49 protein-coding genes (2 of these 49 running past the window's edge) are annotated in these 57671 nt (G+C 64.0%); 16 read left to right on the top strand and 33 right to left on the bottom strand.

Translation table 11 applies throughout. The annotated features are described in order from the left end of the window. From M2267_RS01995 to M2267_RS01980, 4 genes are all read right to left on the bottom strand, one after another. Positions 1–360 carry the start of an isocitrate lyase/PEP mutase family protein gene (locus M2267_RS01995; protein WP_043616832.1) on the bottom strand. It extends 411 nt beyond the left edge of the window, so the window shows 360 of its 771 coding nt (coding positions 1–360); the start codon lies at positions 358–360; its stop codon lies beyond the left edge, outside the window. Further along, the gene (locus tag M2267_RS01990; protein WP_043616829.1) at positions 357–1436 is read right to left on the bottom strand and encodes a bifunctional transcriptional activator/DNA repair enzyme AdaA; all 1080 of its coding nucleotides are present in this window, start codon (positions 1434–1436) and stop codon (positions 357–359) included. Before M2267_RS01990 ends, M2267_RS01995 begins: the two co-directional genes overlap by 4 nt. A 75-nt stretch (positions 1437–1511) precedes the next feature. Beyond that, on the bottom strand, positions 1512–2426 hold the full coding sequence (locus M2267_RS01985; RefSeq protein WP_429112170.1) for an EamA family transporter: 915 nt from the start codon (positions 2424–2426) through the stop codon (positions 1512–1514). A gap of 58 nt (positions 2427–2484) precedes the next feature. Then, on the bottom strand, positions 2485–3276 hold the full coding sequence (locus tag M2267_RS01980; protein ID WP_429112168.1) for a sterol desaturase family protein: 792 nt from the start codon (positions 3274–3276) through the stop codon (positions 2485–2487). 158 nt (positions 3277–3434) lie between these two features. Between M2267_RS01980 and M2267_RS01975 the strand changes: the two genes are divergently transcribed. Further along, positions 3435–4148, top strand: coding sequence for a pyrimidine 5'-nucleotidase (locus M2267_RS01975; RefSeq protein WP_043616820.1), 714 nt, complete (start codon positions 3435–3437; stop codon positions 4146–4148). 173 nt (positions 4149–4321) lie between these two features. Then, positions 4322–4843: an EF-hand domain-containing protein gene (locus M2267_RS01970; RefSeq protein WP_429112166.1), complete on the top strand. Its 522-nt coding sequence runs from the start codon at positions 4322–4324 to the stop codon at positions 4841–4843. Between the two features lie 108 nt (positions 4844–4951). Here M2267_RS01970 and M2267_RS01965 read toward each other — a convergent pair whose 3' ends face one another. Then, positions 4952–5851: an LOG family protein gene (locus M2267_RS01965; RefSeq protein WP_043616817.1), complete on the bottom strand. Its 900-nt coding sequence runs from the start codon at positions 5849–5851 to the stop codon at positions 4952–4954. Positions 5852–6216: 365 nt separating this feature from the next. Here M2267_RS01965 and dapD point away from each other — a divergent pair, with 365 nt between their 5' ends. The 3 genes from dapD (at position 6217) to M2267_RS01950 (ending at position 9573) form a co-directional block, all read left to right on the top strand. Continuing rightward, positions 6217–7074, top strand: a complete 858-nt coding sequence (gene dapD, locus M2267_RS01960) for a 2,3,4,5-tetrahydropyridine-2,6-dicarboxylate N-succinyltransferase (protein ID WP_034797345.1) — start codon at positions 6217–6219, stop codon at positions 7072–7074. A 5-nt stretch (positions 7075–7079) separates the two neighbouring features. Further along, positions 7080–7463, top strand: a complete 384-nt coding sequence (locus M2267_RS01955) for a DUF805 domain-containing protein (RefSeq protein WP_113536592.1) — start codon at positions 7080–7082, stop codon at positions 7461–7463. A gap of 139 nt (positions 7464–7602) precedes the next feature. Then, positions 7603–9573 (top strand): DEAD/DEAH box helicase, encoded by a 1971-nt coding sequence (locus M2267_RS01950; protein ID WP_429112164.1) that lies wholly within the window; start codon positions 7603–7605, stop codon positions 9571–9573. Between the two features lie 160 nt (positions 9574–9733). On the opposite strand, the gene M2267_RS01945 is transcribed toward M2267_RS01950, so the two are convergent. Next, positions 9734–10645: a LysR family transcriptional regulator gene (locus M2267_RS01945; RefSeq protein ID WP_043616806.1), complete on the bottom strand. Its 912-nt coding sequence runs from the start codon at positions 10643–10645 to the stop codon at positions 9734–9736. A 140-nt stretch (positions 10646–10785) separates the two neighbouring features. On the opposite strand from M2267_RS01945, the gene M2267_RS01940 reads away from it, so the two are divergent. The 5 genes from M2267_RS01940 to M2267_RS01920 all read left to right on the top strand — a co-directional run bounded on the left by M2267_RS01940 (position 10786) and on the right by M2267_RS01920 (position 18247). Then, positions 10786–11610 (top strand): alpha/beta hydrolase fold domain-containing protein, encoded by an 825-nt coding sequence (locus M2267_RS01940; RefSeq protein WP_043616803.1) that lies wholly within the window; start codon positions 10786–10788, stop codon positions 11608–11610. Positions 11611–11689: 79 nt separating this feature from the next. Next, the gene (locus tag M2267_RS01935; protein WP_429112162.1) at positions 11690–12892 is read left to right on the top strand and encodes an efflux RND transporter periplasmic adaptor subunit; all 1203 of its coding nucleotides are present in this window, start codon (positions 11690–11692) and stop codon (positions 12890–12892) included. 143 nt (positions 12893–13035) lie between these two features. Continuing rightward, positions 13036–16221: an efflux RND transporter permease subunit gene (locus M2267_RS01930; RefSeq protein ID WP_429112160.1), complete on the top strand. Its 3186-nt coding sequence runs from the start codon at positions 13036–13038 to the stop codon at positions 16219–16221. A 246-nt stretch (positions 16222–16467) separates the two neighbouring features. After that, a complete protein-coding gene (dapE, locus tag M2267_RS01925; RefSeq protein WP_429112158.1) occupies positions 16468–17661 on the top strand; it encodes a succinyl-diaminopimelate desuccinylase in 1194 nt (397 codons plus the stop codon). Beyond that, positions 17648–18247, top strand: coding sequence for a hypothetical protein (locus M2267_RS01920; protein ID WP_429112156.1), 600 nt, complete (start codon positions 17648–17650; stop codon positions 18245–18247). The genes dapE and M2267_RS01920 overlap by 14 nt, the downstream gene beginning before the upstream one ends. Positions 18248–18257: 10 nt before the next feature. On the opposite strand, the gene truA is transcribed toward M2267_RS01920, so the two are convergent. The 3 genes from truA to def form a co-directional block, all read right to left on the bottom strand. Further along, a complete protein-coding gene (gene truA / locus M2267_RS01915) occupies positions 18258–19001 on the bottom strand; it encodes a tRNA pseudouridine(38-40) synthase TruA (RefSeq protein WP_429112155.1) in 744 nt (247 codons plus the stop codon). Further along, positions 19001–19936 carry a methionyl-tRNA formyltransferase gene (fmt, locus tag M2267_RS01910; protein ID WP_429112153.1) on the bottom strand — a complete coding sequence of 312 codons (936 nt, stop codon included), beginning with the start codon at positions 19934–19936 and terminating at the stop codon, positions 19001–19003. Before fmt ends, truA begins: the two co-directional genes overlap by 1 nt. Before the next feature lie 163 nt (positions 19937–20099). Next, positions 20100–20624, bottom strand: coding sequence for a peptide deformylase (gene def / locus M2267_RS01905; RefSeq protein WP_043616874.1), 525 nt, complete (start codon positions 20622–20624; stop codon positions 20100–20102). A 151-nt stretch (positions 20625–20775) separates the two neighbouring features. Here def and M2267_RS01900 point away from each other — a divergent pair, with 151 nt between their 5' ends. From M2267_RS01900 to M2267_RS01890, 3 genes are all read left to right on the top strand, one after another. Then, the gene (locus M2267_RS01900) at positions 20776–21969 is read left to right on the top strand and encodes a DNA recombination protein RmuC (RefSeq protein ID WP_429112152.1); all 1194 of its coding nucleotides are present in this window, start codon (positions 20776–20778) and stop codon (positions 21967–21969) included. 52 nt (positions 21970–22021) lie between these two features. After that, complete coding sequence (locus tag M2267_RS01895) at positions 22022–22921, top strand: ribokinase (RefSeq protein WP_429112151.1); 900 nt, start codon at positions 22022–22024, stop codon at positions 22919–22921. A gap of 360 nt (positions 22922–23281) precedes the next feature. After that, positions 23282–25687, top strand: a complete 2406-nt coding sequence (locus M2267_RS01890) for a methyl-accepting chemotaxis protein (protein ID WP_429112150.1) — start codon at positions 23282–23284, stop codon at positions 25685–25687. A 75-nt stretch (positions 25688–25762) separates the two neighbouring features. Here M2267_RS01890 and M2267_RS01885 read toward each other — a convergent pair whose 3' ends face one another. Next, complete coding sequence (locus M2267_RS01885; protein WP_429112149.1) at positions 25763–26707, bottom strand: nucleoside hydrolase; 945 nt, start codon at positions 26705–26707, stop codon at positions 25763–25765. A 240-nt stretch (positions 26708–26947) separates the two neighbouring features. On the opposite strand from M2267_RS01885, the gene M2267_RS01880 reads away from it, so the two are divergent. Then, positions 26948–27379, top strand: coding sequence for an Hsp20 family protein (locus tag M2267_RS01880; protein ID WP_034797386.1), 432 nt, complete (start codon positions 26948–26950; stop codon positions 27377–27379). 47 nt (positions 27380–27426) lie between these two features. Continuing rightward, positions 27427–27684 carry a DUF1150 family protein gene (locus M2267_RS01875; protein WP_034797387.1) on the top strand — a complete coding sequence of 86 codons (258 nt, stop codon included), beginning with the start codon at positions 27427–27429 and terminating at the stop codon, positions 27682–27684. Between the two features lie 158 nt (positions 27685–27842). Here M2267_RS01875 and trmB read toward each other — a convergent pair whose 3' ends face one another. The 18 genes from trmB to mutS form a co-directional block, all read right to left on the bottom strand. Next, positions 27843–28541: a tRNA (guanosine(46)-N7)-methyltransferase TrmB gene (trmB, locus tag M2267_RS01870; RefSeq protein ID WP_429112148.1), complete on the bottom strand. Its 699-nt coding sequence runs from the start codon at positions 28539–28541 to the stop codon at positions 27843–27845. 167 nt (positions 28542–28708) lie between these two features. Then, positions 28709–29977: a methionine adenosyltransferase gene (metK, locus tag M2267_RS01865; protein WP_043615683.1), complete on the bottom strand. Its 1269-nt coding sequence runs from the start codon at positions 29975–29977 to the stop codon at positions 28709–28711. Positions 29978–30180: 203 nt separating this feature from the next. Beyond that, positions 30181–30600 (bottom strand): helix-turn-helix domain-containing protein, encoded by a 420-nt coding sequence (locus M2267_RS01860; RefSeq protein WP_043615681.1) that lies wholly within the window; start codon positions 30598–30600, stop codon positions 30181–30183. A 146-nt stretch (positions 30601–30746) separates the two neighbouring features. Beyond that, on the bottom strand, positions 30747–32342 hold the full coding sequence (gene lnt, locus M2267_RS01855; RefSeq protein ID WP_429112146.1) for an apolipoprotein N-acyltransferase: 1596 nt from the start codon (positions 32340–32342) through the stop codon (positions 30747–30749). A 230-nt stretch (positions 32343–32572) separates the two neighbouring features. Next, positions 32573–33733, bottom strand: coding sequence for a hemolysin family protein (locus tag M2267_RS01850; RefSeq protein WP_429112145.1), 1161 nt, complete (start codon positions 33731–33733; stop codon positions 32573–32575). Between the two features lie 12 nt (positions 33734–33745). Continuing rightward, positions 33746–34252 (bottom strand): rRNA maturation RNase YbeY, encoded by a 507-nt coding sequence (gene ybeY, locus M2267_RS01845; RefSeq protein WP_043615673.1) that lies wholly within the window; start codon positions 34250–34252, stop codon positions 33746–33748. An 18-nt stretch (positions 34253–34270) separates the two neighbouring features. Then, positions 34271–35326, bottom strand: a complete 1056-nt coding sequence (locus M2267_RS01840) for a PhoH family protein (RefSeq protein ID WP_043615671.1) — start codon at positions 35324–35326, stop codon at positions 34271–34273. Positions 35327–35353: 27 nt separating this feature from the next. Next, positions 35354–36754 (bottom strand): tRNA (N6-isopentenyl adenosine(37)-C2)-methylthiotransferase MiaB, encoded by a 1401-nt coding sequence (miaB, locus tag M2267_RS01835; RefSeq protein ID WP_429112142.1) that lies wholly within the window; start codon positions 36752–36754, stop codon positions 35354–35356. Between the two features lie 71 nt (positions 36755–36825). Further along, positions 36826–37617 (bottom strand): lysophospholipid acyltransferase family protein, encoded by a 792-nt coding sequence (locus M2267_RS01830; RefSeq protein WP_060519777.1) that lies wholly within the window; start codon positions 37615–37617, stop codon positions 36826–36828. Between the two features lie 154 nt (positions 37618–37771). After that, entirely contained in the window at positions 37772–38269 is a 498-nt protein-coding gene (locus M2267_RS01825) for a GNAT family N-acetyltransferase (protein WP_429112140.1), read from the bottom strand. 6 nt (positions 38270–38275) lie between these two features. Next, the gene (gene tsaB / locus M2267_RS01820) at positions 38276–38935 is read right to left on the bottom strand and encodes a tRNA (adenosine(37)-N6)-threonylcarbamoyltransferase complex dimerization subunit type 1 TsaB (protein ID WP_429112139.1); all 660 of its coding nucleotides are present in this window, start codon (positions 38933–38935) and stop codon (positions 38276–38278) included. 101 nt (positions 38936–39036) lie between these two features. Beyond that, on the bottom strand, positions 39037–39603 hold the full coding sequence (locus M2267_RS01815; RefSeq protein ID WP_043615659.1) for a NifU family protein: 567 nt from the start codon (positions 39601–39603) through the stop codon (positions 39037–39039). 106 nt (positions 39604–39709) lie between these two features. Beyond that, positions 39710–40201 (bottom strand): universal stress protein, encoded by a 492-nt coding sequence (locus M2267_RS01810; RefSeq protein WP_043615656.1) that lies wholly within the window; start codon positions 40199–40201, stop codon positions 39710–39712. 165 nt (positions 40202–40366) lie between these two features. After that, a complete protein-coding gene (gene trpS / locus M2267_RS01805; RefSeq protein WP_043615653.1) occupies positions 40367–41431 on the bottom strand; it encodes a tryptophan--tRNA ligase in 1065 nt (354 codons plus the stop codon). Between the two features lie 111 nt (positions 41432–41542). After that, positions 41543–41935, bottom strand: a complete 393-nt coding sequence (locus tag M2267_RS01800) for a VOC family protein (protein WP_192448016.1) — start codon at positions 41933–41935, stop codon at positions 41543–41545. Beyond that, on the bottom strand, positions 41935–43530 hold the full coding sequence (gene murJ, locus M2267_RS01795; protein WP_429112137.1) for a murein biosynthesis integral membrane protein MurJ: 1596 nt from the start codon (positions 43528–43530) through the stop codon (positions 41935–41937). Before murJ ends, M2267_RS01800 begins: the two co-directional genes overlap by 1 nt. Then, on the bottom strand, positions 43527–46370 hold the full coding sequence (locus tag M2267_RS01790; RefSeq protein ID WP_043615645.1) for a [protein-PII] uridylyltransferase: 2844 nt from the start codon (positions 46368–46370) through the stop codon (positions 43527–43529). Before M2267_RS01790 ends, murJ begins: the two co-directional genes overlap by 4 nt. 233 nt (positions 46371–46603) lie before the next feature. Continuing rightward, positions 46604–49357, bottom strand: a complete 2754-nt coding sequence (mutS, locus tag M2267_RS01785; RefSeq protein WP_429112135.1) for a DNA mismatch repair protein MutS — start codon at positions 49355–49357, stop codon at positions 46604–46606. Positions 49358–49460: 103 nt separating this feature from the next. On the opposite strand from mutS, the gene M2267_RS01780 reads away from it, so the two are divergent. Then, on the top strand, positions 49461–51746 hold the full coding sequence (locus M2267_RS01780; protein WP_402323487.1) for an NADP-dependent malic enzyme: 2286 nt from the start codon (positions 49461–49463) through the stop codon (positions 51744–51746). A gap of 349 nt (positions 51747–52095) precedes the next feature. Here M2267_RS01780 and M2267_RS01775 read toward each other — a convergent pair whose 3' ends face one another. From M2267_RS01775 to M2267_RS01755, 5 genes are all read right to left on the bottom strand, one after another. Then, positions 52096–52986 carry a GNAT family N-acetyltransferase gene (locus M2267_RS01775; protein WP_043615637.1) on the bottom strand — a complete coding sequence of 297 codons (891 nt, stop codon included), beginning with the start codon at positions 52984–52986 and terminating at the stop codon, positions 52096–52098. 121 nt (positions 52987–53107) lie between these two features. After that, the gene (locus M2267_RS01770) at positions 53108–55384 is read right to left on the bottom strand and encodes an ATP-binding response regulator (RefSeq protein ID WP_429112132.1); all 2277 of its coding nucleotides are present in this window, start codon (positions 55382–55384) and stop codon (positions 53108–53110) included. Positions 55385–55439: 55 nt separating this feature from the next. After that, complete coding sequence (gene lspA, locus M2267_RS01765; RefSeq protein WP_043615632.1) at positions 55440–55931, bottom strand: signal peptidase II; 492 nt, start codon at positions 55929–55931, stop codon at positions 55440–55442. Beyond that, positions 55928–56788, bottom strand: a complete 861-nt coding sequence (locus M2267_RS01760; protein WP_043615629.1) for a TrmH family RNA methyltransferase — start codon at positions 56786–56788, stop codon at positions 55928–55930. Before M2267_RS01760 ends, lspA begins: the two co-directional genes overlap by 4 nt. After that, positions 56785–57671, bottom strand: partial view of a class I SAM-dependent methyltransferase gene (locus M2267_RS01755; RefSeq protein WP_429112131.1) — the 3' portion only. It continues 268 nt past the right edge of the window; 887 of the gene's 1155 nt are visible here — the last part of the coding sequence; its start codon lies beyond the right edge, outside the window; its stop codon occupies positions 56785–56787. Before M2267_RS01755 ends, M2267_RS01760 begins: the two co-directional genes overlap by 4 nt.

The raw sequence follows: 57671 nt of genomic DNA, 5'->3' as shown, positions 1-57671 counted from the left end.
CTTGCCGACGATCTGGTCCTCGAAATTGATGCCGATGGCGCCGACGTCGAGGATGCGCGAGACATTGGCGGCACCGGTCGCCGGGTCGTCGGAATAGGCGCCCTCGAAATCGATGCTGACGGGCAGGTCGGTCGAAGCCACGATCAGGCGCGCGATATCGGCAAGCCATGCCAGCGGCACCTTCTCGCCGTCGCCGAAGCCGTGGGCGGCGGCCACCGACCAGCTTCCGGTCGCAAGCGCCTTGGCCCCGGCTTCGGCCACCGCCTTGGCACTGCCGGCGTCCCAGATGTTGTAGAGCACCACCGGCTCGCCCTTTTTATGCAGGGCGGCAAAGGCGAGCGCCTTTTCCTTCTGGTTCATTGCGTTTCCTCCACCAACAGGCTGACAGGTTTCATCTTCGCCTCGTGCCGAAGCAGCCACTGCTTGCGCCAGAGCCCACCACCGTAGCCGGTCAACGAACCATCCGCGCCGAGGCAACGGTGGCACGGAATGACGATGGCGATCCGGTTGGAACCGTTGGCCTTGGCGACTGCACGAGCGGACTGGATGGTAGCGACCTCGCGGGCAATGTCACCATAGGAACGCGTTCCGCCGGCGGGAATCTTCACGAGCTTCGCCCAGACGCTGCGCTCGAAGGGCGTCCCCCCAGGCGCAAGCGGGGTTTGAAATCCGCTCGCCTCGCCGGCGAAGTAGCTCTTCAACTCGCCTTCGATCTGGTCGATCGGCGTCGTCCGGCCGGGAACGATGGCCGAGCGCGTCGCGCGCTTCAGCGCCTCCAGTTCCGTCGGCAGCGCCTTGCGCTCATGGAACTCCAGCAGATGGAGGTGCGTCGCATCGGCAACCGCGACCATCGGCCCGATCGGCGTTTCGATCCAGTCGGACGTGAGCAGCGCCCTCCCCTGGGCTGCCGCCGGCGCATCTCCGAGCAGGCGCTGGAAGGCTGCGCGAAAACCGCTCGGCGACTGATAGCCGGCCTCGAGCTGGGCGTCGATCACCCGCCCGCCGTCGGCGAGCTGGCGGGCGGCAAGCCCCAGGCGGCGATGCCGCGCGAGATCGAGGAAGGTGATGCCGAGTGCGCGCTTGAAGGCGCGCCGGACGGTCGACGGATCGAGCCCGCGGCGAACGAGATCGTCCTCACTCCAGCGCCGTTCGGGCGCCGCTTCCAGCGCCTGCAGAAGCTCCTGGACGAGCGGGTCCTTGGCGCCGAAGGTGGCAAGCGGCCGGCACCGCTGGCAGGGGCGGAAGCCCGTCTCCAGGCAGGTTCCGATCGAGCCGACGAAGATCGTATTCTCCCGCTTCGGCTTGCGGGCGGGGCAGGACAGGCGGCAGAAGACGCCTGTTGTCTTGACGCAGACGAAGGCGGAACCTTCGTAGTCGCTGCTGCGCGCAATCAGTGCATCGTAGAGCGTGTCATCGGAGGGGAGATCGAACAACATGCTGCCGTTCTAGCACGCCCCGGGGGTGGGCGACGCCGGTTTTCGGGCGTCTATTTCTCAGACCGGCGCCCGTCTTCAGATGAGCACGAGCATCACGACGCCAAGCACGATCAGCAGGCAACCCAAAAGCTCCAGCCGGTTGATCCATTCCCGGAAGATGAAGAAGGACGAGGCGAAGGTGAAGAGCATTTCCACCTGGGCCACGACCTTGACGACGGCCGCCTGCTGCAGGGTCATCGCCATGAACCAGCCGAACGACGCAGACGCCCCGACGAAACCGACGACAAAGGCCGGTTTCCAGGCAGCCGCGATGCGCGGCAGCTCTTCGCGTTCACGCAGCACGATCCAGATCAACATGACGACGGTCTGCAGGAGGATGACGAAGCCGAGCGTGAAGCTTGCCTGCATCATGTAGTCGGGTGCCGGCAGGCTCGGCGCCAGTGCCAGCGACGCCGAACGGTAGGCGACGGCCGAAAGACCGAAGAAGGTGCCGGATAGCAAGCCGATGCCGGCCGTGCGCGAGAATACGGAGGTCACCAGCGTGCGCGCGCTCAGGGTCGTGCGCGCCACCGAAATCAGCATCACGCCGACGACCGAGATGGCGATCGCCACAAGCGTGCCCTGGCTCGCCTTTTCGCCGAGGAAGATCAGGCCGAAAAGGGCCGCCTGCGCCGGCTCGGTGCGCGAATAGGCGGTGCCGACGGCGAAGTTGCGGAATGAGAAGAGATGGACGAGCAGGAAGGTCGCGGCAATCTGCGCAAGCCCCCCGATCACCGCCCAGAGGAAGAATGTGCCATTCGGCACCGGCAGCGGACGGCCCACCACCTGCCAGAGCACAATGAGATAGAGGAAGGCGAACGGCAGGCCGAAGCCGAAGCGCACGAAGGTCGCGCCCGTCGTGCCCATGACGCCTTTCAAGTGTTTCTGCATTGCGGAGCGGACGTTCTGAAGGAAGGCCGCGGCGATGGTGATGAGGACCCAGGTTTCCATCGTTTCGAGCTAGCATGCAGGCCGGCTCGTTGCCAAGGACCACCTAACGGACCGGCTGCTACTCTGCCCGTTCCGGCGCCTGTGCGAGGTCCGCGCCCTCGCTGATCGTGATCCGGGGCGCTTCGTCCTCGAAGGTCTTCACACGCTGATCATAGTTGGGCGCGAGCGTCCCGAGTACCCGGTCCCAGAAGGAGAAGTAGTTGGCGTAATTGTACCGGAAGCCCGAATGGTGCTGATCATGGAACGTCGTGCACAACAGCGGGGACGGGTAGCGCGCAGTCGAAGCGGCAAAATATTCGAAGCCGCAATGGCCGATCATGCCGTTGAAATGTTCGAAGAGCCGATGGGCGATGAGCACCAGCGGCGGAAACGGCACGACGAAAACGACGACGGCCGAAAAGCTCTGAAGCAGGAAGTTGTCGACGACGTCTTCCGAATAGGTGCTCCAGATTGTTGGTGCGACGCTTTTATGATGCAGGGCATGCAGCGGATAGAGCCACTTGGTGTGCAGCAGCCGGTGCATGAAATAGAACCAGGCATCGTAGAGGATCATGCTGAGCACGAAGAGCGGCAAGGCGTTCCACCAGGTGAGGCTCCAGGGCGCCGGCGCCCAGCCCTTCTGCTGGGCGTAAAGACCGATCGTCAGTGGCAGGCAGGCGCTGAACATCGATTTGAGGCTCTGGCGGATCTCGGCCTTGCGGCGCTTGTCGGAACCGCGTCCCTTCTGGATCTTTCGCTCGGGATTGCGCTCGTTGAGCCATGTGATGCCGTAGCCGAGCGCGAAATAGGTAACGACCGTGAACGCGTAAAATCCGAACAGAAAGAGCAGATAAAATACTTCGTCCGACATTGGCATCCGTGTCCCCGAGCCAAAAACCGCGCGAGCCGGAAGATGCCACGCACAACCGCCAATTCAAAGCGCTAATCTATGCGCCAGCATTACGCCCACGAACCCCGCATCGCTATTTTCCCGTTTGCCGCCACGGTTGGCCGTGTCATAAGGCGGTCATGAAAAAGCTCGACCGCCTGCCGACCCGCTCCGAATTTGCCCATGTCACCGACTGGGTTTTCGACCTCGACAACACGCTCTATCCGCATCACGTCAACCTGTTTGCGCAGATCGACCGCAACATGACGGCCTATGTGGCGAAGCTTTTGTCGCTGGAGCCGGCCGACGCCAAGAAGCTGCAGAAAGATTACTACCGCGACCACGGCACGACGCTCAAAGGCCTGATGGTCCATCACGGCATCGATCCGAACGAGTTCCTCGAGCAGGCGCACGCGATCGACTATTCGATCGTTCCCGCCGACCCGGCGCTCGGCGAGGCCATCAAGTCGCTTCCAGGCCGCAAGTTCATCTTCACCAATGGCAGTGTCGCCCATGCGCAGATGACGGCCCGGGCACTCGGCATCCTCGACCATTTCGACGACATCTTCGACATCGTCGCGGCCGATTTCGTGCCGAAGCCCGCCGGCGAGACCTATGACAAGTTCATGAGCCTGCACCGGGTCGATACCCGCAATGCCGTCATGTTCGAGGACCTGCCGCGCAATCTGCTGGTGCCGAAGGCGCTGGGCATGAAGACTGTGCTGCTGGTGCCGCAGAACCTCGAGTACACCTTTGCGGAATCCTGGGAAAAGTCGAACGACACCGACGAGCAGATCGACTACGTGACGGAAGACCTCACGGGCTTCCTGCGCCGTCTCCTCACGGATCTCTAGAAAAACGGATACGGGCGGGACGCCGCAGAGACGGTGTCCCGCCCGCCCCGACACAATTTCGCCGCCGAAAAACCCCTTTTCGGCCAATGACTTAAATTACCAAAGTTTAACTGGCGTCGGCTGCACCTGCGTCTATCCTTGCGATCAGAAACAACCGATCGAAAGGACGCATGATGCCGAACAAGACCCTGATCCTCGGCGTGGCTGCACTCTCCGTCGCCGTCACCGGAATGGCCTCTCCCTCCTTTGCCGCCCGCGATAAGATGACGCCCGAGCAGCGCGGCCAGCGCATGATTCAGCGGCTCGACACCAACAAGGACCAGAAGGTTTCGCTCACCGAGTTCCAGGCGCGGATCTCCGACAACTTCAAAACCTTCGACACCAATGGCGACGGGCAGATCAGCACCGAGGAAATGAAGGTCAAGCGCGAAGCTTTCCGCGAGGCACGCCAGGCCTGGAAAGATGCCAAGGGCAAGACCGGCACGGAGCGCGAGACCGCCCTTGCCAAGTTGAAGGAAGCCCGCCCGGCGATGTTGCCGGGGCTGCGCCCGAAGGCCTTCAAGCGCGTCGATACCGACGGCAACGGCTCCTTGAGCGCCAGCGAAGTTTCAAGTGCCGCCGAGACGATGTTCAAGCGGCGCGACAAGAATAGCGACGGCGTCATAGACGCGGCCGACTTCACCAAAAAGATCTGACGGGAGCTCTTCTCTCTCTCCCCACCGCCCGGTGGAGAGGCTCCTGCCTAGCCCATAGCCCCTTGCAACCCGCGCGAGGGGCTATGCGCTTTTTTCGAACCGCTGCGATCAGCGGCGGCCGTTTGCCATCGGAACGGACTTCGGGTCGACCGTTTCGTAGAAGCGGGAAATGATATCCCAGGCTTCGTCGGCCGTTTCGACGAACTGGACCAGATCGACATCGTTGGGCGCGATCGTGCCGAATTCGGCGAGCGCCTCGAAATTGACGATCGAGCGCCAGAACTTTTCCCCGAAGAGTATAAGCGGAACCAGCGCCAGGCGCCCGGTCTGCATCAGCGTCATCGTCTCGAACAGTTCGTCCAGCGTGCCGAAGCCACCGGGGAAAACGGTGACGGCCTTCGCCCGCAGCAGGAAATGCATCTTGCGGATGGCGAAGTAGTGGAAGTTGAACGACAGTTCCGGCGTCACGTAGCGATTGGGCGCCTGCTCGTGCGGCAGCACGATGTTGAGGCCGATCGACGGCGCGCCGACATCATCGGCGCCGCGATTGCCGGCTTCCATCACGCCAGGGCCGCCGCCGGTGACGACGACATATTCCTTGTAGTTCAGCTTGGCCGAATGCTCGGAGCAAAGCCGCGCGAACTTGCGCGCTTCCTCGTAGTAGACCGAGGCGGCCTCCAGGTTCTGGCGCTGCGTCTCGTTCTTCGCCGCCCAGGCATCGCCGCCGGGCTCGGGAATGCGGGCGCCGCCGAACATGACGACGGTGGAATTGATGCCGCGCTCCTCCAGCATCATTTCGGTCTTTAAGAGTTCGAGCTGCAGCCGGATCGGGCGCAGCTCCTCACGGCAGAGAAAATCGTCGTCGATATAGGCCAAGCGATAGGAAGGCGAAGCCGATTGCGGCGTGACCGGAACGGTCTGTGCGCGTTGCCGGCTCTGCGAGCTGTCGGCCAGCGGATCCCAGACCCCATCTTTGCGGCGCAGAGCGCGCTTCTTCATGCGTGCCATATTCTCGTCTTTCCCGTCGCGTTCCGGACAATCGGCATCTCGTCCAGACGCGTCCTATCCTCAATCCTCGGTCATGAAGGTCGCAAGCGCATCAGCGCGCTGCGGCGGCCTTTGCGTATCCCGAACGGGTACGCGGCGCTGTAGTGCCGTGTTCGCCTCGGTTTGCCAAGCCCCGGCCACTCCGGCGGCCTGAAAAGCCCTTCAACTTTTCAGGATCATGTCGTGCAGCCACTGCCGCTCGGGACATGTCAAGGTCGCTGCCGCAGCTAGATCTGCCGCATAATTTTGTCCTTAAATCGATTCCGATTTTCGGATTTATGCAGTAGAGCTTTCGCAGGATAACCGCCGAACTTTAAGGAATTCCGATGACGAACCACGACCTCGCCTCCCTGTCGCAGACGATCGAAGCCGCCTTTGAAGACCGCGATTCCGTCAACACCGGAACCCGCGGCGCGGTGCGCGATGCCGTCGAGACGGCGCTGAACCTGCTCGACAGCGGCAAGGTCCGCGTCGCCCAGCGCGGCGAAGACGGTAACTGGACGGTCAATCAATGGCTGAAGAAGGCCGTGCTGCTCTCCTTCCGCCTCAACCCGATGGAAATCGTCAAGGGTGGCCCGGGCCAGTCGGTCTGGTGGGACAAGGTGCCCTCGAAGTTCGACGGCTGGAGCGTCAACGAGTTCGAGAAGGCCGGCTTCCGCGCCGTTCCGAACTGCGTCGTGCGCCGTTCGGCCTATATCGCCCCCAACGCCATCCTGATGCCCTCCTTCGTCAACCTCGGCGCCTATGTCGGCGAAGGCACGATGGTCGATACCTGGGCGACCGTCGGCTCCTGCGCCCAGATCGGCAAGAACGTGCACCTGTCGGGCGGCGTCGGCATCGGCGGCGTGCTGGAGCCGATGCAGGCCGGCCCGACGATCATCGAGGACAATTGCTTCATCGGCGCCCGCTCGGAAGTGGTCGAAGGTTGCATCGTGCGCGAAGGCTCCGTCCTTGGCATGGGCGTCTTCATCGGCAAGTCGACCAAGATCGTCGACCGCGCCACCGGCGAAGTGACCTATGGCGAAGTGCCGCCCTACTCGGTCGTCGTCGCGGGCTCGATGCCCTCGGGCTCGACCATGGGCAACGGCCAGCCGGCGCCGAACCTCTATTGCGCCGTCATCGTCAAGCGCGTCGATGAAAAGACCCGCTCGAAGACCGGCATCAACGAACTGCTTCGGGACTGATCGCGATGACACCGGAGGGGCCGCAGCCGAGCATGACCTGGCTGTTCTTCAGCCCCTCCGGTCGCATCGGCCGCCTGCCCTTCTTTCTCTCCTGGCTGTTCTGGTTCCTGATCGGCGGCTTCATGGTCGCCCGGATGGTCGCCAACGAGGGCAACGAGACGGTGCTGGCGCTCTGGACGCTGGCATTCGTCGTCTCGAGCCTCGTCTCGCTGCCCTCGATCGCGCTGCTGGCGATCAAGCGCCTGCACGACATCGGTTATCCCGGCCCGCTTTCCCTCACTCTGTTTATCCCGGTCCTGAGCCCGGTCGTCTTCATCGCCCTTTGCCTCTGGCCGGGCGATCAGGGGCCCAACGAATTCGGCGCGCGCAGCGACGAACCCGGCCCCTGAAGCCTTCGCCCCTGTACAAGAACCGCGCGAGCGCGTATGTAGCGCGCCATGACAGGCCCGCGACGTGTTGGCCGCGGCAATTGGCGCCGAGACGATCCGTTCGTCCTGGGCTCTACGACCGATATCCGAAAGACAAGATATGACTGAATTCGAAGGGATCGCGCCTGCGATCGCCGAGGCGTTGGCAAAACGCGGTTACAACGAATTGACGCCGGTTCAACAGGCGATGCGCGATCCGGAACTCGCCGGGCGCGACGCCCTGGTTTCGGCGCAGACCGGCTCCGGCAAGACCGTCGCCTTCGGCCTGGCGCTGGCGCCAACGCTGCTTGGCGACGAACGCCGCTTCGGCCCTGCGGGTGCCCCCCTGGCGCTCGCGATTGCACCGACCCGCGAACTGGCGCTGCAGGTCAAGCGCGAGCTCGAATGGCTCTACGGTGAGACCGGCGCGACGATCGCTTCGTGCGTCGGCGGCATGGACATGCGCACCGAGAAGCGCACGCTGGAGCGCGGCGCCCACATCGTCGTCGGCACGCCGGGTCGCCTTTGCGACCACATCCGCCGCAACTCGCTCGACATTTCTTCGCTGCGCGCCATCGTGCTCGACGAAGCCGACGAAATGCTCGACCTCGGCTTCCGCGAAGACCTCGAATTCATTCTCGAAGAGTCCCCGGATGACCGTCGCACGCTGATGTTCTCGGCGACCGTGCCGAAGTCGATCGCGACGCTTGCCAAGAACTACCAGCGCGACGCCGTGCGCATCAGCACCGCTTCCGAACAGAAGCAGCATGTCGACATCGAATACCGTGCGCTGACGGTTGCGCCGAACGACCGCGAAAACGCGATCATCAACGTGCTGCGCTTTTACGAAGCACGCAACGCCATCGTGTTCTGCTCGACCCGCGCCGCGGTCAACCATCTGACCGCCCGCTTCAACAACCGCGGCTTCTCGGTGGTGGCGCTTTCGGGCGAGCTCAGCCAGAACGAACGCACACACGCCCTCCAGGCGATGCGCGACGGCCGCGCCCGCGTCTGCATTGCGACCGACGTCGCTGCCCGCGGCATCGACCTGCCAGGCCTGGAACTGGTCATTCACGCGGATCTGCCGACCAATTCCGAGACGCTGCTTCACCGCAGCGGCCGCACCGGACGCGCCGGCCAGAAGGGCGTCAGCGCCCTGATCGTTCCGGTCAACCAGCGCCGCAAGGCCGAGCGCCTGCTCGATGGCGGCCGGATCACCGCGACCTGGGCGCGCCCGCCGTCGGCCGACGAGGTCAGCCAGCGTGACGACGAGCGGCTGCTCGCCGATACGAGCTTTGCCGAGCCGATCCGCGAGGACGAGCAGGCGATCGTCGCAGCGCTGCTCGAGCGCCACGGCGCCGAGCAGATGGCCGCCGCCTTCGTGCGCCAGTTCCGCTCGGGACGCTCGGCGCCTGAAGACTTGATCGAGGTCGCCGTCGGCGCCAAGCCGCGACGCGACGAACGCGCGCCGCGCGAAGATCGTGGACCGCGCGAGGATTTTGGCGCCGAGCGCGCGGATTTCAGCGACGGCAGCTGGTTCTCCCTGTCCGTCGGCCGCAAGCAGAGTGCCGAGCCGCGCTGGCTGATCCCGATGCTCTGCCGCCACGGCAAGCTGACCAAGCGCGACATTGGCGCAATCCGCATGCAGCAGGAAGAAACCTTCGTCGAGATGACCGCCGATGGTGCCGAACGGTTCCTGTCGGCGATCGGCAAGGACAAGATGCTGGAGAAGGGCATTCGCGTGAAGCCGCTCGCCGGCGCGCCGGATCTCTCGCAGCAGCGCCAGGAAAAGCCGAGCTTCTCCAGGGACAAGCCGAATTTCTCCAAGGACAAGGCGGGCTTCGGCAAGAAGCGCCCCTATTCTGACGACACGGCCCGTGGCGACGACCGCGGCGACTTCAAGCCGAAGCGCAAGTTCGACAAGAAGCCCGGCTATTCCGAAGGGCCGGCCTACACCGAGGACCGGCCGCCGGCAAAGGCTGCAGACAAGCCCTGGGCCAACAAGAAGAAGGGCAAGCCGGACGCGGGCAAGGACGGTGGCTTCAAACCCAAGACCAAGCCCAAGGGCAATGCCAAGAACCGCCAGGGCTGAGCCCGGCGACGGCAACTCCAAAGCCAATCAAGAAGGCGCTGCGATCGGATCGCGGCGCCTTTTTTATTGCGCCGAAGACCGGGAAGAGCGTCTCGGCACCAGCGCTCGACGCTCAGCACAACGTGGTTCATGCGCGGCATCGAGCCAGCGCGCGTGATGGTCAGGCGGCGTCGAGCTGCGACTGGGCGACGATCTTGACCACCCAATCGGCGAAGACGCGCAGGCGGCTGCTGAGGTGCCGGTTCGGCGGATAGACGAGATAGATCGGCATGGGCTCGACCTCCCAATCCTCCAGCACCGGCCGCATGGCGCCGGTCTCGAGGTCGTCCCGCACCATGAAACGCGGTGCCTGGATGACGCCGAGGCCGGCGCGCGCCGCCGCAAGATAGGTAGTGGCCTCGTTCGCAGCCACGGCGTAGCGACCGTTCACCTCGATCTCCTCGTTGCCGCGCTTGAAATAGAACGGCAACTGCTGCCCGGTCTGCGGCCGGAAATAGCCGACGACGTAGCAGTTCTTCGAGAGATCTGAGGGGTGCTGCGGGACCGCGTGGCGCGAGAGGTAGTCGGGTGCTGCGCAGGCGACGAAGCTCATCTCGGTGATGCGGCGCGCGATCAAGGACTGGTCGGTGAGCGCGCCGACGCGAATGGCGCAGTCGACATTCTCCGCCACATAGTCGACCGTCCGGTCCGAAACTCCGAGATCGATCTGGATGTCGGGGTAGCGTTTGTGGAACTCCGGCAGAGCCGGAATGACGATCAGGTTGGCGATCGCGCTGGCCATCTCCACCCTGAGCCGCCCCTTCGGCAGGGTCTGGGCACTCGAAAGGCTGCCGTCGAGTTCGTCGAGGTCGGTCAAAAGGCGGGCAGCGCGTTCGTAGTAGAGCGCGCCATCGGGCGTCACCAGCACCCGGCGGGTGGTGCGGTTCAGAAGTTTTGTGCGCAGATGCGCCTCCAATCCCTGGATGAGATTGGTCAATGTCGCCTTGGGCATATTCAGCGAAGCGGAAGCGCGGGTGAAATTTCCGGTTTCGACGACCCGGAGAAACGCGCGCATGGCCGTGAGCTGGTCCATTTTCAAGAGCCGTAATTGTTCGAGAATACGAATAGTGTAATCAGATTGAAAAGACTATTCCAGACAGAAGACAATGCTATTCTCCCATCGTGGCGTGATGTCGCCACATGTGGGTTTGGCTCGGGCCGAAGGCAAGAGAGATGGGCGAACAGTTCAAAGTGGAGACGATGCAGACGGGCCAAGGCTCGTGCACGGCACGCGTCTACCGCGGCGAGGCCCTGCTCAATCCGCCGCCGATCGTGCTGCACCTGCATGGCGGCTCCTTCGTCGGCGGAACGATCGCCGCCGGCGAGCGCGTCGCCGAGGCACTCGCGGCAGCCGGAGCAGTGGTGATCTCTCCGGAATATTCCGCGGCCTGCCTCAATCCCTTTCCCGCGGCCCTCGACGTCGCCTATGCCATGCTGTCGTCGATGCGCGCGCGCTGCCCGCAGTTCGCACACAAGAAGTCGTCGCTGTTTGTGGCCGGCGAAGAGGCTGGCGGCAATGTCGCCGCCGGGGCCGCGTTGATGGCGCGAGACCAGTATCTGACCGATCTCAAGGGCCAGATCCTGCTGTCGCCGATGCTGGATCCATGCCTGGCAACGGCATCGTTCCGGCAATACTGTCCCCAGTCCTCGGCGCAATCGATCGCCGACGGCTGGCAGCGGTATCTCGGCCAGAACGGTGGCTTCACCCACCCTTACGCCGCGCCGGCTCACTGTACGCGGCTCGCCGGCCTCGTGCCTTCGCTGATCGTGACCAGCGAGCAGTGTCCGATGCGAGACGAGGCTGAAGCCTACGCCGAGCGCCTGCGCAAGGCGGGCGTGGCGGTGGAGTCCCACGTGCTGCCGGGACGCGCCGGATGGTTGCCGCAGAACGCGGATACCGGCGAAAGCTGGTCGGCACAGCAGAAAGAAATTACCGGCATCTTCGCCCGCTTCTTCCAGAAGGCGGGGGCAAAGCCGGCGGAAATGACGGTGCGTTAGGCGGGGCCGCTCCGAGGCTCATTCCCCGATCTGGCATCGAACGCAAAGCGCCGGCTCCCAACCGGCAAGGAGAGAAAAGATGACATCGACAGTGACCCGCCGGGCCCTCTGGGGCGCCGGCCTGAGTATCCTTTTGTCTGTCGGCGGCGGCGCTGCCGTCATGTTCGGCCTGCCGCAGCATTTCGAGGCCGACGCCGCGACCGATGCGTCGGCCGCTGCACCCCCGGCCGTGCCGGTCTCGGTGGCGCGGGCGCAGTCCAAGCGCATCACCACCTGGGAGGAATTCTCCGGGCGTCTCGAAGCGATCGAGCGCGTCGAGGTTCGCCCGCGCGTCGGCGGCGCCATCCTCAAGGCGCACTTCCGCGAAGGCGCACTGGTCAAGCAGGGTGACCTGCTGGTGACGATCGATCCCGAGCCCTACGCCGCCGCCGTCGAGCGGGCGAAGGCCCAGGTCGAGGCTGCCGAAGCGCGTGTTTCGCTTGCCAAGATCGAGCTCGAGCGCGGCCGCAAGCTGGTGACCACCAGCGCCGTGCCGCAGAGCAGCGTCGATCAGCGCGCCAGCGCCTACGACGAAGCCCAGGCCGAGGTGCGCTCGGCCAAGGCCGCGCTGCGCACGGCCGAACTCGACCTGCAATATACCGAGGTCCGTGCGCCGATCTCCGGCCGCGTCGGCCGGCTCGACGTCACCGCCGGCAACCTCGTAGCTGCCGGTTCCGCCTCGCCAGTACTGACGACACTCGTCTCCGTCGATCCGATCTATGCGAGCTTCAACGCCAGCGAAGAGGTGGTCACCACCGCTCTCGCCCGGCTCGCGGCGTCAGCCGGCGGCAACGCGATCGAGCGCCTGCCGGTCCAGGTCGGCACCGCCGCCGACGACGGCACGCCGATCTCGGGCCATATCCAGCTCATCAACAACGAGGTGGATGCGGCAACCGGCACGATCCGGGTGCGCGCGGCGCTTGAAAACGCCGACGGCCGGCTGATCCCCGGACAGTTCGTCCGCATCCGCATCGGCGAGCCGGACCCTGAGGAAAAGCTTGTGATCAGCGACCGCGCCATCGGCTCCGACCAGGACAAGAAGTTCGTCTTCGTCGTCGGCACCGACAACAAGGTCGAGTATCGCCAGGTGAAGCTGGGGCCGAATTCCGACGGCCTGCGCATCGTCGAAAGCGGCCTGAAGTCCGGCGAGAACATCGTCGTCAACGGCCTGCAGCGGGTTCGCCCCGGCGTCGTCGTGGCACCGCAGCAGGTCGAGGAAACGACCGCCTCGATCGCCCAATAATGATCGCCAAATAAATCCCGGCGCCTCTTCGCCCGGTGTGAAGAGGCTCCTGCCTAAGCATCACTCTGCAGACATGGCTGCGCGGCGAGCTTTTTCGCCGCGCCCGCCGGAGGTCTGCCCGAACGCATCCCAAGGGGGATACCATGAACTTCTCACGCTTCTTCGTCGACCGCCCGGTCTTCGCGGGCGTCTTGTCGGTCCTGATCTTCGTGGGCGGCCTGATCGGCATGACCGGTCTGCCGATCTCCGAATATCCCGAAGTCGTCCCGCCGCAGATCGTCGTGCGCGCGCAATATCCGGGTGCAAACCCCGCGGTCATCGCCGAGACGGTGGCGACACCGCTTGAAGAGCAGATCAACGGCGTCGAAGACATGCTCTACATGCAGAGCCAGGCGACCGCCGACGGCCTGATGACGCTGACCGTCACCTTCGCGCTCGGCACCGACCCGGACCAGGCGCAACAGCTCGTTCAGAACCGCGTCTCGCAGGCCGAGCCGCGGCTGCCTGAGGAAGTGCGCCGCCTCGGCGTCACCACGGTCAAGAGCTCGCCCGACCTGACCATGGTCGTGCACCTGCTTTCGCCCAACGGCCAGTACGACATCAACTACCTGCGCAACTACGGTGTGCTCAACGTCAAGGATCGGCTGGCACGTATCGAAGGTGTCGGCCAGGTGCAGATCTTCGGCGGCGGCGACTATTCGATGCGCATCTGGATCGACCCGCAGAAGGCGGCCGAGCGCGGCCTTGCCGCGGGCGATATCGCCAATGCAGTGCGCGGCCAGAACGTCCAGGCGGCAGCCGGCGTCATCGGCGCCTCGCCGTCCGTTCCCGGTCTCGACCTGCAGCTTTCCGTCAACGCGCAAGGGCGCCTGCAGACGCCTGAGGATTTCGAGAACATCGTCGTCAAGTCCGGTGCCCAGGGCGAAGTGACCCGCCTCGGTGACGTCGCCCGCGTCGAAATGGGCGCCTCCGACTATTCGCTGCGCTCGTTGCTCGACAACAAGCCGGCTGTCGGCATGGCCGTCTTCCAGGCGCCTGGCTCGAACGCGATCCAGATCTCCGACGACGTGCGCGAGGCGATGGCCGAGATGAAGCTCACCATGCCTGCAGGCGTCGACTATGGCATCGTCTACGACACCACGCAGTTCGTGCGCGCCTCGATCGAATCGGTCGTCGACACGCTGCTCGAAGCGATCGCGCTCGTCGTGCTCGTCGTCATCATCTTCCTGCAGACCTGGCGCGCCTCGATCATCCCGCTCGTCGCCGTGCCGGTCTCGATCGTCGGCACCTTCGCCGTCATGTACGTCTTCGGCTTCTCGATCAACGCACTCAGCCTCTTCGGCCTGGTGCTCGCGATCGGCATCGTCGTCGACGACGCGATCGTGGTGGTGGAGAACGTCGAACGCAACATCGAGCAGGGCCTGTCGCCGGTCCAGGCGACCTATCGCGCCATGCAGGAAGTCTCGGGCCCGATCATCGCGATCGCACTGGTGCTCGTCGCGGTGTTCGTGCCGCTTGCCTTCATCACGGGCCTCACCGGCCAGTTCTATCGCCAGTTCGCGCTGACGATCGCCATCTCGACCGTCATTTCGGCGCTCAATTCGCTGACGCTTTCTCCGGCACTGGCCGCCCTTCTCTTGAAGGACCACCACGCGCCGAAGGACTGGCTGACGCGGGTGATGGACAGGCTGTTCGGCTGGTTCTTCCGTGGCTTCAACCGCTTCTTCGGGGCAAGCTCGGAAGCCTATGGCCGCGGCGTCGGGCGCATCCTGACGCGCAAGTCGCTGATCATGGTCGTCTATGCCGTGCTGCTCGGCGTGACCTTCACGCTGTTTCGCGCGGTCCCCGGCGGCTTCGTGCCGGCGCAGGACAAGCAGTACCTGATCGGCTTCGCCCAGCTTCCGGACGCCGCCACGCTCGACCGCTCGGAAGACGTGATCAAGCGCATGAGCGAAATTGCGCTCAAGCATCCGGGCGTCGAAAACGCCATCGCCTTTCCGGGCCTGTCGATCAACGGCTTCACCAACTCGTCGAACTCCGGCATCGTCTTCGTCGCGCTCAAGCCGTTTGAGGAACGCAAGACGCCCGAGCTGTCGGGCGGCGCGATCGCCATGCAGCTCAACCAGGAATTCGGCGTCATCCAGGATGCCTTCATCGCCATGTTCCCGCCGCCGCCCGTCCAGGGTCTCGGCACGACAGGCGGCTTCAAGCTGCAGCTCGAGGACAAGAACGGCCTCGGCTACCAGGCGCTCGACGAGGCGGCCAAGGCCTTCCTCGCCAAGGCCTACCAGGCGCCTGAGCTGGCCGGGCTCTATTCGAGCTACCAGATCAACGTGCCGCAGCTCTATGCCGACCTTGACCGCGTGAAGGCGCGCCAGCTCGGCGTGGCCGTCACCGACGTCTTCGAGACGCTGCAGATCTACCTCGGCTCGCTCTACGTCAACGACTTCAACGCCTTCGGCCGCACCTACAGCGTGCGCATCCAGGCGGATGCCAACTACCGCAGCCATGCCGACGACATCGGCAAGCTGAAGGTGCGTTCGCAGTCCGGCGAGATGATCCCGCTGTCGGCGCTTCTGAAGGTCGAGCAGACGGTGGGTGCCGAACGGGCAATCCGCTACAACGGCTTCCTGTCGGCCGACATCAACGGCGGCCCGGCACCGGGCTTCTCGTCCGGCCAGGCGCAGGCCGCCATCGAGCGCATCGCCGCCGAAACCCTGCCGCCGGGCATCGGCTACGAATGGACGGACCTGACCTACCAGCAGATCCTTGCGGGCAACTCCGGCATCCTGGTCTTCCCGCTGGCGCTGCTGCTCGTCTACCTCGTGCTGGCTGCCCAGTATGAAAGCCTGACGCTGCCGATCGCGATCATCCTGATCGTGCCGATGGGCATCATGGCGGCGCTGGTGGGCGTCTGGCTGACCGGAGGCGACAACAACGTCTTCACCCAGATCGGCCTGATCGTGCTCGTGGGATTGTCAGCCAAGAACGCCATCCTGATCGTCGAGTTCGCCCGCGAACTGGAACTGTCGGGCAGCACGCCGGTCAAGGCGGCGATCGAGGCAAGCCGGCTGCGCCTGCGGCCGATCCTGATGACCTCGATGGCCTTCATCATGGGCGTTGTTCCCCTGGTGATATCCACCGGCGCCGGCGCGGAAATGCGCTCCGCCATGGGTGTCGCGGTCTTTGCCGGCATGATCGGCGTCACCGCCTTCGGCATATTCATGACGCCGGTCTTCTACGTGCTGATCCGCAAGCTCGCCGGCGAGCGACCGCTGAAGCACACGGGAGCCCAAATCGAAGCGCCGCACCTGGCGCCCGGAGAATAAGCCTTCTCCTTCCCTTCGCGATCTTCAGGCGGGCCGGATCACTCCGGCCCGTCGAAGCTGCGGCGCTGCGCCTCCGCCCAGGCGCAGCGCCGTTTTGCGTCCGGCGTCACAGCTCCCCGTCCCGCGCCACAGTCGCCCATCTCGCGCAACAGGTCGCCATCTTGCGTGACAGTTTGCTGGCGATCGGATAAACCAGCACCTCCATTCCCAAGGCCTCTCATGGCCATGCAGACGGCATAACGCTAAATGACCTCCACCGATCCGATCGCCAATCTCGCCACCCTCATCCGTTGCCCCTCGGTTACCCCGGCCGAAGGCGGCGCGCTTGCAGCCCTCGAAGCCATGCTGAAGCCGCTCGGTTTCGCGGTCGACCGCGTGATGGCCAAGGAGGCCGGCACGCCCGATATCGAAAACCTCTACGCGCGGCTCGGAACCGAAGGCCCGCATCTGATGTTTGCCGGGCACACGGATGTCGTACCCGTCGGCGACGAGTCCGCCTGGAGCCATGGTCCGTTTTCGGCCGACATCGCCGGCGGCGAGATGTATGGCCGCGGCGCGGTCGACATGAAGGGCGGCATCGCTTGCTTCGTCGCGGCAATCGCCCGCCATGTCGAAAAGCATGGCGCCCCCAAAGGCTCGGTCTCCTTCCTCATCACCGGCGACGAAGAGGGTCCGGCGATCAACGGCACCACCAAGCTCCTGCAATGGGCGGCCGACAAGGGCGAGCGCTGGGATGCGTGCCTGGTGGGCGAGCCGACCAACCCGGACCAGCTTGGCGACATGATCAAGATCGGCCGGCGCGGCTCGCTATCAGGCCGCATCACCGTTCACGGCGTGCAGGGCCACGCGGCCTATCCGCACCTTGCCGACAGCCCCGTGCGCGGCATCCTGCAGCTGACGCAGGCGCTGATGGACCCGCCCTTCGACAACGGCACCGACAGCTTCCAGCCCTCCAATCTGGAAGTGACGACGATCGATGTCGGCAACGGCGCCGTCAACGTCATTCCGGCCAAGGCGACGGCTGCCTTCAACATCCGCTTCAACGATACCTGGACGGCGGAAAGCCTGATGGCGGAGATCATCGCCCGGCTCGACCGTGCCGCGGCAAGCGGTAGCCTGCGTCCGGACCGAGCCCCGGTCCGCTACGAAATCGTCTGGGCCGAGCGCCCGAGCCACGTGTTCCTCACGCGCAACAATGCGCTGATCGACTCGCTCTCCGGCGCGGTCGAGGCCGTCACCGGGCGTCAGCCGAAGCTGTCGACGACCGGCGGCACCTCGGATGCGCGCTTCATCAAGGACTACTGCCCGGTGGTCGAATTCGGTCTCGTCGGCCAGACCATGCACATGGTCGACGAACGGGTCGCCGTTGCCGACCTCGAGACGCTGACCAATATCTATGAAACCTTCATCTTCCGCTGGTTCGGCCATGCCGCTGCTTGATGAGGTGCTTGCCTATATCCGGGGGCTCTGGCTCCTGGCGCAGGGTAACGAAGAAGGCTTCAGCTGGCTCGATTTCAGCGAGAGCGGCCTCTGGCGCTCGTTCACGTCCATGCTCTGGTGCCTGCCGGCGATCGCCGTCACCTGGGCGTCCTGGCGGCTCTACTACCTCTCGGTCATGCCTGACGGCACCACGATCGGCGTCGGCTTCATCTTCAAGCTGCTCGTCGTCGATCTCGTCAGCTGGCTCCTGCCGCTGGTGCTGATCGCCATTCTCTCGCGACCGCTCGGCTTTGCCGGAGCGGTGGTACCGATCGTCGTCACCACCAACTGGCTCTCGGTGCCGCTCTCCTACGCCATGGCGTTGCCGGCGGCGATCCGCGTCGTCATTCCCGGGAGCCAGGGGCTGACGAGCTTCATCTGGCTGACGCTGCTCGTCATCAGCGTTGCGGTGCTCTTCCGGCTCTTGCGGATGGTGACCGGCAACCAGACGCTGCTTGCCTCGGCGCTGACCGCGCTCTTCCTGCTGCCGTCGATGATGATCGGCGATCTCCTGCAGCGCTTCTTCGGCCTGATCCCGACGAGCTAAGACTTCGGGATCAGTAGTCCACCTGAAGGAAATAAAGCCCATCGGGCGGGGCGACGGGGCCGCAGGCCTTGCGGTTGCGGGCTTCAAGCGCTGCCTGCAGATCGTCAGGCGTCCACTTGCCCTCGCCCACCAGCTTCAACGAGCCGGCGAAGGAGCGGATCTGGTTGTGCAGGAAGCTCTGCGCTGTCGCGCGGATCTCGATGACGCCGGCGACAAGCGCGACGTCCAGCCGATCGAGCGTGCGCACCGGGCTCGCCGCCTGGCAATGGGCGGAGCGGAAGGTGGTAAAGTCGTGATGGCCGACGAGGCGCTGGGCGCCCGCGTGCATGGCGTCATGGTCGAGCGGCTTCGGCACCCACCAGGCGCGCCGGGCTTCAAGCGCCAGCGGCGCCGGCCGTGAGATGATGCGGTAGAGATAATGCCGGCGCAGCGCCGAGAAGCGCGCGTCGAATTCCTCGGACACTTCCTCGGCCTCGAGGATCGCCACCCGCTCGCCCGCAAGCCCCAGATGGGCGTTCAGCGCGTTGCGCAGTGTATAGGGCTTCCACGGACGCGTGAGGTCCGCATGCATGACCTGGCCGCTGGCGTGCACGCCGGAATCGGTACGGCCCGCGCCGCGGATCGATACGGTCTCGCCGGTGAGGGACAGGATCGCCTTTTCGATCGCCCCTTGCACGGACTCTCCGTTGTCCTGTCGCTGCCAGCCGACATAGTCCGAGCCGTCATACTCGACGGTCAGCTTGAACCGCGGCATCAGCCGACCCTCGTGCCGGGCGCCACCGGCGTTCCGCGCAGGAAGTCGGCCGCGTCCAACGCCTTGCCGCCGGCGCGCTGCAGGCGGGTGAGCCGAACGGCGCCCTCGGCGCAGGCAATCGTCAGATTATCGTCGAGCACCGTGCCGGCCTCGCCCACGCCGGAAGCGGGCTGCGAGTTCAACACCTTGATGCGTTCCGGCTTGCCGGCGATCTCAAGCTCGAACCAGGCGCCCGGGAACGGCGACAGGCCGCGGATATGGTCGTGCACCGCGCGGGCGGAACGGGCGAAATCGATGCGGGTTTCGGTTTTGCTGATCTTCTGGGCATAGACGACACCGTCCTCCGCCTGGACCGTCAGCGGCAGGTCGCCGGCCTCGAGCTTCGCCATCGCTTCCCGCATCAGGCTGGCGCCGACCTGCATCAGTCGGTCGTGCAGTTCGCCACCGGTCATCGTCTCGCCGATCTGGACCGTCTTGGTGAGGGCAACCGGGCCGGTATCGAGCCCCTTTTCCATCTTCATCACCATCATGCCGGTCTCGTGGTCGCCAGCCATGATCGCGCGCTGGATGGGCGCTGCCCCGCGCCAGCGCGGCAGCAGAGAGGCGTGGCCGTTGTAGCAGCCGAGCTTGGTGCCGCTGAGGATGGCCTCGGGCAGAAGCAGGCCATAGGCGACGACGACGGCGACGTCGGCGTCGAAGTCGCGGAAGGTCTGGCGATCCGCCTCGTCCTTGAAGTTGACCGGCGTCAGCACGGGAATGCCCAGAAGTTCGGCCGCCTGGTGCACCGGCGACTTCTGCAGGTCGAGCCCGCGACGGCCGCCCGGCCGCGGCGGCTGGGTGTAGGCGGCGACGATCTGATGGCCGGCCTCGGCCAGTGCCGCCAGTGTCGGCACCGAAAATTCCGGCGTGCCCATGAAGATGATGCGAAGCGACAAGGCGGTAACTCCGTCCTTTCAGATCACTTCATGCGGGGAAACGGCGAAATGATCTCATTCACTAAAACAGGACAATTCCAGGAAAGCCGTTTCACGCTCTTTCCTGGAATGTTCAATGGGTTCCCGCCTGCAAGCTTTCGCGCGGCCGTCCGCGATCGAAGGCTCAGATCGCCTTGGCGCCGCGCGTCTTGGCGGCCTTGGTGAATTTGCGGATCACCATGTCGCGCTTGAGCTTGGAGATATGGTCGATGAACAGCACGCCGTTCAGGTGATCGATCTCGTGCTGCAGGCAGGTGGCGAGCAGGCCATCGGCCTCGATCGTCTGTTCCTTGCCGTCACGGTCCAGATGCTTGACGGTGATGACAGCGGGGCGCTCGACCTCGGCGTAATAATCCGGGATCGACAGGCAGCCTTCCTCGTAGACCGAATAGGTGTCGGACGAAGCGACGATCTCGGGGTTGATGAAGACAAGCGGCGTCTTCTCGTCGCCTTCTTTCGAAACGTCGAGCACCAGCATGCGCCTGGCGACACCGATCTGGATCGCGGCAAGGCCGATGCCGGGGGCATCATACATGGTTTCGAGCATGTCGTCGGCCAGACGGCGGACGTCCGCGTCGACGGTTTCGATCGGCGTGGAAACCTGGCGAAGCACAGGATCGGGAAGGATGATGAGCGGCTTGATGGTCATGATGCTCCCATAGCCGATCTTTCCATCGACGCGCAAGGAAATTGCCTTGCCACCTGCGGCACCCGTTCGCCCCTGGCCGGGCATTAACCTCGACGCGCATCTGTTCTCGTTTTGATCTACACTTCGCGAGAGAATCTGTTAGGTTTGGCGCATGGAACCTGCGCCCCTTCCCTTCGCCCAGCCGCTGTTTTTCATCGGCACCCTGCCGGTCACCCTTGGCCATCTGGCGATTGCCGCCGGCCTTGTGGTCGTCGTTGCCGGTCTGATGGCGTTGTCGCGCCGACGTAATCCCCGCGACGACGAGCGGCAGGAACAGATGGCAATGCTGCTGGCCGCCCAGACGGAGATGCAGGGGCGGGTCGCGGCGATGGCCGAGGTGTTCGGCGCCCGGCAGGCGGAACTCAACCAGACGCTCAGCCAGCGCATCGACGGCATGACCCATCGCATCGGTACCTCGATCAGCGAACAGACCAAGGCGACGCATGAAAACCTGCGCCGGTTGCAGGAGCGCCTCGCTGTCATCGACACGGCCCAAAACAACATTCAGTCGCTCGCCAAGGATATGGCCGGGCTTCAGGCGATCCTCTCGAACAAGCAGACGCGCGGCGCCTTCGGCCAGTCGCGCATGGAAGCGATCATCGCCGACGGGCTGCCGATGGGCGCCTTCGAATTCCAGGCGACGCTGTCGAACGGGGTGCGGCCCGACTGCACCATCCGCATGCCGAATGGCCAGCCGCCGCTCGTCATCGACGCCAAGTTTCCGCTCGAAGCCTGGAACGCAATGCGTGACGCGCCGACCCCGGAACGCCGCCAGCAGATCGCCCAACTCTTTCGCCGCGACATGGAAACGCATGTGCGCGATATCGCCGGCAAATATCTGATCCCGGGTGAAACGCAGGACACCGCCTTCCTCTTCGTCCCCTCGGAATCGATCTTTGCGGAGATCCACGAGCATTTCGAAGCGATCGTGCAGAAGGCGCACCGCCAGCGGATCGTCATCGTCTCGCCCTCCCTGCTCCTGTTGTCGATCCAGGTGATCCAGGCGATCCTCAAGGATGCGCGCATGCGCGAGCAGGCGCACCTGATCCAGGGCGAAGTCGCACGGCTGATGGAGGATCTCGGCCGTCTCGACGAGCGCGTGCGCAAGCTGCAGGGCCATTTCGCCATGAGCCAGAAGGATGTCGAGGACATCCTCGTTTCCTCCAGCAAGCTCACCCGCCGCGGCGCCAAGATCGAGGCCCTCGAATTGCAAGCGGAAGGCGGCACACGGGACGCTGGCGAACCACGTGCCCCGGTCGACAATCGCGTCGGGCAATTGCGCCTGCGGGTGGTTGACGAGGACTGAGGCTGTCGGGCACTCTCCGGCCCAATTCGCAAAGCCGACAGGATACCTACACATGATTACTGTTTTTGGGTCCATCAACATGGATCTGATCGCCACCACCGCACGCCTTCCGAAGCCCGGCGAAACCGTCGCCGGCACCGGCTTCTCGACCGCCGCCGGCGGCAAGGGCGCAAACCAGGCGCTGGCCGCACGGCGCGCCGGCGCCACGGTGCAGATGGCAGGCGCAGTAGGCAAGGACAGCTTTGCCGACGGCGCGCTCGAACTGCTGAAGGGTGCCGGCGCCGACCTGTCGCTGACCAAGACGGTCAGCGAACCGACCGGCACCGCCCATATCCTCGTCGGCGGTGATGGCGAAAATGTCATCGTCGTCGTCGCCAGCGCCAATGCGACGGTCAATGAGGCCGATGCTGAAAAGGCAGTCGATGGCATGAAGCCCGGCGACACCTTGATGCTGCAGCTCGAAATTCCGGCCGCCTCGGTCGAAAAGGCGCTCACCGCCGCCAAACAGAAGGGTGTGCGCTCGGTCATTAACATTGCGCCGCTGACGCCCGAGGCAGCCCGCCTTGGCCGCATGGCCGATATCGTCATCGCCAACGAAACCGAATTCGAACTGCTCGCCGGCAAGAGCGGTATCGGGAGCACTGAGCGCGAAGAGGCGATGAAGGCGCTGCACGCCGAGACCGGCCAGACGGTCATCGTCACGCTCGGCGCCGAAGGTGTTGTTGCCGTTCATGCAGGTGAGATCCAGCGCGCCAAGGGCCTGAAGATCGAGCCGGTCGATACCGTCGGCGCCGGCGACACCTTCTGCGGCTACCTCGCAGCCAGCCTCGATGCCGGTATCGCCTTCCCCGACGCCCTCCGCCGCGCAGCGGTCGCGGGTTCTCTCGCCTGCCTGAAGAGCGGCGCCCAGCCTTCGATCCCGCTCGCCGCGGACGTGGCATCGCGCCTCTAGATACCGCACCTGAAAGCGCACGCTTGAGACGGGCGATATTCGCCCGTCTTTATTTTGCGCAGGCCCCTGCCCGCATTGTTTTCCCCTTCCCGACGGCCGCTTGCGCAATCCGGACAGACGATGTCGCGGACATAAAACTTTGCGCCTAATTTTATGCAAGCGACGCGTAAAATAACGTCCGTGTTGGCCCTATCTTAAGATTCTCCAGTCTATTCAGGACCCTGAGAAAACCGGCCGAAGCGCCTGGTCGCCTCCAACATGCCGGTCGGCATCTGACGCTCCATGATGGAGTTCACCCCCATTGCGAAATGCGTCCACCGCAGGTGAAAACCTGCGGACCTCCCAGCACGTGAGGATTTCATGTTCAAGTTCCAAGCCAAATCGCTGGCGACCAAACTGATCGCGGTGACAGGCGGCACGATCGCACTTGTCCTGCTTGCCTCGAATTTCGTTCTCATCTCCCAGACCCAGGACCGCGTCGAAACGCTGGTCCTCGAGCAGGCAAGCGGCGAAGCCCGCGCGATTGCCTCCGACATTGCCGGCGACATCGGCGAGCTTGCAAGCGCTGCCCGCTCGATGGCGGGCATCCTTGGCCGCGCACATGCCGAAAAGTCGCTGGAGCGCACCGGGGTGATCAACATCCTCAGGGCCAACCTCGAGCAGAACCCGTTTGCCTTCGGCAGCTGGTTCGCGGAGGAGCCCAAGGCCTTCGACGGCCACCAGGAAGACGTCGTCAACAACAAGGAACTGGGCGGTAACGACAAGGGCATCTTCACGCCCTACTGGTCGAAGAGCCGCACCAACGAAATCCAGTACTCCACTTTCGGCGCTGACTACGCGGCCGAGTGGTACAAACTCGCTGCCAAAAGCGGCAAGGGTGCAATCACCCAGCCCTACACGGCACAGGACACCGACGTTCCGACCGCGATGAGCTCGATCGCCTACCCGGTCATGTCCGGCGGCAAGCTTCTCGGCGTCACCGGCGTCGACATTTCGCTCGCTTCGCTCGGCGATGGCCTCTCGAAGCTGAAGCCCTTCGACACCGGCCGCGTCTACCTGCTGTCGCAGACCGGCAAATGGCTGGTCGCGCCGATCCCGGACCTCCTGCTCAAGGAGTATGACGGCGAAGGCAACGACGTCGTCAAGAACGCGCTCGCCTCCGGCAAGCCGGGCATCATCTCCAACCTTTCCTATGACGGCAACGAGCCCTTCGACCGTCTCGTTTATCCCTTCACGCTCTCGGGTGTGAACACCAGCTGGATTGTGCTCGTCGACGTGCCGCGCACCGCGATCAACGCGCCGGTCAAGGATCAGACCTACATGATGATCGTCGGCGGCCTCGTCGTACTCGGCGCCGTTCTGCTTGGCCTCTATCTCGCCGTTCGTGGTTTCGTGCAGAAGCCGCTGGCGAGCCTCGTCAAGGACGTGAACGACCTCAGCCACGGCGACTACACCAAGGCGATCGCCGGCCAGGATCGTTCCGACGAAACCGGCGAAGTTGCCAAGGCGCTCGAAGGCTTCCGCCATCAGCTTGCCGACACCAAGCGTCTCGAAGGCGAAGCCCGCCATGAGCGCGAACAGGCCGAGCGTGAACGCGGCCGCTCCGAAACCGAACGCGCCGAGTCGAGCGCGCTTCAGCGCGACATCGTCGCTCGCCTCGGCAAGGGTCTCTCGCACCTGTCGTCCGGCGATCTCGCCTTCCGCATCACCGACGACTTCCCGGGCGAATACGCCCAGCTCAAGCGCGACTTCAACGCGACGATGGAAAGCCTCGAAGAGACGATCCGCACCGTCAACCATTCGGTCGTCAACATCAGCAACGGCACCAGCGAAATCAGCAGCGCCGCCAACGACCTGTCGCACCGCACCGAACAGCAGGCTGCAAGCCTGGAAGAGACCGCAGCTGCCCTCGACGAGCTGACCTCGCAGGTCAACGCCAGCGCAGAGAACGCCAAGGTTGCCGCGAAATCAGTGGACGTGGCCAGCAGCGACGCCGGACAGTCGGGCGAAGTGGTGCAGAAGGCGATCGCCGCGATGAAGGGCATCGAGCAATCCTCGCACGAGGTCAGCCGCATCATCGGCGTCATCGACGAAATCGCCTTCCAGACCAACCTTCTGGCACTGAACGCCGGTGTCGAAGCGGCGCGTGCCGGTGACGCCGGCAAGGGTTTTGCCGTCGTCGCCCAGGAAGTGCGCGAACTCGCCCAGCGCTCTGCCAATGCCGCCAAGGAGATCAAGACCCTGATCAACACCTCGGCCGGCCAGGTGCGTGAAGGCGTCGATCTCGTCGGCAAGGCGGGCGGCGCACTCGAAAAGATCGCCGAGCAGGTGGTGCAGATCAACGGCCTCATCCGCCAGATCTCCAGCTCCGCTTCCGAACAGGCCGTCGGCCTGAAGGAGATCAACTCGGCCGTCAACCAGATGGACCAGGTCACCCAGCAGAACGCCGCCATGGTCGAGGAAACGACTGCGGCCGGCATGGCGCTCAACGAGGAAGCGCGCACGCTCAACACGCTCGTTGCGCGCTTCCGGGTCGCGCAGGCGACAACAACGGCCCAGCCGTCCTCCGCAGCGATGCTGCGCGGCACGGCCGAGCGCATGCGCGCGGCCGAACGCCCTGCTCCGACCCCGGCTCCCGCCCGCGAAGCGCGGCCCGCCCCGGCCGCAAGCCCGGCGCGAAGCAATTACTCGGCTTCGACGCAGCGGGTGCTTACCCAGACCTCCGGCGCCAACGCGCTTGCCCAGGACAACTGGGAAGAGTTCTGATCAGCGGAACGAGAAAAGAAAACGGCGCCTCTAGGGGCGCCGTTTTCATTTGGAGTACGATGACCGAACCGAGGTTCAGATGCGGGCCAGCCGCTCGGTCAGAAGATCGAAGAAACCCTGGTCGTCGACGAAGCGCATGACCTTGGCGTTGTGCGGCCGGCCGGTGACCTGCCACCAGTCGACAACGGTCATGCCGGCCGTCAGCTCCGACTTGGTCTCGACCGCGACGTTGCAATCGCGACCGGTGAAAAGCTCGGGCCGCAGCAGATAGGCAATGACCGTCGGGTCGTGCAGCGGGCCGCCATCGGTGCCGTATTTCTCGATATCGAAGCGCTCGAAGAATTCGAGCATCTCGGCCATGGCGATCGCCGGGCGGCTGCCGATGTCGCGGATCTTCTGGACACGCGCCTTGTGGGTTAGCACCCGGTGCGTGACGTCGAGCGGCATCATCACGATCGGAATGCCCGAACGGAAGACGATGTCGGCGGCTTCCGGATCGACATAGATGTTGAACTCTGCGGCGGGCGTGATGTTGCCGCCTTCGAAGAAACCGCCACCCATCATCACCAGCTCCTTGACCCGCGGAGCGATGTCAGGCGCCTTCTGCAGGGCCAGCGCGATGTTGGTGAGCGGACCGAGCGTGCAGAGCGTCACGGTGCCCTCTGGCTCCTTTCGCAGCGTCTCGACGATGAAGTCGACCGCATGCTGCTCCTCGAGTTTCATCGTCGGTTCGGCAAGCTCCGGGCCGTCGAGCCCGGTCTTGCCGTGCACATGCTCTGCAGTCACCAGCGGGCGGGCGATCGGCTTGTCGGCGCCGGAGAACACCCGAACTTTCGGCCGGTCGCAGAGTTCGCACAGGATGCGCGCGTTGCGGGCCGTCAGCGCCAGCGGCACGTTGCCGGCAACTGCGGTGATGCCGAGCAGGTCGATCTCTTCCGGGCTGCCGAAGGCGAGCATGATGGCGGCGGCATCGTCCTGCCCGGGGTCGGTGTCTATGATTATCTTTCTCGGCACGGGCACTTTCTCGTCCTCCCTGGATCACGGTGTTCGGCGCGATCGATACGTTGCATTGGGCCGGACGGGAGTGAACGCCCAAGCGTTCCTTGGTCCCATTCCCGGATTCTGCGAGAGCGGACTATGATTTGCGTGCACGCCGGAGGCAAGCGGCTTGCACTCATTGCGCACAGCTACCATATTGCGGAAAGGATGCTGCAAGGCAGGTCCGAACAACGGTCGCTTGATCTCGCAAGGACTTGAAGAATGAGCCGAATTACCCCTTTTACGAGCCCGCTTCTGCTGGGTTTCGATACGATGGAAAAGACCCTTGAGCGGATCGCCAAGGGCAACGACGGATACCCGCCCTACAACATAGAACGCGTTCGCGGCGATGCCTCGACCGACGAACCGGAACGGTTGCGCATCACGCTCGCCGTGGCAGGCTTTTCCGAAGAGGATCTCGAAGTCACCACCGAAGAGAACCAGCTCGTCATCCGCGGCCGGCAGATCGACAACGGCGACCGCGATTACCTGCACCGCGGCATTGCGGCACGCCAGTTCCAGCGCACCTTCGTTCTTGCCGACGGCATGAAGGTTCTGGGCGCGGAACTGCGCAACGGCCTGCTCTCCGTCGACCTCGTCCGTCCCGAACCGGTTCGTATGGTAAAGAAAATTAACATTTCAGTCCCAGAGTAGGATAACCGGCGGGATTCTCCCCTCACCGGCGACCACGGAGTGTCACCATGGGACTGAAAGACATCAGCTCGTCGCTGTCGAAGAACGACCTCGCGCATCTCGGCGAAGGCGAAATCGGCTACATCCGGAAAATGCGCTCGGAAGAAGTCTCGCGCTGCTTCCCGGAAGCACCGGAGATGGGACCGGGTATTGATCTCTGGGCGCTGTTCGGCGCCGATGGCACGCCGATCCTTTTGACAGACAATCGCTCCAGCACCTTCTTCAAGGCGGCCGAGGACGATCTGAAGACCGTTACCCTGCACTGACAGGCTGCCGTCCATGGCGGCAGCGCCATGAAGTTTGATTGAAAGCCGTCGCTCGAGAGAGCGACGCAGGCCGGAGCGGAAGCCGCTTCGCACTGGAATTGATCTGCAAGCCCGCAAGTCCGGACGGAAAACCGCTTCGCACTTTTCCTGGAATTGCTTTAGACGCGCCGGAAGGTGAGATAGGCGGAGCTGCGCCCTTCCCTGCGTGCCTTGGCCTCGTAGCGCGTGCTCGGCCACCCCTCATAGGGCGTCAGCCAATCGGAAGCCTTCTCTGCCGTCCACTCGAAGGCCGCGTGATCGCGGCAGTGCAACAGCGTCCAGTTGACGTAGGTATCGATATCCGAGGCGAAGCAGAACACGCCGCCGGGCTTCAGCACGCGGGCGAAGCGGTCGAGATTGACCTTGGAGACGAAACGGCGTTTCCAGTGTTTGCGCTTCGGCCACGGGTCCGGATAGAGCAGGTCGATCTGGTCGATCGACGCGGCCGGCAGCCAGTCGAGCACCTGGGTGGCATCGTCGTCATAGAGGCGAATATTGCTGACGCCGCGCTCTTCGATATGGCCGACGAGCTTGGCCATGGAATTGACGAAGGGTTCGACGCCGATAAAGCCGGTGGACGGCGCTTCGGCCGCGCGGTGGATCAGGTGCTCGCCGCCGCCGAAACCGATTTCGAGGCGCATGCGGTCCACGCCCTCAGGATAGAGCGTCTTCAGGTCCGCCGGCGCCGGGTTCGAAAGGTCGAGCTTCAGGGTCGGCAACACGGTTTCCAGGTGCCCCGCCTGCCGCTCGCGCAACGGCTTGCCCTTGCGGCGGCCGAAGAAGGCCTCGGTTGCTCTGGCGCGGCGCGGTTCGGTCATGTCGTCTTTCCCTTGGTCATACCGATCCTGGATCAGGCCAACCCAAAATCAAAATGAACGAAGCGGGCGCTCCTTGTCGGAGCACCCGCCCTGATTTTCGCAAACGCCTGATAGCAGGACGTTGCGCTATCTTCAATGCGCGGCGTGACGCCGCGCCGATCGCCTGTTTAGGCGGCAGCGCGGCCGTTGACGGCGCCGCCCTCTTCGATCGCAGCCTTCAGCGGCTTCACGAGGTCGAGCTTCTCCCAGGAGAAGGAACCGTCGCGGCCAGCCTTGCGGCCGAAGTGGCCATAGGCAGACGTCTTGGCATAGATCGGCTTGTTGAGGTCGAGATGACGGCGGATGCCGGTCGGCGACAGGTCCATCGTCTTGCGGATCGCATCTTCGACCTGGTCTTCCGAAACCTTGCCGGTGCCGTGCAGGTCGACATAGATCGACAGCGGCTGGGCAACGCCGATCGCGTAGGACAGCTGGATCGTGCAGCGGTCGGACAGACCGGCGGCAACGACGTTCTTTGCCAGGTAACGGGCAGCATAGGCGGCCGAACGGTCGACCTTGGTCGTGTCCTTGCCTGAGAATGCGCCACCGCCGTGCGGTGCGGCACCGCCATAGGTGTCGACGATGATCTTGCGGCCGGTGAGGCCGGCGTCGCCGTCCGGGCCGCCGATGACGAACTTGCCGGTCGGGTTGATGTACCAGGTGCAGTCGTCGGCGATCTTCAGATCGTCGAGGGCTTCGCGGATATAGGGCTCGACGACCGCGCGAACCTTGGCCGAATCCCACGTGTCATCGAGGTGCTGCGTCGACAGAACGATCGAGGTGACTTCCGTCGGCTTGCCGTCGACGTAACGAACCGTGACCTGGCTCTTGGCGTCGGGGCCGAGCTTGGCGACTTCGCCCTCGCCCTTCTTGCGGGCAGCGGCGAGCAGGTTGAGGATGCGGTGCGAATAGTAGATCGGCGCCGGCATCAGCTCGGCGGTTTCGCGGCAGGCGTAGCCGAACATGATGCCCTGGTCGCCAGCACCTTCTTCGCCCTGCTTGTCGGCAGCGCTGTCGACGCCCTGCGCGATGTGGGCGGACTGGAAGTGCAGGAGCACGTCGATCTTCGCCGTCTTCCAGTGGAAGCCGTCCTGCTCATAGCCGATCTCGCGGATCGCCTTGCGGGCCGCGGACTTGAACTTCGAGGGGTTGATGACGTCGTTGCCGTCCTTGTCCTTCTTCAGAAGGCTCGGCGGCAGACGCACTTCGCCGGCGATCACGACGCGGTTGGTGGTCGCCAGCGTCTCGCAGGCGATACGCACGCCCCAGGGATCGACACCGGTCTTGGCCGCTTCACGGTAGACCAGATCCACGATCTCGTCGGAGATACGGTCACACACCTTGTCCGGATGACCTTCGGCTACGGATTCACTCGTGAACAGGTAGTTTGCACGCATGCGGGAAGTCCCCTCAATGAAGAAAAAGCGCTGGCACGGTGTTAGTGGTTTTGCGACCGAAAAACAAGCACACAACGACATAAATATATCTTTATATCGCCATTGCAGCCAATCACTTTGGTGCGCCGGAGGGAAAGGCGCGCAAGAAAAAAGCGGCACAAATGGCCGCTTTGTTTTTCAAGTCCCGACGGGGAACGTTGGAACTATTCGCTTTCTGCTTCCGCTGCGAGTGCCTTGACGAGATCGACAAGCCGGCGGCGAACCTTCGGGTCGGTGATCTTGACGAAAGCGCGGTTGAGCTGCAGCCCCTCGGAGGACGACAGGAAATCGACGACGTAGTTCGAGCTGGAAGCTTCTGCCATGCCCGACTGACCGGCATTGTTTTCGCCCGGGGCATCCTCGAAGAAGAAGGAAACCGGAACGTTCAGGATGCCGGAAATGTTCTGCAGCCGGCTGGCGCCAACGCGGTTCGTGCCTTTCTCGTACTTCTGGATCTGCTGGAAGGTGATCCCCAGACTTTCGCCGAGCTTCTCCTGGCTCATGCCAAGCATCGTACGGCGAAGACGAATCCGACTTCCGACATGAATGTCGATCGGGTTCGGCTTCTTCTTGTTTTCGATCATATCTGCGTTCCCAAACACGCTGTTTCGTTTATCCATCGCCCGGCATGAGACCTACGCTCACCGAAGCGACCGCCAGGGTGATAAGGACAGAGCCAGCACAACAAGGACGATGGTGCGGACCACTATGCAATTTTAGGGGTTTTAGGTCAATTCTTCCTAATATTAAAACTAACACGCGAAAACACTGCAACCAGAAGGAGGAAGATCGCACCCAGCCAGAAAACGCGGCTTCGCATAGCGTCGTCCAACGGGGTAGGCATCCTTCCCGGCAGAAGTGTGTCGACCACTCCCCTATAATTGTAGGATAATCCTACCATTAAAACCCCACGTGCATCAACAATTGCTGATATACCGCTGTTTGCCGCTCGGACAAGGGGGGTGCCAGTTTCTACGGCCCTTAATTGTGCCTGATGGAAATGCTGACGCGGGCCCGGCGTATCTCCGAACCAGGCATCGTTGGTGATATTGAGAAGCACATCGGCCCGCCGCGCGGCCCCGTCGATCTCATCCGGGAAGATCGCCTCGTAGCAAACGAGCGGATAGAGCGTGCGGCCACCGGGCAGCGTCAGCAACGAACGGCTCTTTGCCGCAGTGAACCCGCCGGGCATAGACGCGGCGACCGAACTCAGCCCCCAGGACGACAACAGGTCCTCGAAGGGAAGATATTCGCCGAATGGCACCAGATGCACCTTGTCGGCAGCGCCGATGATCTGGCCCCGACCGTCGATCATATAGATCGAGTTGTAGTAGCGGGGCGGCAGCCCGGCGCCGGCATCCTCCACGCGCACCGCGCCGGCAACCAGGATCTGGTCGTCATCAAGCACCTCGGCGATGCGCGCCAGTGCGTCTGGATTGTCGGTGAGGATGAAGGGGATCGATGTCTCGGGCCAGACGACGATATCCGGCCGCTTGCCGTCTTTCTCCGGAGCGACCGCGGTGAGGGCCAGATGCTCCTCGAACACGGCGGCACGTTCGCCGTCATCGAGCTTCTTTGCCTGATCGATCACCGGCTGGACGAGGCGTACGGTCAGCGGCGGTTCAGGCGAGGCCGGCGCCGGCTGCGCCAGGCGGTAGAAGCCGAAGCCCACATGGGCGGCAAAAAGCACGACGGCAAGCGAAAGTCCGATCCGGCTCCCCCGACCCGTCGCGATCAGGGCGGGTGCCGCAAAAACGAAGACGGCGAGCATGTTGATGGTCGCGAGATTGACGACGCTTGCCGACTGCATCATCAGCGGCATCGGCATGGCCGCATAGCCGATCGCATTCCAGGGGAAGCCGGTAAAAAGGAAGCTGCGCAACCATTCGGCAAGGCCGAAGCCCAAGGCGAGTGCGGCGATACGCCCGACGCCATCGGACCAGAACAGGCGCGCGATCAGCGTTGCCAGCGCATAGAAGAGTGCGAGAAAGGCCGGCAGACCGACGACGGCGAGCGGCAGCGCCCAGGCAAACTCATCGGCCTCGACGAGCAAGGCATTGCCGAGCCACCAGAGACCCCCGAGGAAGTAGCCGAAGCCGAACCACCAGCCGACAACCGCCGAGGGCCAGAGCCGCCGAATGAAGCCACCATCCGGATTTCCGGTCGCACCATCAAGCAACCAGACGAGGATCGGGAAAGCGACGAAGGCAAAGGCGAAGATGCCGAAGGGCGGCTGCGCTAGAACCGCGATAAGCCCCGCGAAGAAAGCGAGCAAAGCCCGGGGAAACCCGGAAAGTAACATCACCCTGCCAGCCAGTCTCACCATGCAGCCTCCAGTCGATCCCGCCGCCTGCCACGGCGAAGGAGCGAAACAACACCCGAATCAATCGGGGCCAGTCTTCCAAAAAACCGGCTGTTTGTCCCCTTTCGGGGCTGGATTAGGGGGCAAGGCGAAGGTTCCGGCGCTTGGTCGGCGCTTACGACAACGGCTCAGGAGACATCGCAGATAGGCGAAAAGGGATTACCCGCGCGCAAAGACGCGCGGGAACCGGACGATTACTGTTCGTCCGCCGTGGCCTCGGGGGCGGCTGCACCGTTGGCGCGATTGATCGCTCCGGCCTCCGCAATCGTCTCGCCTTCCGGCCGCACAACGCGGCGGCGGGCGGGCGGGCGCTTGCGCATGATGCGGACGCGCTTCACGCGGCGCGGATCGGCATCGAGGATCTGGAACTCGAAACCCGGGATCGCCTGGACGACCTCGCCGCGCACAGGAATGCGGCCAAGCGAGGCGAAGATCAGGCCGCCGAGCGTGTCGACGTCTTCGAGCTGCTCGCGCACGTCGAAGTCGGGACCGATCGCCGCGGCGATCTCTTCCAGCTCGACACGGGCGTCGGCGATGAAGACATCGTCCGAGGTGCGCGCGAACATGACTTCGTCGTCGTCGTGCTCGTCCTCGATGTCGCCGACGACCATCTCGACGATGTCTTCGAGCGAGACGAGACCATCGGTTCCGCCATATTCGTCGATGACGAGCGCCATCTGGATACGGGCCGCCTGCATGCGCTGCATCAGGTCGGAGGCCAGCATCGAAGGCGGCACGAAGAGAAGCTGGCGGACGATGCCCGCCTCTTCCAGCGACTTGCCGAGATCGACGCGCGCAAGGTCGAAACTTGCCTTGGGCGAGCGCGGCGCCTTTTCGGACGCAGCTGTCGTCGAAGCCTGGGCCTTGCCGTTGCGACGGCGATTGCGGGCCTGTTTGGTGACGTAGGACAGCAGGTCGCGAATGTGGACCATGCCGCGAGGGTCATCGAGCCCTTCGCTGTAGACCGGCATGCGCGAGCGGCCGGATTCCTCGAAGATCACCATCAGCTCGCCGATGGTGATGCTCTGATCGACCGCCTCGATGTCGGCGCGCGGGACCATGACGTCCTCGACCCGGACCTCGCGGAAGCGCAGGATGTTGTTGAGCATCGCCCGTTCGCCAGGCGAAAAGACCGTGTTGCTGTCGGCATCGGTCTGCAGCGCGTCAGCAAGATCCTCGCGCAGGCTCGATGGACTTGCGCCGCGCAAAAGGCGCGCGGCCCGGCTCCAGAAGGTGGAAGTGGATTTCGTGCCCTCGTGTCGAGTGGCGGTGCTACTACTGCCCGCCTCCGCCTCTCCGGAGGCATCTGCCTCCTCGGTCGCCAGCGCGACGGGCTGTGTTTTATAATCGCTCATCGGTCCAAACTGTTAATCCGGGGTACGATCCCCGTAGGGGTCAGATAAGCCAAGACGCGCCAAAATGCGAGTCTCCAGGCTTTCCATTCTTTCGGCTTCGTCATCTTCCATATGATCATAGCCGAAAAGATGCAGGAATCCATGCACGAGAAGATGCGTCAGGTGCTGATCGAAGGACTTGTCGAGCTCCACCGCCTCGCGCTCGAGCGTTTCGCGGGCAACGATGATGTCGCCGAGCATCGGCCCGGGCATCTTTCCGGGCGTCACGGGAAAGGCGGGGAAGGACAAAACGTTGGTCGGTTTGTCCTGGTTGCGCCACTCGGCGTTGATCGCCCGCATGGAGGCGTCGTCGGTGAAGACGAGCGAGAGCTCCGGCGGCACCTTCGGCAGCGGCTGCTTTTCTTCGCTTGCGAGAAAGGCTGCCGCCGCCTCGAGCACGGGCGACGAGAAAGCGAGCAACGCCTCTTCGTCCGGCCAGTTGCCCTCTTCCACGCTGATCTGGATATCCAATGCCGTCATGATCGCAGCGACCGCCTGTCAGCGGTCGCCCTGCTCGCTTTCGTCGTGCACGGCCGTGTGGGACTCGTAGGCCCTGACGATGCGCGCCACCATCGGATGGCGGACGACATCGGCATCCTTGAAGCGGACGACCGAGACGCCCTCGACGCCCTTCAAGATCTGCAGCGCCTCGACCAGGCCCGACTTGACGCCACGCGGCAAGTCCACCTGGCTCGGATCGCCGGTGACGATCATCCGGCCGTTTTCACCCAGGCGGGTCAGGAACATCTTCATCTGCATTGATGTCGTGTTCTGCGCCTCGTCGAGGATGACGGCGGCGTTGCCAAGCGTACGACCGCGCATGAAGGCGAGCGGCGCGATTTCGATGACGCCGGCGGTAATCGCGCGTTCGACCTTGTCGCCCGGCATCATGTCATAGAGCGCGTCGTAGAGAGGCCGAAGGTAAGGATCGACCTTCTCCTTCATGTCGCCCGGCAGGAAGCCCAGGCGCTCGCCCGCCTCGACAGCAGGACGCGACAGCACGATGCGGTCGACGGCGCCGCGCTCAAGCAGCTGTGCGGCATGGGCAACGGCAAGATAGGTCTTGCCGGTACCGGCGGGGCCCACGCCGAAGACCAGCTCCGAGCGCTCGAGCGCACGGATATAGGCATCCTGCGTCGGCGTGCGCGCAGCGATCGTCTTCTTGCGCGTCGAAATCTGCGCCATTGTCAATTTGGCTTTACGCTCCATGGTCGGCAATTGTAGCTGATCGTCGGCGGCAACCGCCATACGGATCGCGCCCTCGACATCAGACGTATCGATCGACGCGCCGCTCTGCAACCGCCCGTAGAGATAATCAAGAGCTCGGCGGGCCTGGTTGGTGGCGACGACGTCACCCGAGATCGCGACGGAATTGCCGCGCGGCCGGGCGTCGATGCGCAGGCGCTCTTCGAGAAGCTTCAAGTTCTGATCGAACTGGCCGAAGAGCTCGCTGGCGAACCGATTGTTCTCGAAGGTCAGCACGAAGTGATTGGCGTCTGTCGCAGTTGTTTTCGACTGGCGCGTGGATGAAGAGATCAATTCGTGTCCGTTCAAGCGGTTCAGGCTCCTTGTGTTCGGTCCTTACCCGATCATCTCCGCAAACAGGCTGTTCGGCCCGGCCTTGATGATTCGCACCTTGATAATGTCACCGATTTGCGATGCTTTTGCATCAACATTCACCGGCTGAAGCCACGGCGAACGCCCGACGAGCTGGCCGGGCATGCGCCCTTCCTTCTCCAAAAGCAGGTCGATTTCGCGGCCGACGCAGGACTCGGCAAAGGCGCGCTGCTGGGAAAACAGCAAAGCCTGCAATTTTTCCAAGCGCTTGGCTTTCACGTCCTCGGGAACCTGGTCGCCGAGCTCGGCGCCCGGCGTGCCGGGACGGGTCGAATATTTGAACGAAAATGCCTGTGCATAACCCACGGCCTCGACGAGGCGCATGGTGTCTTCGAAGTCCTCGTCGGTCTCGCCGGGGAAGCCGACGATGAAATCGCCCGAGAGCGCCAGGTCCGGCTGGACGGCGCGGATGCGCGCGATCAGCGCCAGATATTCCGCCGCCGTATGCCTGCGGTTCATCGCCTTCAGGATGCGGTCGGAGCCCGACTGCACCGGCAGGTGCAGGTAGGGCATCAGCTTTTCCATCGAGCGATGCGCCTCGATCAGGCTGTCGTCCATGTCGCGCGGATGGCTGGTGGTGTAACGCAGCCGAGCGAGGCCCTCGATCTCGCCAAGGCGTAAAAGCAGGTCGCCAAGGCCCCATTCGCGGCCATCGGGCCCGACGCCATGCCAGGCGTTGACGTTCTGGCCGAGCAGGGTGATCTCGCGCACGCCGCCCTCGACCAGCTTCTCCGCCTCGGAGACGATCTGGGCGACGGGGCGGGAAACCTCGGAGCCGCGCGTATAGGGCACGACACAGAAGGTGCAGAACTTGTCGCAGCCTTCCTGAACCGTGAGGAAGGCGGTGACGCCGCGCAGGCGGGTCTTTGCCTTGTCGGGTGCCGGCAGGTGCTCGAACTTGTCTTCGACGGCATAGTCCGTCTGCACGACGCGCTCGCCGCTGCGGGCGCGCTTCAGCGCCTCGGGCAGGCGGTGATAGGTGGTCGGGCCGATCACGAGATCGACGGCAGGCGCGCGCCGCAGGATCTCGTTGCCTTCGGCCTGCGCGACGCAGCCGGCAACGCCGATCACCATCTCGCGGCCTTCCTTGGCCCTTTCCGTCTTCAGATCGCGCAGGCGGCCGAGCTCGGAATAGACCTTCTCCGCCGCCTTTTCGCGGATGTGACAGGTGTTGAGCAGCACGAAGTCTGCGTCTTCCAGCACGTCGGTCGAGACATAGCCGTCGCGCGACAGGGCGTCCGTCATGCGGTCGGAATCGTAGACGTTCATCTGGCAGCCGTAGGTCTTGACGAAGACCTTGCGGGCCGGGGCGCGCTCGTCGCCCGTGGCGGGCGTCGTCGACAGAAGGGCAGTTTCCTGGGTCATGCCGGGTTCTTTAGTGCAAAGTGGTCGGAAGTTGAAGTATTTTCGGCGCGGCCGCCCTTGCCCGGGACGTCTCAGGCCCGCCCGCGCAGACGATCCGACAACATGCTGCGGATGCGTTGTTCGACCGTACGGCTCACTTCCTTGCGATTGGTGTGGCGGTCGTAGTCGATCGCCTCACCGAAATCGACATCGACCTCGATCGCGCCCTCGCGCAGGATGCCGAGCAGATGCGGCACCAGTTCGGTATCGCCCGGCCAGGCGGCGATCGGCCGGTTGAAGCGGCCCATCGGCATGCCGTGGATGCCGGTATAGGAGATCGCGACCGGCTGCACATGCACGAGGCCGGTCGGCGAATGCGGCACGGCGGAAGCGGCCGCACCGAAAAGCGAGGTCTTGATCTCCAGCAGACGGTTGCCGTCCGAGGTCGTCCCCTCGGGAAACAGCACGACGATTTCGCCGGCGGCCATGCGCTCGCCGATTTCGCTCACCTGCTTGCCGGTCGAGCGCTTCTGTTCGCGCTCGACGAAGATCGACGCCTGCAGCCGGGCAAGCACGCCGAAGACCGGCCAGCCCTTCACCTCGGACTTGGCGACGAAGACGACGTCGGCAACCGAGGAAAGCACCAGAATGTCTTTCCAGGAGGCATGGTTGGCGCAGATCAAAAGCGGCCGGCGGCGATCCGCCATTCCGTGGACGCGCACCTTGATGCCGAGAAGGTAGCAGGCGAGCCGGTGCCAATATCGCGGCAGACGGCGCCGGGGTTTCAGGTCAAGCCAGAGGCAGACGACCTGGATCGGCATCAGCACGAGCGAAACCAGCGCCAGAAGCGCTGCGAAGATCGCGATCCGTAGCCAATTGACCATCCGGGAAGAGTTTTCCTGCGCGAGACCTTGAGAATCGCGATGATCTTCAGCCGAACCGCGGCGCGATCATCGTGACCTGTTCCAATTGGGTAAAGCGGGATGCGGGCGGAAGACCGCCTTGGCCTTCCTCATCCTGCTCCTGTCCGTGTCGGGACTAGCGAAGATCGAGCCGCATGACAAGCGCGGCGGTCCGCTGGCCGGCCTTGTCATGGTAATAGGCGCGGCGTTCGCCAACCTTGTTGAAGCCAAGCTTACGGTAAAGCCCGATTGCCGGCTGATTGGTCTCGTCCACTTCGAGGAACAGGGCCTCGGAGCCCTTGACCAGCGCTTCGCGCATCGCCGCCTGCATCAATCGCCAGCCGAGACCGGAGCGGGCATAGCGCGACTCGACGCCGATCGTCAGGATTTCCGCCTCGCCGGCAACCGCACGCGACAGGACAAACCCACCGAAGGCCGGGCGGAAGCTGCCATTGGTCTGCCGGGCGACAAAGCCGAACACCGTTTCCTGCACCAGAAGCGCATGGATTTCGCCATCGCTCCACGGGGACGCGAAACGCTGACGATGCAGCGCCGCCGCGGCGATGAGGTCCGCTTCCTCCAGGGGGAAGATATCGAACTCGGTACGGCGGGTGAAGTAATCGGTAAAGCTCATCTCGGTCTATGCTCGGGCAATCGCGAAGCCCGCCTGCGGCTTGGCGTCGGGGCCTCTGAGATATAGCGGACGCGGCTTGGCCGAGGCTGGATCGGCAGCGGCGCCAAGGGCGGCAACCGCGGCAACATCGATGAGTTCTGAAGATTTGGACGGCAGATCGGCAGCGACGAGATGCGCGCCGGAGCCGCCAATGACGCCGTCGAAATCGGCGTAGCGTTCGCGGGCACTTTCGACGGAGAGGGCTTCGGGCTCGCCTGTGGCACTGCCGGTCGCATCGAAAGCCTGGAGATAGACCTCGTCTCGCTTGGCGTCGATGGCGACGAGGACGGGCTTTCCGGCAGCCGTGCGGCGCAGTCCCTCGGCGACGACGGCAAGCGTCGAGACGCCGACGGCGGGTTTGCCGAGCGCCAGAGCCAGGCCACGAGCGGCCGCGACACCAACGCGAATGCCGGTGAAGGATCCCGGGCCAACGGTGACGGCGATACAGTCGATAGCGTCAAGCGACCGGCTGGACGCAGCCAGCGCCTCGTCGACGAATTCCATCAGCCGCTCGGCATGTCCCTTGCCGAGATCGGCCCCGGAACGCCCGAGCACGGCTTCCGTTTCGCTGTCATAGACGGCAACGGAGCAACCGGAACCGGACGTGTCGAGCGCAAGTACAATCATTTCAACGCAGGATCTTTCAGACGCCACAAGCCGCAAAGCCGATCGGGCTTTGCGGCAAAATCGATACGCGAAACCGGCGCGCCGGACAGGCGCGCGCTCTATCAGACGGCCTCGACGGCCTCCACCTCGGGAACGAAGTGGCGCAGCAGGTTCTGCACGCCATGCTTCAGCGTCGCGGTGGACGACGGGCAACCGGAGCAGGCGCCCTTCATGTTGAGGAAGACTGTCCCGTCCTTGAAGCCGCGGAAGGTGATGTCGCCGCCATCCTGGGCGACGGCCGGACGTACGCGGGTTTCCAGGAGTTCCTTGATCGTGGCGACGATCGTCTCGTCACCCTCGTCGAAGAACTCGTCTTCCTCGTCGGACTGCTCGGCGCGGCCGCTGCCAGCCATGATCGCCTGGCCCGACATGAAGTGCTCCATGATCGAACCGAGGATCGCCGGCTTCAGGTGCTGCCATTCCTGGCCTTCCTTGGTGACGGTGATGAAATCGTAGCCGAAATAGACGCCAGTGACGCCCGGGATCGAAAACAGCCGTGCCGCAAGCGGCGAGCCGGCGCGTGCTTCTTCCTCGTCGCGGAATTCGGCCGTGCCGTTTTCCAGGACGACCTTGCCCGGCAAAAACTTCAGCGTCGCCGGGTTCGGCGTGGCTTCGGTCTGAATGAACATGTCTGTCTCCGTTTCGCCGGGAGCGGCATCCGCCCAGCTTTTTAGAATAATTCAAAAGAATATAGGAGCATGGCTCTCGGCTCGCAAGAGCACATAGCGACGCAGGTCAGCTAAGCGCGTCGATCTCCTCATCCGTCAGGGCATCGGGGATGACCGTGACGGGGATCGGAAAGGCCGCGGCCTTGCCGGCAATGGACGACACCAGCGGACCGGGGCCTTCCTTCGCCGAACCGGCTGCGAGAACCAGAATGGCGATATCGCGATCCTCTTCGATCGCCGCGTGGATCTGGTCGGTCGCCGTGCCCTCGCGGATGACGACCTCCGGCTCGATACCGATGCGCTCGCGCACCGATTGGGACACCTTGGCGAGCGTCGCCTCGGCCTCCTCGCGCGCTTCCGCACGCATGATTTCCTCAACCCCCAGCCATTGCTGGAAGTCGCCGTCGGCGATCACATAGAGCAGGACGAGGCCACCATTGGAATTCTTGGCGCGCATGCCCGCATAGTGCACGGCGCGCCCGCATTCCGGGGTATCGTCTATCACCGCCATGAATTTGCGGCGGTGTCCTTCAAGTCGAGAGAGTCGGGTCGAGACCATAGGGTGAACAATACATCCCGCGCGAGCCGCCGCAAGGTCTGATTTTTGCGTTTCGGACGAGGACACGGAAAAGTGCCCGAGGCTTCCGGTCGAGGCTCCCTTCGGCTGGCGAAAGCCGACCATCAGAATGAAATTGGGCCCGGGAGTTCCCCGGACCCAATCAATTTACTGCAGGAAGCCGATGATTTCGCGCACTTCGCGCATCGTCTTTTCTGCCCGCGCCCGCGCCCGCTCGCCGCCATCCCTGAGGATCGCGTCGATATGGGCGGTGTCGCCCATCAGCCGGCGCATCTCAGCCGTGATCGGCGAGAGAACCTCGACCGCAAGGTCGACCAGCGCCGGCTTGAAGACCGAGAACTGCTGCCCACCGAACTCGGCGAGCACCTGTTCCTTGGTCTTGTCCGACAGCGCCGCGTAGATGCCGACGAGGTTTTCGGCTTCCGGACGGCCCTTCAGGCCGTCCACTTCGCTCGGAAGCGCGTCCGGATCGGTCTTGGCCTTGCGGATCTTCTTCGAGATCGTCTCGGCGTCGTCCATCAGGTTGACGCGCGAGAGATCAGAGGGATCCGACTTCGACATCTTCTTGGTGCCGTCACGCAGCGACATGACGCGCGGTGTCGCGCCACCGATCAGCGGCTCGACCGGCGGGAAGTACGCATGGATCGGCTCCTCGCCGACGACCATGTCGACGCCGTAGCCGGCACTGCGGATATGCTCCATGAAGTCGATGTTGAACTTCTGGGCGATGTCGCGCGTCAGTTCCAGGTGCTGCTTCTGGTCGTCGCCGACAGGAACATGGGTGGCGCGATAGACGAGGATGTCGGCCGCCATCAGGCTCGGATAGGCGAGCAGACCGAGCGAGGCGTTCTCGCGGTCCTTGCCGGCCTTGTCCTTGAACTGCGTCATGCGGTTCATCCAACCGATACGGGCGACGCAATTGAAGATCCAGGCGAGTTCCGCATGCTGCGGCACGGCCGACTGATTGAAAACGATGTGCTTCTTAGGGTCGATGCCCGAAGCGATGAAGGCGGCGGCGATCGAGCGGATCTGCCCCTTCAGGTCCTCATGCACGAGCTGCGCGGTGATCGAGTGCAGGTCGACGACGCAGTAGATGCAATCGTTGTTTTCCTGCAGCGCCACGAACTTGCGGATCGCGCCGAGATAATTGCCGAGATGGAGATTGCCCGTCGGCTGAACGCCGGAGAATACGAGCGGCTTGAATTCGTTCATGTCGTCCTCAATAGGCTGGTGGAGGGCCCCAGGGCCGGCTGGCCCATGTTGCTAACGGCATGGCTTATGCACGCAGGATGCAAGGCAATCAAGGGGCCCGGCGAGGCACCCTCATGCCGCCGGCTGCAGCAGATCCCAGTGGTTGCCGAACGGGTCGCTGAAGACCGCCACGGTGCCATAGGGTTCATGGCGCGGCGCTTCGAGAAAGACGACGCCTGCGGCCAGCATCGCCGCATGGTCGCGGGAAAAATCGTCGGTGAACAGGAAGAAGCCGACCCGGCCGCCGGTCTGGTTGCCGATCGCCGCCTGCTGGCGCTCGCCGTCCGCCTTGGCGAGCAGCAAAGCCGTCTCGACAGCACCCTTGGGGCGAACGACGACCCAGCGCTTGGTCGCATCGAGGACGGTGTCTTCGACGAGATCGAAACCGAGCTTGCCGCAATAGAAGGCGATGCCGGCATCGTAATCCGGCACGACCAGGGCAATGCGTGCAATGGTCTGGCGCATCATTCGCTCGCCTCAGGTGCTGCGGCGGGCGCTTTCGCCCCGCGCTTGATGTTGCGGCGGATCATCCCGAGGCTCGCGCCACCGAGCCCGAAGGCAAGCGCGAAGTAGATCACCATGGCGACCGCGACGAGACCCGTCAGCGTCGTTGCCCGCGTGAAGAGCGAGGCTGCCGAGGACAGCTCGAAGGCGAACCAGTCGACAGCATAATATAGCGCCGCCGCCATGCCCGCCGCGGCGATGACGAGACGCGGGATGCGGGTCAGAAGCGGGATGTCCCTACCCCAATGGCCGCGCCAGACAAGCGTTGCGAACAGAAGCACGGCATTCACCCAGCCGGCAACGATCTCGGCGGTGGCAATGCCGCTGGCGCCAAGCCGCGGAAATAGGGTGAGCGCCAGGGACACGTTCACGACGACGGAAATCGCAGCGAAGATCATCGGCGTGCGCGTGTCTTCGCGCGCGAAGAAGCCCGGAATGAAGGCCTTGATCAGAACGAAGGCCGGCAGGCCGAGGCCGTAGATTGCCAGGATATGACCGACGATGACGGTCGAATCGGCCGAGAACTTGCCGCGCTCGAACAGCAACCGGACGATCGGTTCGGACATGACGAGAAGAGCGGCCGCGGCCGGCAACGTCAGGAACAGCGTGAATTCGACCGAGCGGTTCTGCAGGTTCGACGCCTCGTTGACGTTGCCTGAACGCAGCGCGCGGGCAAGTTCGGGCAGAAGCACGGTTGCGACCGCAATGCCGACGACACCGAGCGGAAGCTGGTAGATACGGTCGGCATAGACGAGCGATGACACCGCACCTTCCTGCGCCGAGGCGATGTTGGTGTTGATCAGAAGGTTGATCTGGGTGATGCCGCCGGTGATCGCCGCCGGGAGCGCCAGCACCAGAAGGCGCCTGACGTTGGCGGTCATCTTCGGGCGGCGAAGGCCGATCTTGATGCCGGCGTCGCGCACGGCGATCCAGACGATCGCAAGCTGGACGAGACCGGCGGCCATAACGCCCCAGGAGAGGCTATAGCCGACCGCGATCGGATCTTGGCCCGCATACCAGGCATAGCCGAGCACGCCGATGAGGATGAAATTGAGGAAGACCGGTGCGATGGCCGCCGCGAAATAGCGGTGCAGCGAATTCAGCATGCCCGCCATCATCGCCGCCAGCGACATGCAGGCTAGATAGGGGAACATGATCGCCGCAAAGACGATGGTGCTGCCGAGCTTTTCCGGGTCGTCGGCAAAGCCGGGTGCGATCAGGTTGCTGACGATGAAGGGCATCGTCAGTTCCATCGCGATCGTCAGGAAGAGCAGGACGGTAAAGAGAACCCCGAACACTTCTTCGGAAAAGCGACGCGCCCCGTCCATGCCGTTCGCCTCGATCTCCCGGGCAAACAGCGGCACGAAGGCGGAATTGAAGGCGCCTTCGGCAAAGAGGCGCCGGAAGGTGTTGGGCAGACGGAAGGCGGTGTTGAAGGCGTCGGCAACCGGGCCGGTGCCAAGCGCTGCCGCCATGAAGGTTTCGCGGATGAAGCCGAACAGGCGGCTTCCGAGCGTCGCGCCGCCGACGGTTGCAAATTTCTTGACCAGACTCATGTTTCGGCTTTTGTCGTTCTGTGAGCGGAGGAAACGCCGGGGGGCGGCGCGATGATGCCCGACGGCATGCGGTCGCGCGCTTCGTCCCCTTCCCCGGCCATGACGGCCTTGAGGCGTGCGGCAATGTTCATCTGACGGTTTTCACTCGTCACCTTCTGGCCGACGAGGTCGGTGACGTAGAAGGTGTCGATCACCTTCTCGCCGAAGGTGGTGATGTGCGCCGAGGCGATGTCGAGCGAAAGATCGGACAGTACGGCGGTGATCTCGGACAGGAGGCCCGGACGGTCGAGGCCTTCGACCTCGATCACCGTGAACTTGTTCGACAGCGTGTTGCTGATCGTCACTTCCGGCGTCACGGTAAACGCCTTGGTGCGCTTCTTCACCTTGGTGCGGCTGGCAATCACCTCCGGCAGGCGCTTGCGGCCCGAAAGCACGTCCTCGATCAGCTTGCCGATGCTCGCAGCCCGGCGCATCTCGTCCTCATCGACGGCGAACTCACGGTTGACGAGGATGGTGTCGAGCGCGCGTCCGTCCGAGGTCGTGAAGATCTGCGCGTCGACGATGTTGGCGCCGGCGGCCGCACAGGCCCCGGCAATGACCGTCAGAAGCCGCGGATGGTCCGGCGAAAGCACGGTGATTTCGGTGATCGCGTGGAACTGGTGGGTGCGCACCATGGTCGCGAGAGCCTTGCCGGCGGCATCCGCCTCGCGGATGAAGCGCGCATGCCGGATCTGGTCTTCCAGCGCCACCGTCAAAAGATACGGCTGGTAGTGCAGGCGCACATAGTCGTCGCGTTCCTTTTCGGACCAGTCCGTCAGTGCCTCGCCGAGCATGATCGCAGCATGGGCCGCACGCTCCTTGCGCGACAGTTCCGAAAAGCCGCCCGACAGCAACAGCTCGGTCTCGTAATAGAGCGTGCGCAGCAGCTGGCCCTTCCAGCCGTTCCAGACGCCGGGGCCGACGGCGCGGATATCGCAGACGGTCAGGACGAGGAGCATCTTCAGCCGGTCGAGCGACTGCACCCGTTCGGCGAAATCGACGATCGTCTTGCGGTCGTTGAGGTCGCGCGTCTGGGCGACCATCGACATCAGCAGATGCTCTTCGATCAGCCAGGCGACCAGTTCGGTCTGCTTCGGCGACAGCCCGAAGCGCGGGCAGAGCTTGCGCGCCACCTTGGCGCCGGCGGTCGAGTGATCCTCGGGCCGGCCTTTGGCGATGTCGTGCAAAAGCACGGCGACATAGAGCGCCTCGCGGTCCTCGATCCCCGGCATCAGCTTGGCGACGAGAGGATGGGCCTCCTCCTCGATGCCGCCCTCGATGCGCGACAGCACATCGACGGTGCGCAGCAGGTGCTCGTCGACCGTATAGTGATGATACATGTTGAACTGCATCATCGAGACGATCTTGCCGAAATCCGGAATGAAGCGACCGAGCACGCCCGCCTCGTTCATGCGGCGCAAGATCAGTTCCGGCTTGCGGCGCGAAGTGAGGATCGACAGGAAGAGACGGTTCGCCTCCTCGTTTTCGCGCAGCGCCGGCTTGATCAGGCTCAGCGACCGCGTCACCTGGCGCAGTGCGGCCGGATGGAATTCCAGCCCGTTGATATCGGCGATGTGGAAGAAGCGCAGCAGATTGACCGGATCGCGCTTGAAGACGTCGGGGCTTGCAAGCGCTATGCGACCGCCGTCGTCGACGAAATCGAGCGTACCGGCGATCTTGCGGCTGCGATGGGTGAAGCGGCCGATGATGCCGGAAATGCCGGGCGCGTCCTTGGCCTGCTGGTCTTCGAGCGCTGCGCAGAAGATGCGGGTGAGATCGCCGACGTCCTTGGCCACCAGGAAGAAGTGCTTCATGAAGCGTTCGACGGCGGACAGGCCAGGATGGTCATGGTAGCCGAGCGCCTCGGCGATCTCGCGCTGGATATCGAAGGAAAGCCGTTCCTCGGATTTGCCGGTGAGGAAATGCATGTGGCAGCGCACCGCCCAGAGGAAGTCCTCGGCCTTCTGGAAGAGCTGGTACTCCTGCCGCGAAAGCACGCCGAGCTTGACGAGGTCGGCAGTGTCCTTCAGCCGGTAGAAGTATTTGGCGATCCAGAACAGCGTGTGCAGGTCGCGAAGCCCGCCCTTGCCTTCCTTGACGTTCGGCTCGACGAGATAGCGCGTGTCGCCCGCCTTGCGGTGGCGCTCGTCGCGCTCGGCCAGCTTGGCGGCGATGAAGTCCGGGCCGGTGTTGCGCACGATCTCGTGGTCGAAGCGGGTTTCCAGTTCGGCGCAGAGCGTCTGCGAGCCGCAGATGTAGCGCGTTTCGAGGATGGCCGTACGGATCGTCATGTCGGCGCGCGACAGCCGGATGCACTCGTCGATGGTACGGGTGGCGTGGCCGACCTTGAAGCCCAGATCCCAGAGGATATAGAGCATGAACTCGATCGCCGGCTCAGCCCAGACGGCCTTCTTGACCGGCAGCAGGAACAGAAGATCTATGTCGGAACCCGGCGCCAGCGTGCCGCGGCCATAGCCGCCGACCGCCGTCACGGCGATCCGCGACGCCGGCGGTGCATTGGCGGCGTCGAAGATCTCGTTCAGCACGAAATCATGCAGGACCGTGATCAACTGATCCTGGAGCCAGGAAATACGCTCGGCGCAGAGAATGCCGGCACCGTCGGCATTGAACAGTTCACGGGCCTTTGCCCGGCCAGCGATGTTTGCCTGCTTGAAAGCCGCGAGCAGCGCCTGACGCATCGGGTCGCGCTGTTCGGCATGGGCCGAGGCGATGAAGTCGCATTTCGCCCGGAGCGCTGCGACGTCGAGAATTTCGGGAAAGGAAATGTCTTGTCTGCCCATGAAGTGCCGAGGGGCGCCCTGTCCGACTGGTTGCGTGGTCGTTCGCTGTCAAGCGCTCCTGCATGATCCTTGCGACCGAGGCCGAATAAAGACCAAACAGCAATCAAGCGCCGCGCCCGCAAAGGCGCGCGGCGCTGTATAGCCTTTTTACCGACGGCTTGCACAGGAAAAAGGCGCGTAGCGCCTAGGCCAAGGATTGCCGGAATGCGGGCGGGAAACCGCACGCACGTTCCTCACCCCACCTTGGCGGCGCTCACTTCCTTCTTCAGCGCATAGAGCGCATCGAGCGCCTCGCGCGGCGTCATGTCGTCGGGGTTCAGCGCCTTCAGCGCCTCGTCGACCTTGGAGTTTCCGGCGGGCTTCACCTCTTCGCGGCGGATCGCCACCTGGAACAGCGGCAGATCGTCGATCAGCTGGCTCGCCGGGTTCTTGCGATCGGCGTCCTCGAGCTTGGCAAGCACGTCCTTGGCGCGCGCCACGACCGAGGCCGGCAGACCGGCGAGACGGGCGACCTGAATGCCGTAGGAGCGGTCAGCAGCACCCGGACCGACCTCGTGCAGGAAGATCACGTCGCCGTGCCATTCCTTGACGCGCATCGTCGCGTTGGACAGACGCGCGAGCTTCTCCGACAGCACGGTCAGCTCGTGGAAGTGGGTGGCAAACAGGCCACGGCAGCGGTTGGCCTCATGCAGATGCTCGACAGCCGCCCAGGCGATCGAAAGGCCATCGAAGGTCGCGGTGCCACGGCCGATCTCGTCAAGGATCACCAGCGAGCGATCGGTCGCCTGGTTGAGGATCGCTGCCGTCTCGACCATCTCGACCATGAAGGTCGAGCGGCCGCGCGCCAAATCGTCGGAGGCGCCGACGCGGGAGAAGAGCCGGTCGACGATGCCGATATGGGCGCTCGCAGCAGGCACGAAGGTGCCCATCTGAGCCATGATCGCGATCAGCGCGTTCTGGCGCAGGAAGGTCGACTTACCGCCCATGTTGGGACCGGTGAGCAGCCAGATCGCGCCGCCCTCCTCGCCCTCGGGCGGAGAGAGATCACAGCCATTGGCGACAAAGGCATTCGACGCCTGGCGCTTCAGCGCCTGCTCGACCACCGGATGGCGGCCGCCGTCGATCGCAAACATGCGCGAGCGGTCGACGGTGGGGCGGGCATAGGCCTGCTCCTCGGCGAGAACCGCAAGGCCGACGGAGACGTCGACGGTCGCAAGCGCCAATGCCGCCGCCTTCAGCGTCTCGGCAGCAGCGACGACCTCTGCCGTCATCCGGTCAAAGGCTTGAAGCTCGATCGACAGCGCGCGGTCGGCGGCGTTGGCGATCTTGCTTTCAAGCTCGGCCAGTTCCGTCGTGGTGAAACGCATCGCGTTCGCCATCGTCTGGCGATGGATGAAACGGGCGCGGCCGGCATCCGTATCGGTCATCGAACCGGCATTGCCCGCCGTCACCTCGATGAAATAGCCGAGCACGTTGTTGTGCTTGATCTTCAGCGACTTGATGCCGGTCTCTTCGGAATATTGCAGCTGCAGGCCGGCGATCACCCGACGCGACTGGTCGCGCAGGCCCCGGACCTCGTCGAGCTCGGCATTGGCGCCTTCGCAGACGAAACCGCCGTCGCGTTTCAGAAGCGGCAGCTCGTCGCCAAGCGTCGCGTCGAGCAGGCCGAGCAGACCGGCGGGCAGCGCATCGATTGCGGCGCGCGCTTCCTTTAGTTCGTCCGAGAGCGTGCCGGCAGCCATCAGTCGAGAAATCGAGGCAGACGCATGCAAGCCCGCCTGGATGGCGCCGAGATCGCGCGGGCCACCACGGCCGAGCGCCAGCCGTGACAGGGCACGCGGCATATCCGGCGCGCGACGCAACGCATCGCGCAGGTCGCCGGCAAAGGACGGCTGGTCCGCCAGGATCTCGATCGAATCGAGACGCTCATTGATACGGTCCGGGTCGGTCAGCGGTGACATCAGCCGCTCGGCCAGAAGCCGGGCGCCGCCGCTTGTCACGGTGCGGTCGAGCGCCTTCAGCAGCGTGCCTTCGCGTGCGCCGGACAGCGTCTTTACCAGTTCCAGATTGCCGCGGGTCGCCGGGTCGATGAAGAGCGTCGAGGCGGCACTTTCGCGCTCGGGCGTGCCGAGTGCCGGCCGTTCGGCAAGCTGGGTCTTTTCGACATAGGAAATGGCCGCAGACGCCGCTGCGAGTTCGGCGCGGGAAAACGTGCCGAAACCGTCGAGCGTCTTGACGCCGAAATAGCGGCTGATGCGCCCTTCCGCCGTCGCGCTGTCGAACAACACTGCCGGCTGCGGCACGGCAACGCGGCCGAGCACGTCGAAGACCGGACGTAGTTCCGGGTCGTGAAAGACCGTATCGGCCAGGATCAGTTCGCGCGGCTCGATGCGCAGGATATCTGCAAGCAGTCGGCTCTCGGCGGTCTCGGCGAGGCGAAAGATGCCGGTGGAGATGTCGATCCAGGCAAGCGCGTAGGCAGACTCGGACCCGCTCTTGATCCGCGCCAGCGCCATCAGATAGTTGGTCTCGGACGGCGAAAGCAGTTTCTCTTCGGTGATCGTGCCCGGTGTGACCAGGCGCACGACGTCGCGGCGCACCACCGACTTGGCTCCGCGCTTCTTGGCTTCCGCCGGGTCTTCCACCTGTTCGCAGACGGCGACGCGGAAACCGAGACCGATCAGCTTCTGCAGGTAATCGTCGGCCGCATGCACCGGCACGCCGCACATCGGGATCTCCTGCCCCATATGCTGGCCACGCTTGGTGAGCGTGATGCCAAGCGCGCGCGAGGCTTCGACCGCGTCTTGGAAGAACAGCTCGTAGAAGTCGCCCATGCGGTAGAACAGCAGCGAATCCGGGTTGTTCGCCTTGATCTCGATGAACTGTTCCATCATCGGCGTCGCCGTGGAACGGCTTTCCTCGCTCGCCAATTCGGCTGCGGATAAAACCTCCCCCGCGCGGGTCGAATAGTCTGTCACGAAATTCATGATTGTCCCGAAAAAAGAGATGGCACACTATCGCCAAGGAAATATAGACGACAACCATAAAGAGGCGCGCCGCAAGGCTCGCCCACAGGAGGATTGAGGAAACATGCCGGCCACCGACAAGACCGATCGCACCATGACGAGCGTCACCGCGCAGGAAGCGCTCGATTTTCACTCGCAGGGTCGTCCCGGAAAGCTGGAGATTTCTCCCACCAAGGCGATGGCCACCCAACGCGACCTGTCGCTCGCCTATTCGCCGGGCGTTGCCGTGCCGGTGAAGGCGATCGCCGAGGATCCCAACACCGCCTACGACTATACGACGCGCGGCAACATGGTCGCCGTCATTTCCAACGGCACCGCCATTCTCGGCCTCGGCAATCTCGGGGCGCTCGCCTCCAAGCCGGTGATGGAAGGCAAGGCGGTTCTGTTCAAGCGCTTCGCCGACGTGGATTCGATCGACCTTGAGGTCGACACCGAAAACGTCGACGAGTTCATAAACTGCGTGCGCTTCCTCGGGCCCTCCTTCGGCGGTATCAACCTTGAAGACATCAAGGCGCCGGACTGTTTCATCATCGAGCAGAAGCTGCGCGAGGTCATGGACATCCCGGTGTTCCACGACGACCAGCACGGCACCGCGATCATCGCCGCGGCGGGCCTCATCAACGCGCTGGCGCTGACCGGCCGCGACTTCAAGACGACGAAACTCGTCTGCAACGGCGCGGGTGCCGCCGCCATCGCCTGCATCGAGCTCATCAAGTCGATGGGCTTCAATCCGGAAAACGTGATCCTGTGCGATACCAAGGGCGTGATCTTCCAAGGCCGCACCGAGGGCATGAACCAGTGGAAGTCGGCCCATGCGGTCAAGACCGACCGCCGCACGCTCGCCGAAGCGATGGACGGCGCCGACGTGGTCTTCGGTCTTTCGGCCAAGGGCGCGCTGTCGGAGGACATGGTGCGCTCGATGGCGCCGCGGCCGATCATCTTCGCCATGGCCAATCCGGACCCGGAAATCACACCTGAGGAGGTTGCCCGCATCCGCGACGACGCGATCGTCGCCACCGGCCGTTCGGACTATCCGAACCAGGTCAACAACGTGCTCGGCTTCCCCTACATCTTCCGCGGTGCACTGGACGTGCGCGCAACGACCATCAACGACGAGATGAAGATCGCCGCTGCCGAGGCGCTCGCCAGCCTTGCCAAGGAAGACGTTCCCGACGATGTCGCCGCCGCCTACCAGGGCAACCGGCCCCGCTTCGGCCCGCAATACATCATCCCGGTCCCCTTCGACCCGCGGCTGATCTCGGCGATCCCGATGGCGGTCGCCAAGGCGGCGATCGAGAGCGGCGTCGCCCGCAAACCGATCACGGATCTCGAAGCTTATGGCCGCCAGCTTTCCGCCCGCCGCGACCCGATCGCCTCGACGCTGCAGCGCATCTACGAGCGCGTCCGGCGCCAGCCGAAGCGCATCGTCTTTGCCGAAGGCGAAGAGGTGCAGGTCATGCGCTCGGCCATCGCCTATGCCAACCAGCAACTTGGCACCGCTATCCTGCTCGGCCGCGAGGAACGTATGCGCGAAACGGCGGAACGCGAAGGCATCGACCTCGACCGCCCCGGCATCCAGATCGTCAATGCGCGTCTTTCCAAGCGTGTCGGCGCCTATACGGACTATCTCTATGCCCGCCTGCAGCGGAAGGGTTTCCTCTTCCGCGACGCCCAGCGCCTGATCAACAACGACCGTAACCACTTCGCCGCCTGCATGGTGGCGCTCGGGGACGCCGACGGCATGGTGACGGGTCTCACCCGCAACTATTCGACGGCACTCGAAGACGTGCGCCGCTGCATCGATCCGAAGCCCGGCCACCGCGTCATCGGCGTCTCGATCGCGCTCTGCCGCGGCCGCACCGTGCTCGTCGCCGACACGGCGGTTCACGACATGCCCTCTTCGGAGGAGCTTGCCGATATCGCCGAGGAAGCGGCCGGCCTCGCCAAGCGTCTCGGCTACGTGCCGCGCGTGGCGATGCTTGCCTATTCCACCTTCGGTCATCCCCAGGGCGAGCGTTCCGAGCGGGTGCGCGAGGCGGTCAACATCCTCGACAAGCGTCGCGTCGATTTCGAGTATGACGGCGAAATGGCCGCCGACGTGGCGCTCAATCCGAAGGTCATGGAGCAATACCCGTTCTGCCGCCTATCGGGCACCGCCAACGTGCTCGTCATGCCGGCGTTCCACTCGGCATCGATCTCGACCAAGATGCTGCAGGAACTCGGCGGCTCGACGGTGATCGGTCCGTTGCTCGTCGGCTTCGACAAGTCGATCCAGATCGTCTCGATGTCGGCCAAGGATTCCGACATCGTCAATATGGCGGCGATCGCGGCCTATAACGCCGGCATGTAGGACCGGTATTGCCGGTCCGGCGGCTGCTCCATTTCGGTGCAGCCGTCTCCGTTCGGGTCAACGCGCGACCCCGATTGGTAGCAATTCGAAACAACTATAAAGAAGAAAAGCCCGCTTTCCGAAAAGGAGGCGGGCTTAATAACATGTAATGCATTTATGTTTAAGGTAATGAAAGACGGAGTCTTGGGAACCCTATGCCTGTCGACCTCCGGAAGATCGGCAGTTTCTCCATTTATTTTCTCTATTCGTTCGTCATGAAACTAGAGAAGAACATGACAATACATGTCTCTCTTTCGACCCTGAAAGTCAAACCCATCATTAATAATTGGTTAACCCCACCGGGACCCGGTCAGGAGGCGGCGCCACCGAAACGTCCGGCATCTGCGCCGTAGTAGTTGAGGTAGCGGCCCGAGATGTTGCTGATCGGCAAAACGATCAGAACGTCGGTGGTGCGGAACGCATGATCGACCACCGCGCCGTCGCCGACCATGGCGCCGAGGCGCATATAGCCCTTGATCAAGGGCGGCAGAGCGGCAAGCGCCTTCTTGGCATTGATCGCCTCGGCCGGCATCAGGTCCATCGTCCGGTGCAGCTCCGGCCGTGCGCTGACGGCCCAGTCGTCGCGGGCGCGGATATTGTGGTGCAGGAAGGATAGCGCCAGCGCATGCTCGGCCGGAACGACACCGGGGAACGAACCGCAGCCGAACATCGCGTCCATGCCGTATTTGAGCGCATAGGCCCAATTGCCCTGCCACAGGAGTTCGACCGTGCGCTTGGTCCGGTAGTCCGGCAGGACGCAGGAACGGCCAAGCTCCATGAAGCGCTTGGTCGGATGACGGGCGAGAAGCGCGTCGATCGCGAATTCGGAAGACGAGTAGAAGCCGCCCGAGCGCTCAGCCACATCCTGGCGCAGCAACCGGTATGTCCCGACGATCTGATCCTCGGCGTCGCCTTCGATCGAGGTATCGAGAACCAAAAGGTGGTCGCAGATCGCGTCCCAGCTGTCGACGTCGCGCTTGCGCCGATCGGCCTCGGGGCCGACCTGCGCCTTCATCTCCTCGACGAAAACCTTGTAACGCACGGCCTGAGCGGCATCGATTTCCGACGCCGTGCGGGCGAGCCGCGTCTCGAGATTGGCGATCCTGCCGAGAACGTCGGACGCCGGAGCGGCGGCTTTCTTGCCGATGCAAGCCTGAGAAGTGTCAACCACGTTCGCCGAATCCAGTAGCTCGATGGCCATCCGCGTAATCCCGAATCAAATCTGTCTGCGGGGGCTTAGACCACGTTTCTGCAACAACATAGTGACATGAACATTGCGTACAACCCCCGCTGTCCGATCAATACCGTAACCACCGCAAGAGTTACCGTTTGCGCAACAGACGCGCGATCTCGGCGGTCAGCACCTGTGGTTCCACGGGCTTGGCGAGCACGACATCGGCACCGGCGGCAAGCAGGCGGTCGCGCATGTCCTCGCGGATATCCGACGTCAGAACGATCACCGGCAGCCGCGCCAGCGCGCGCGACGCCTCGTCCGCGCGTATCTGCCGCATCATGGAAAGCCCGTCGCCACCCGGCATGTTGAGGTCGGTGACGAGAAGCTCCGGCGATGCGTTACCGGCGGGCGCCCGCAGCGTCTCGGCGACCCCCGCGAAGTCGCTGACCAGTTGCACCGCATGTCCCGAGCGCTGCAGCAGGGTGCGGATGATCAATGCATTGATCGGGTCGTCCTCGGCCAGCAGGATGCCGTGTCCCGGCCGACGGTCGGGTTCGATGACCGGCTCTTCGCGCAGGACCGGCCTGTTGTCGTTGATCGCGTCGCGCTTTTCGATGCCCTTCAGGCGCCCGAGCAGCACTTCGACCAGCGACTTTTCGCGCAAGGGCCGGATCAGCCAGGCCTCGTAGCCATCCATCTGGTTGACGGGGTGGCTGTTGCGCTCCTCCGGATTGATCAGATAGGTGCGGCGAACCTCCAGCCGCCCGATGGCCGGCTGCAGCGCCAGAAGCTGCTCGTACTGCTGGGCGTGCCGGTGATCGACGATCACGTCGGTGAGCGGCGCGCCGCCTGCCTGCACGTCGGCGAGAACATGCTGGGCTGCGGCAAGCGTCGTTGCGCGGTGGCAGCGCCCGCCAAGCGTCGCGATGGTTGCGGCCAGCGCCGCCGAGGCCGGGCCATCAGGGGCCATGACCAGCACATGCGATCCGGCAAGGGTCGAGCGGCGCTCCGGCGCGATCGCCTCGACCTCTGCAAGCGGCATGCGGATTTCGAAGCGGCTGCCGCGGCCGGGCGCACTTGCGGCCGTGAGGCTGCCGCCGCAGGCCTGCATGATGCGCCTGGATATGGCGAGGCCGAGACCGGTGCCCTTGGCGCGCTGTTCGTCATTGCCGGCCTGCTCGAACTCCTCGAAGATGCGCTTCAGATCGTCGGGCGACATGCCTGGACCCGTATCGTCGATGCGGATCCGCACGCAGTCCTCGATCGTGTCGGCGCTGACGAAGACGCCGCCGACGTCCGTGAATTTGACCGCGTTGCCGATGACGTTGAAAAGCACCTGGCGCAGACGCGCCGCATCGAAGGCCATCAGCGCGGGGACGTCGACGGAAACGGTGGCGCCAATCTCGATGCCCTTTTCGTGGGCGCGGTTGGAGAGCATCTCCACGACGCTCTCGATCACGCCGCGCGGATCCTGCCGGCTCGGGCGGAACTGGAAGCGTCCCGCCGAAAGCGACGAAAAGTCGATCAGGTCTTCGACGAGTTGGACCAGCGCGTGACCGGATTGCTGCATGCCGGCGAGGTAGTTCTTCTGCTCGCTCGACAGGCGGGTCTGGCCGAGCAGGTGGCTCATGCCGAGAATGCCCGAGAGCGGCGTGCGGATTTCATGGCTGACGGTGGCGAGCAGTCGCGACTTTGCCTGGCTCGCCTCTTCAGCCCGCCGGCGCGCCGCCTCGCGCTCGCGCGCCGCCCGCGCTTCCTCGGTCACGTCGCGTGCAATGCTGTGGCGCATCAGCTTGCCGCTCGCCGGATCGCGGGCAATCACGTCATGCCAATCGAAAAGGCGGATGCCCTCGGCAGCGGCGATGCGCACGAGGTAATGATTGGGCGCGGCCTTCGGCTCGAAGCTCAGGCCAAGGGCACCGCAGGCCATGCCCCGGACATCCGACCGGCCGCAGATCTGATGGAAGACGGCATTGGCGTGGACAATCTTTCCGTCCATCCCGCGCATGATCGCAAGGTCGCCCAGCGCATCGTGAATGGTCGAAAGCAGCGCCGAGGTTTCGGAGCGATGCCAATCCTTGTCTCGCTCCGCCTCGTCGGAAACCGGCACGCTGTCAAACGCGCGGATGGCTTCGACGGCGAGCAGAAGCGCACCCACCACACCGGCCGCAGCAATCGCCGCGGCGAACAGGTGGAAGCCGGCAGTCATGCCGACGACGAGGATAAGGCCGGAAGCGACCAGGCCGAGCAGCGCCAGGGATGCATAATTAAGCGCAGAGCGCGCACCGGAAGCGGGCTGCGCCGACACCTCACGGGACGGCGGCCCATCGAGCGGAAGCGCCGAAACCGACGCAGTGCTACCCGCCCGGGCATCTCTCCCGAAGCCTGTTTCGATCCGCTCTAGCAGTCGTGACGGTTCGCTCATGCGTTCCGGCTAACACGACAGGCGTTCCGAATGGCTTCAAGGCTTCGATAAAATCTTACCGATCCGCCTTTTTCGCGTGCAGCAACTCGTCAAGGATGATCGCCCCTGCGCCGATGGTGATGAAGGTATCGGCCAGATTGAAGACGGCGAAGGACCACGTCTCCGTATAGAACAGGATGTAATCGATGACGTAGCCGAAGATCACCCGGTCGACGAGGTTGCCAAGCGCACCGGCAATGATCAGCGCGTAGCCGAAATGGGCGAAGAACCGGTCCTTCGGCGTGCGCTTCCACAGCCAGAGCACGAAGGCGCACACGGTGAGCCGCATGCCGACGATGAACCAGCCTTCCATGCCCGACAGCATCGAGAAGGCGACACCGTAGTTGTAGGTGCGGTAGAGCGCCAGCATCGGCACCACATGGACCGCCTGGTTGAATGGCAGGTAAAGCTCGACCAGATACTTGATCACCTGATCGGCGATGAGCGCGAGGACGATAAAGACCGCGATCGGCAGCGGCCGCGAAAACAGCACCTGCTTCTCGCTCATGCACGGGCATCCAGGGTCAGAAGGTGACGGCGCGCCTCGAACAGCATGATGCCGGTGGCAATCGCCAGATTGAGCGAGTCCGCACGGCCGGCCTGCGGGATGCGGGCAAGCGCACCGGCCTCGCGGGCGAGTTCCTCCGGCAGACCCGACTGCTCGTTGCCCATCAAAAGCACGACCGGCTTGGTCTTGTAGTCAATGGTGCGATAGTCGACGGCGCCGGCGAGATGGGTCGCGACGACCTTCACGCCGGCGGATTTCTGCCAGCGGATGAAATCCTCGACGCTGGCGCGCGCCACCGGCATCGCAAAGACCGAGCCCATCGTCGCGCGCACGGTTTCGAGCGAAAACGGATCGGTGGTCTCGCCGACGAGAATGACGCCGGAGGCACCGGCGGCATCGGCCGTGCGGATGACGGTGCCGAGGTTGCCGGGATCGCGGACACGGTCGAGCGCCACATAGGTTTCGCCGAGCTGCGGCTTCAGGTCCTTCAGCGACTGATAACGCTGCTCGAAGATGCCGACGACCATCTGCGGGTTGTCGCGCCGGGTGATCGTCGACAGCACCTTCTCGCTGACTTCCAGCACCAGCCCACCCTTGGCAAAGGTCTTTGCCGCCACCTGTTCGACATGCGGCTTACCCTTGGCGGCCTTGGCATAGATCAGCGTCTTGATCTTCCAGCCGAGGTCGAGCGCGTCGATCACCAGCTTCAGGCCTTCGGCCATGAAGGAGCGCGTCTCGTCGCGGTGCTTCTTCTGCGTCAGCGCGCGGATGTCCTTGATGATCGGGTTGGTGAGGCTCGTGACCTCCTTCACCTGACCGACACGACCGGTGCCGTGTTCGCTTCTGTCGTTCGTCATTGCGGTACCCAGCGGCTGAAGAGAGAGGTCGAAAGCGCCCTGCCCGGCTCGCGGCCGTCAAGCCCGCCTTCGCGGATGATGAGTTCGCCCGACTCCACCCGGCCGCCGCGGCCGCGCATCGTCTCGCGCATCAGTTCATGGATCGAGTAGAAGCTCGCCCGGATCGAATAGGCCGTCAGCACCAGGCCGCGTGCCTCCGGCGACAGGATCTCGCGGCAGATGTCGAGCATCGCTGCGAGATGGTCGAAAAGCTGCCAGACCTCGCCGTTCGGCCCGCGGCCGAACTTCGGCGGGTCGGTGAGGATGATGTCGTAGCGGCTGCCGCGTCGCTCCTCGCGCTGGATGAACTTCATCGCATCGTCGCAGATCCAGCGGATCGGCAGGTTTTCGGCCCGCGCCAGCTGCTGGTTCTCGCGCGCCCAGCCGATCGCCTTCTTCGAGGCGTCGACATGGGTGACCTCGGCGCCGGCCCTGGCGGCGATCAGCGAGGCAACGCCGGTGTAGCCGAAAAGGTTCAGAACCTTCAGCGGCCGTCCGGCCGCCTCGACCTGCTCCTTCACCCAGCTCCAGTGCGCGAGCTGTTCGGGAAAGACGCCGACATGGCGGAACGAGGTGAAACGGCCGTGGAATTCCGTATTGAGAAGCTGCATCGGCCAGGTTTCGCCGAGCACTGCGCCGGGAAAGCGCCAACGGCCCATGCCGTCTTCGTCGGTGTCGCCGGTGAAGATCGCGTCGGCCTTCTCCCAGACGCTGTCGGGCAGGTTGCGCGGCCAGAGCGCCTGTGCCTCGGGGCGCACGATGCGGTAGGGACCGTACTGTTCCAGCTTCTCCCCGGCACCGCTGTCGATCAGGTGGTAGCCGGAAGCGTCGGACGTTTCAAGAA

The organism is Ensifer sp. KUDG1 (assembly GCF_050434285.1).
Lineage (GTDB): Bacteria > Pseudomonadota > Alphaproteobacteria > Rhizobiales > Rhizobiaceae > Ensifer.
The sequence above is the reverse complement of the archived record's forward strand: the minus strand, read 5'-3'. Positions and strand labels throughout refer to the sequence as shown.

Coding starts and splice junctions, on each gene's coding strand:
- M2267_RS01770 (WP_429112132.1), bottom strand. CDS start 55,384: ATGAGCGAACCGTCACGACTGCTAGAGCGGATCGAAACAGGCTTCGGG.
- M2267_RS01935 (WP_429112162.1), top strand. CDS start 11,690: ATGACATCGACAGTGACCCGCCGGGCCCTCTGGGGCGCCGGCCTGAGT.
- M2267_RS01985 (WP_429112170.1), bottom strand. CDS start 2,426: ATGGAAACCTGGGTCCTCATCACCATCGCCGCGGCCTTCCTTCAGAAC.
- M2267_RS01965 (WP_043616817.1), bottom strand. CDS start 5,851: ATGGCACGCATGAAGAAGCGCGCTCTGCGCCGCAAAGATGGGGTCTGG.
- truA (WP_429112155.1), bottom strand. CDS start 19,001: ATGCCGCGGTTCAAGCTGACCGTCGAGTATGACGGCTCGGACTATGTC.
- M2267_RS01975 (WP_043616820.1), top strand. CDS start 3,435: ATGAAAAAGCTCGACCGCCTGCCGACCCGCTCCGAATTTGCCCATGTC.
- M2267_RS01955 (WP_113536592.1), top strand. CDS start 7,080: ATGACACCGGAGGGGCCGCAGCCGAGCATGACCTGGCTGTTCTTCAGC.
- M2267_RS01900 (WP_429112152.1), top strand. CDS start 20,776: ATGGAACCTGCGCCCCTTCCCTTCGCCCAGCCGCTGTTTTTCATCGGC.
- trmB (WP_429112148.1), bottom strand. CDS start 28,541: ATGACCGAACCGCGCCGCGCCAGAGCAACCGAGGCCTTCTTCGGCCGC.
- M2267_RS01945 (WP_043616806.1), bottom strand. CDS start 10,645: ATGGACCAGCTCACGGCCATGCGCGCGTTTCTCCGGGTCGTCGAAACC.
- M2267_RS01980 (WP_429112168.1), bottom strand. CDS start 3,276: ATGTCGGACGAAGTATTTTATCTGCTCTTTCTGTTCGGATTTTACGCG.
- lnt (WP_429112146.1), bottom strand. CDS start 32,342: ATGGTGAGACTGGCTGGCAGGGTGATGTTACTTTCCGGGTTTCCCCGG.
- M2267_RS01940 (WP_043616803.1), top strand. CDS start 10,786: ATGGGCGAACAGTTCAAAGTGGAGACGATGCAGACGGGCCAAGGCTCG.
- mutS (WP_429112135.1), bottom strand. CDS start 49,357: ATGAATTTCGTGACAGACTATTCGACCCGCGCGGGGGAGGTTTTATCC.
- M2267_RS01760 (WP_043615629.1), bottom strand. CDS start 56,788: ATGACGAACGACAGAAGCGAACACGGCACCGGTCGTGTCGGTCAGGTG.
- M2267_RS01830 (WP_060519777.1), bottom strand. CDS start 37,617: ATGGTCAATTGGCTACGGATCGCGATCTTCGCAGCGCTTCTGGCGCTG.
- M2267_RS01930 (WP_429112160.1), top strand. CDS start 13,036: ATGAACTTCTCACGCTTCTTCGTCGACCGCCCGGTCTTCGCGGGCGTC.
- M2267_RS01970 (WP_429112166.1), top strand. CDS start 4,322: ATGCCGAACAAGACCCTGATCCTCGGCGTGGCTGCACTCTCCGTCGCC.
- M2267_RS01950 (WP_429112164.1), top strand. CDS start 7,603: ATGACTGAATTCGAAGGGATCGCGCCTGCGATCGCCGAGGCGTTGGCA.
- dapD (WP_034797345.1), top strand. CDS start 6,217: ATGACGAACCACGACCTCGCCTCCCTGTCGCAGACGATCGAAGCCGCC.
- M2267_RS01850 (WP_429112145.1), bottom strand. CDS start 33,733: ATGAGCGATTATAAAACACAGCCCGTCGCGCTGGCGACCGAGGAGGCA.
- M2267_RS01860 (WP_043615681.1), bottom strand. CDS start 30,600: ATGATCGAAAACAAGAAGAAGCCGAACCCGATCGACATTCATGTCGGA.
- dapE (WP_429112158.1), top strand. CDS start 16,468: ATGACCTCCACCGATCCGATCGCCAATCTCGCCACCCTCATCCGTTGC.
- M2267_RS01775 (WP_043615637.1), bottom strand. CDS start 52,986: ATGGCCATCGAGCTACTGGATTCGGCGAACGTGGTTGACACTTCTCAG.
- M2267_RS01880 (WP_034797386.1), top strand. CDS start 26,948: ATGAGCCGAATTACCCCTTTTACGAGCCCGCTTCTGCTGGGTTTCGAT.
- M2267_RS01890 (WP_429112150.1), top strand. CDS start 23,282: ATGTTCAAGTTCCAAGCCAAATCGCTGGCGACCAAACTGATCGCGGTG.
- ybeY (WP_043615673.1), bottom strand. CDS start 34,252: ATGACGGCATTGGATATCCAGATCAGCGTGGAAGAGGGCAACTGGCCG.
- M2267_RS01875 (WP_034797387.1), top strand. CDS start 27,427: ATGGGACTGAAAGACATCAGCTCGTCGCTGTCGAAGAACGACCTCGCG.
- M2267_RS01790 (WP_043615645.1), bottom strand. CDS start 46,370: ATGGGCAGACAAGACATTTCCTTTCCCGAAATTCTCGACGTCGCAGCG.
- tsaB (WP_429112139.1), bottom strand. CDS start 38,935: ATGATTGTACTTGCGCTCGACACGTCCGGTTCCGGTTGCTCCGTTGCC.
- M2267_RS01815 (WP_043615659.1), bottom strand. CDS start 39,603: ATGTTCATTCAGACCGAAGCCACGCCGAACCCGGCGACGCTGAAGTTT.
- murJ (WP_429112137.1), bottom strand. CDS start 43,530: ATGAGTCTGGTCAAGAAATTTGCAACCGTCGGCGGCGCGACGCTCGGA.
- M2267_RS01895 (WP_429112151.1), top strand. CDS start 22,022: ATGATTACTGTTTTTGGGTCCATCAACATGGATCTGATCGCCACCACC.
- M2267_RS01800 (WP_192448016.1), bottom strand. CDS start 41,935: ATGCGCCAGACCATTGCACGCATTGCCCTGGTCGTGCCGGATTACGAT.
- M2267_RS01780 (WP_402323487.1), top strand. CDS start 49,461: ATGCCGGCCACCGACAAGACCGATCGCACCATGACGAGCGTCACCGCG.
- trpS (WP_043615653.1), bottom strand. CDS start 41,431: ATGAACGAATTCAAGCCGCTCGTATTCTCCGGCGTTCAGCCGACGGGC.
- M2267_RS01810 (WP_043615656.1), bottom strand. CDS start 40,201: ATGGTCTCGACCCGACTCTCTCGACTTGAAGGACACCGCCGCAAATTC.
- metK (WP_043615683.1), bottom strand. CDS start 29,977: ATGCGTGCAAACTACCTGTTCACGAGTGAATCCGTAGCCGAAGGTCAT.
- M2267_RS01990 (WP_043616829.1), bottom strand. CDS start 1,436: ATGTTGTTCGATCTCCCCTCCGATGACACGCTCTACGATGCACTGATT.
- M2267_RS01825 (WP_429112140.1), bottom strand. CDS start 38,269: ATGAGCTTTACCGATTACTTCACCCGCCGTACCGAGTTCGATATCTTC.
- lspA (WP_043615632.1), bottom strand. CDS start 55,931: ATGAGCGAGAAGCAGGTGCTGTTTTCGCGGCCGCTGCCGATCGCGGTC.
- M2267_RS01920 (WP_429112156.1), top strand. CDS start 17,648: ATGCCGCTGCTTGATGAGGTGCTTGCCTATATCCGGGGGCTCTGGCTC.
- def (WP_043616874.1), bottom strand. CDS start 20,624: ATGACCATCAAGCCGCTCATCATCCTTCCCGATCCTGTGCTTCGCCAG.
- miaB (WP_429112142.1), bottom strand. CDS start 36,754: ATGACCCAGGAAACTGCCCTTCTGTCGACGACGCCCGCCACGGGCGAC.